Annotated in this window: 47 protein-coding genes, 2 tRNA genes, 3 pseudogenes and 1 riboswitch (2 of these 53 running past the window's edge); of the genes and pseudogenes, 27 read left to right on the top strand and 25 right to left on the bottom strand. The window is 70.9% G+C overall.

Annotation, left to right across the window (positions count from 1 at the left end; translation table 11 throughout):
• A protein-coding gene (locus tag ACH4FH_RS24590) for an AIM24 family protein (protein WP_393896655.1) crosses the window boundary here: on the top strand, positions 1 to 590 show its 3' portion. It extends 94 nt beyond the left edge of the window; only the last 590 of its 684 coding nucleotides appear in the window; the start codon falls outside the window, past its left edge; it ends in the stop codon at positions 588 to 590.
• A gap of 19 nt (positions 591 to 609) precedes the next feature.
• The gene (locus ACH4FH_RS24585; protein ID WP_398558025.1) at positions 610 to 1,368 is read left to right on the top strand and encodes an AIM24 family protein; all 759 of its coding nucleotides are present in this window, start codon (positions 610 to 612) and stop codon (positions 1,366 to 1,368) included.
• A 78-nt stretch (positions 1,369 to 1,446) separates the two neighbouring features.
• On the opposite strand, the gene ACH4FH_RS24580 is transcribed toward ACH4FH_RS24585, so the two are convergent.
• Entirely contained in the window at positions 1,447 to 1,977 is a 531-nt protein-coding gene (locus ACH4FH_RS24580; protein WP_398558024.1) for an NUDIX hydrolase, read from the bottom strand.
• On the bottom strand, positions 1,974 to 3,506 hold the full coding sequence (locus ACH4FH_RS24575; protein ID WP_398558023.1) for a zinc-dependent metalloprotease: 1,533 nt from the start codon (positions 3,504 to 3,506) through the stop codon (positions 1,974 to 1,976). Before ACH4FH_RS24575 ends, ACH4FH_RS24580 begins: the two co-directional genes overlap by 4 nt.
• Positions 3,507 to 3,698: 192 nt before the next feature.
• Here ACH4FH_RS24575 and ACH4FH_RS24570 point away from each other — a divergent pair, with 192 nt between their 5' ends.
• From ACH4FH_RS24570 to ACH4FH_RS24560, 3 genes are all read left to right on the top strand, one after another.
• The gene (locus tag ACH4FH_RS24570) at positions 3,699 to 4,850 is read left to right on the top strand and encodes an SDR family oxidoreductase (RefSeq protein WP_398558022.1); all 1,152 of its coding nucleotides are present in this window, start codon (positions 3,699 to 3,701) and stop codon (positions 4,848 to 4,850) included.
• A 101-nt stretch (positions 4,851 to 4,951) separates the two neighbouring features.
• Entirely contained in the window at positions 4,952 to 5,431 is a 480-nt protein-coding gene (locus tag ACH4FH_RS24565) for a molybdenum cofactor biosynthesis protein MoaE (protein WP_398558021.1), read from the top strand.
• Positions 5,432 to 5,982: 551 nt separating this feature from the next.
• Positions 5,983 to 7,080 carry a PDZ domain-containing protein gene (locus tag ACH4FH_RS24560; RefSeq protein WP_398558020.1) on the top strand — a complete coding sequence of 366 codons (1,098 nt, stop codon included), beginning with the start codon at positions 5,983 to 5,985 and terminating at the stop codon, positions 7,078 to 7,080.
• Between the two features lie 81 nt (positions 7,081 to 7,161).
• On the opposite strand, the gene ACH4FH_RS24555 is transcribed toward ACH4FH_RS24560, so the two are convergent.
• Positions 7,162 to 7,716, bottom strand: a complete 555-nt coding sequence (locus ACH4FH_RS24555) for a PPA1309 family protein (protein WP_398558019.1) — start codon at positions 7,714 to 7,716, stop codon at positions 7,162 to 7,164.
• Between the two features lie 136 nt (positions 7,717 to 7,852).
• Here ACH4FH_RS24555 and ACH4FH_RS24550 point away from each other — a divergent pair, with 136 nt between their 5' ends.
• The 4 genes from ACH4FH_RS24550 to ACH4FH_RS24535 all read left to right on the top strand — a co-directional run bounded on the left by ACH4FH_RS24550 (position 7,853) and on the right by ACH4FH_RS24535 (position 13,168).
• A complete protein-coding gene (locus ACH4FH_RS24550) occupies positions 7,853 to 10,741 on the top strand; it encodes a UPF0182 family protein (protein WP_398558067.1) in 2,889 nt (962 codons plus the stop codon).
• 112 nt (positions 10,742 to 10,853) lie between these two features.
• Positions 10,854 to 10,927, top strand: a tRNA-Met gene (locus tag ACH4FH_RS24545).
• Between the two features lie 208 nt (positions 10,928 to 11,135).
• A complete protein-coding gene (locus ACH4FH_RS24540) occupies positions 11,136 to 12,989 on the top strand; it encodes a tetratricopeptide repeat protein (protein WP_398558018.1) in 1,854 nt (617 codons plus the stop codon).
• Positions 12,990 to 13,094: 105 nt separating this feature from the next.
• Positions 13,095 to 13,168 (top strand) — tRNA-Met (locus ACH4FH_RS24535).
• A 383-nt stretch (positions 13,169 to 13,551) separates the two neighbouring features.
• Here ACH4FH_RS24535 and ACH4FH_RS24530 read toward each other — a convergent pair.
• Positions 13,552 to 13,971, bottom strand: a complete 420-nt coding sequence (locus ACH4FH_RS24530; RefSeq protein WP_398558017.1) for a Fur family transcriptional regulator — start codon at positions 13,969 to 13,971, stop codon at positions 13,552 to 13,554.
• 160 nt (positions 13,972 to 14,131) lie between these two features.
• Here ACH4FH_RS24530 and ACH4FH_RS24525 point away from each other — a divergent pair, with 160 nt between their 5' ends.
• On the top strand, positions 14,132 to 15,595 hold the full coding sequence (locus ACH4FH_RS24525; RefSeq protein WP_398558016.1) for a catalase: 1,464 nt from the start codon (positions 14,132 to 14,134) through the stop codon (positions 15,593 to 15,595).
• Between the two features lie 163 nt (positions 15,596 to 15,758).
• Here the strand turns inward: ACH4FH_RS24525 and ACH4FH_RS24520 are convergent, their stop codons facing one another.
• The gene (locus ACH4FH_RS24520; RefSeq protein WP_398558066.1) at positions 15,759 to 16,160 is read right to left on the bottom strand and encodes a cyclic nucleotide-binding/CBS domain-containing protein; all 402 of its coding nucleotides are present in this window, start codon (positions 16,158 to 16,160) and stop codon (positions 15,759 to 15,761) included.
• Between the two features lie 151 nt (positions 16,161 to 16,311).
• Positions 16,312 to 17,115 (bottom strand): histidinol-phosphatase, encoded by an 804-nt coding sequence (gene hisN / locus ACH4FH_RS24515; RefSeq protein ID WP_398558015.1) that lies wholly within the window; start codon positions 17,113 to 17,115, stop codon positions 16,312 to 16,314.
• Between the two features lie 162 nt (positions 17,116 to 17,277).
• Between hisN and ACH4FH_RS24510 the strand changes: the two genes are divergently transcribed.
• Positions 17,278 to 18,024, top strand: a complete 747-nt coding sequence (locus ACH4FH_RS24510; RefSeq protein WP_398558014.1) for a TetR/AcrR family transcriptional regulator — start codon at positions 17,278 to 17,280, stop codon at positions 18,022 to 18,024.
• Positions 18,025 to 18,254: 230 nt separating this feature from the next.
• Here ACH4FH_RS24510 and ACH4FH_RS24505 read toward each other — a convergent pair whose 3' ends face one another.
• From ACH4FH_RS24505 to ACH4FH_RS24490, 4 genes are all read right to left on the bottom strand, one after another.
• Positions 18,255 to 18,578, bottom strand: a complete 324-nt coding sequence (locus ACH4FH_RS24505) for a DMT family transporter (RefSeq protein ID WP_398558013.1) — start codon at positions 18,576 to 18,578, stop codon at positions 18,255 to 18,257.
• 88 nt (positions 18,579 to 18,666) lie between these two features.
• Positions 18,667 to 19,674: a ribosome small subunit-dependent GTPase A gene (gene rsgA, locus ACH4FH_RS24500; protein ID WP_398558012.1), complete on the bottom strand. Its 1,008-nt coding sequence runs from the start codon at positions 19,672 to 19,674 to the stop codon at positions 18,667 to 18,669.
• 14 nt (positions 19,675 to 19,688) lie between these two features.
• The gene (gene aroA / locus ACH4FH_RS24495) at positions 19,689 to 21,053 is read right to left on the bottom strand and encodes a 3-phosphoshikimate 1-carboxyvinyltransferase (RefSeq protein WP_398558011.1); all 1,365 of its coding nucleotides are present in this window, start codon (positions 21,051 to 21,053) and stop codon (positions 19,689 to 19,691) included.
• 190 nt (positions 21,054 to 21,243) lie between these two features.
• The gene (locus tag ACH4FH_RS24490; protein WP_398558010.1) at positions 21,244 to 21,957 is read right to left on the bottom strand and encodes a M50 family metallopeptidase; all 714 of its coding nucleotides are present in this window, start codon (positions 21,955 to 21,957) and stop codon (positions 21,244 to 21,246) included.
• Between the two features lie 35 nt (positions 21,958 to 21,992).
• On the opposite strand from ACH4FH_RS24490, the gene ACH4FH_RS24485 reads away from it, so the two are divergent.
• From ACH4FH_RS24485 to def, 8 genes and pseudogenes are all read left to right on the top strand, one after another.
• Positions 21,993 to 22,826 (top strand): SOS response-associated peptidase, encoded by an 834-nt coding sequence (locus ACH4FH_RS24485; protein WP_398558009.1) that lies wholly within the window; start codon positions 21,993 to 21,995, stop codon positions 22,824 to 22,826.
• Between the two features lie 59 nt (positions 22,827 to 22,885).
• Positions 22,886 to 23,533, top strand: a complete 648-nt coding sequence (locus ACH4FH_RS24480; protein ID WP_398558008.1) for an alpha/beta family hydrolase — start codon at positions 22,886 to 22,888, stop codon at positions 23,531 to 23,533.
• Positions 23,534 to 23,850: 317 nt separating this feature from the next.
• On the top strand, positions 23,851 to 24,555 hold the full coding sequence (locus tag ACH4FH_RS24475) for a sigma-70 family RNA polymerase sigma factor (RefSeq protein ID WP_398558007.1): 705 nt from the start codon (positions 23,851 to 23,853) through the stop codon (positions 24,553 to 24,555).
• Positions 24,552 to 24,953 (top strand): mycothiol system anti-sigma-R factor, encoded by a 402-nt coding sequence (gene rsrA, locus ACH4FH_RS24470; protein ID WP_398558006.1) that lies wholly within the window; start codon positions 24,552 to 24,554, stop codon positions 24,951 to 24,953. Before ACH4FH_RS24475 ends, rsrA begins: the two co-directional genes overlap by 4 nt.
• A gap of 156 nt (positions 24,954 to 25,109) precedes the next feature.
• Positions 25,110 to 26,474: pseudogene (locus ACH4FH_RS24465) on the top strand (HD-GYP domain-containing protein); the annotation flags it as partial.
• A 395-nt stretch (positions 26,475 to 26,869) separates the two neighbouring features.
• Positions 26,870 to 28,111: an HD-GYP domain-containing protein gene (locus ACH4FH_RS24460; RefSeq protein ID WP_398558065.1), complete on the top strand. Its 1,242-nt coding sequence runs from the start codon at positions 26,870 to 26,872 to the stop codon at positions 28,109 to 28,111.
• 599 nt (positions 28,112 to 28,710) lie between these two features.
• Positions 28,711 to 29,712 (top strand): tetratricopeptide repeat protein, encoded by a 1,002-nt coding sequence (locus ACH4FH_RS24455; RefSeq protein ID WP_398558005.1) that lies wholly within the window; start codon positions 28,711 to 28,713, stop codon positions 29,710 to 29,712.
• Between the two features lie 68 nt (positions 29,713 to 29,780).
• Positions 29,781 to 30,425, top strand: a complete 645-nt coding sequence (def, locus tag ACH4FH_RS24450; protein ID WP_398558004.1) for a peptide deformylase — start codon at positions 29,781 to 29,783, stop codon at positions 30,423 to 30,425.
• A 73-nt stretch (positions 30,426 to 30,498) separates the two neighbouring features.
• Here the strand turns inward: def and ACH4FH_RS24445 are convergent, their stop codons facing one another.
• From ACH4FH_RS24445 to ACH4FH_RS24435, 3 genes are all read right to left on the bottom strand, one after another.
• Complete coding sequence (locus ACH4FH_RS24445) at positions 30,499 to 32,436, bottom strand: transglycosylase domain-containing protein (protein ID WP_398558064.1); 1,938 nt, start codon at positions 32,434 to 32,436, stop codon at positions 30,499 to 30,501.
• Between the two features lie 118 nt (positions 32,437 to 32,554).
• Positions 32,555 to 33,607, bottom strand: coding sequence for a ribonucleotide-diphosphate reductase subunit beta (locus ACH4FH_RS24440; protein WP_398558003.1), 1,053 nt, complete (start codon positions 33,605 to 33,607; stop codon positions 32,555 to 32,557).
• Complete coding sequence (locus ACH4FH_RS24435) at positions 33,607 to 36,051, bottom strand: ribonucleoside-diphosphate reductase subunit alpha (protein ID WP_398558002.1); 2,445 nt, start codon at positions 36,049 to 36,051, stop codon at positions 33,607 to 33,609. Before ACH4FH_RS24435 ends, ACH4FH_RS24440 begins: the two co-directional genes overlap by 1 nt.
• 158 nt (positions 36,052 to 36,209) lie before the next feature.
• A riboswitch (cobalamin riboswitch) is annotated at positions 36,210 to 36,371 on the bottom strand.
• Between the two features lie 116 nt (positions 36,372 to 36,487).
• On the opposite strand from ACH4FH_RS24435, the pseudogene ACH4FH_RS24430 reads away from it, so the two are divergent.
• Positions 36,488 to 37,076 (top strand): annotated as a pseudogene (locus ACH4FH_RS24430) (Uma2 family endonuclease).
• 91 nt (positions 37,077 to 37,167) lie between these two features.
• Here the strand turns inward: ACH4FH_RS24430 and mctP are convergent.
• From mctP to ACH4FH_RS24415, 3 genes are all read right to left on the bottom strand, one after another.
• Positions 37,168 to 38,793, bottom strand: coding sequence for a monocarboxylate uptake permease MctP (gene mctP / locus ACH4FH_RS24425; RefSeq protein ID WP_398558063.1), 1,626 nt, complete (start codon positions 38,791 to 38,793; stop codon positions 37,168 to 37,170).
• 68 nt (positions 38,794 to 38,861) lie between these two features.
• Positions 38,862 to 39,122, bottom strand: coding sequence for a DUF3311 domain-containing protein (locus ACH4FH_RS24420; RefSeq protein WP_398558001.1), 261 nt, complete (start codon positions 39,120 to 39,122; stop codon positions 38,862 to 38,864).
• Between the two features lie 241 nt (positions 39,123 to 39,363).
• The gene (locus ACH4FH_RS24415; protein ID WP_393896628.1) at positions 39,364 to 40,125 is read right to left on the bottom strand and encodes a GntR family transcriptional regulator; all 762 of its coding nucleotides are present in this window, start codon (positions 40,123 to 40,125) and stop codon (positions 39,364 to 39,366) included.
• 242 nt (positions 40,126 to 40,367) lie between these two features.
• Between ACH4FH_RS24415 and ACH4FH_RS24410 the strand changes: the two genes are divergently transcribed.
• From ACH4FH_RS24410 to ACH4FH_RS24395, 4 genes are all read left to right on the top strand, one after another.
• A complete protein-coding gene (locus ACH4FH_RS24410) occupies positions 40,368 to 41,636 on the top strand; it encodes an extracellular solute-binding protein (protein ID WP_398558000.1) in 1,269 nt (422 codons plus the stop codon).
• Positions 41,637 to 41,724: 88 nt separating this feature from the next.
• Positions 41,725 to 42,717 (top strand): carbohydrate ABC transporter permease, encoded by a 993-nt coding sequence (locus tag ACH4FH_RS24405; protein WP_398557999.1) that lies wholly within the window; start codon positions 41,725 to 41,727, stop codon positions 42,715 to 42,717.
• Positions 42,714 to 43,544: a carbohydrate ABC transporter permease gene (locus tag ACH4FH_RS24400; RefSeq protein ID WP_398557998.1), complete on the top strand. Its 831-nt coding sequence runs from the start codon at positions 42,714 to 42,716 to the stop codon at positions 43,542 to 43,544. Before ACH4FH_RS24405 ends, ACH4FH_RS24400 begins: the two co-directional genes overlap by 4 nt.
• Positions 43,545 to 43,551: 7 nt before the next feature.
• On the top strand, positions 43,552 to 45,102 hold the full coding sequence (locus tag ACH4FH_RS24395; protein WP_398557997.1) for a glycoside hydrolase family 3 protein: 1,551 nt from the start codon (positions 43,552 to 43,554) through the stop codon (positions 45,100 to 45,102).
• Between the two features lie 132 nt (positions 45,103 to 45,234).
• On the opposite strand, the gene nagB is transcribed toward ACH4FH_RS24395, so the two are convergent.
• A complete protein-coding gene (gene nagB / locus ACH4FH_RS24390; RefSeq protein WP_398558062.1) occupies positions 45,235 to 46,017 on the bottom strand; it encodes a glucosamine-6-phosphate deaminase in 783 nt (260 codons plus the stop codon).
• Positions 46,018 to 46,739: 722 nt separating this feature from the next.
• Between nagB and ACH4FH_RS24385 the strand changes: the two genes are divergently transcribed.
• Positions 46,740 to 48,212 carry a sensor histidine kinase gene (locus ACH4FH_RS24385; protein ID WP_398558061.1) on the top strand — a complete coding sequence of 491 codons (1,473 nt, stop codon included), beginning with the start codon at positions 46,740 to 46,742 and terminating at the stop codon, positions 48,210 to 48,212.
• 260 nt (positions 48,213 to 48,472) lie between these two features.
• Here ACH4FH_RS24385 and ACH4FH_RS24380 read toward each other — a convergent pair whose 3' ends face one another.
• Both ACH4FH_RS24380 and ACH4FH_RS24375 read right to left on the bottom strand, forming a co-directional pair.
• Positions 48,473 to 48,730 (bottom strand): WhiB family transcriptional regulator, encoded by a 258-nt coding sequence (locus ACH4FH_RS24380; protein WP_003983230.1) that lies wholly within the window; start codon positions 48,728 to 48,730, stop codon positions 48,473 to 48,475.
• Between the two features lie 319 nt (positions 48,731 to 49,049).
• The gene (locus ACH4FH_RS24375) at positions 49,050 to 50,033 is read right to left on the bottom strand and encodes a diacylglycerol/lipid kinase family protein (protein WP_398557996.1); all 984 of its coding nucleotides are present in this window, start codon (positions 50,031 to 50,033) and stop codon (positions 49,050 to 49,052) included.
• Between the two features lie 95 nt (positions 50,034 to 50,128).
• Between ACH4FH_RS24375 and ACH4FH_RS24370 the strand changes: the two genes are divergently transcribed.
• The gene (locus ACH4FH_RS24370; RefSeq protein WP_398557995.1) at positions 50,129 to 50,584 is read left to right on the top strand and encodes a hypothetical protein; all 456 of its coding nucleotides are present in this window, start codon (positions 50,129 to 50,131) and stop codon (positions 50,582 to 50,584) included.
• 154 nt (positions 50,585 to 50,738) lie between these two features.
• Here the strand turns inward: ACH4FH_RS24370 and ACH4FH_RS24365 are convergent, their stop codons facing one another.
• The 4 genes and pseudogenes from ACH4FH_RS24365 to ACH4FH_RS24350 all read right to left on the bottom strand — a co-directional run bounded on the left by ACH4FH_RS24365 (position 50,739) and on the right by ACH4FH_RS24350 (position 53,228).
• Positions 50,739 to 51,716: an RNA polymerase sigma factor SigF gene (locus tag ACH4FH_RS24365; RefSeq protein ID WP_398558060.1), complete on the bottom strand. Its 978-nt coding sequence runs from the start codon at positions 51,714 to 51,716 to the stop codon at positions 50,739 to 50,741.
• Positions 51,717 to 51,759: 43 nt separating this feature from the next.
• The gene (locus tag ACH4FH_RS24360) at positions 51,760 to 52,173 is read right to left on the bottom strand and encodes an anti-sigma factor (protein ID WP_003985353.1); all 414 of its coding nucleotides are present in this window, start codon (positions 52,171 to 52,173) and stop codon (positions 51,760 to 51,762) included.
• A 282-nt stretch (positions 52,174 to 52,455) separates the two neighbouring features.
• Positions 52,456 to 52,936: pseudogene (locus ACH4FH_RS24355) on the bottom strand (GNAT family N-acetyltransferase).
• A gap of 31 nt (positions 52,937 to 52,967) precedes the next feature.
• On the bottom strand, positions 52,968 to 53,228 hold the full coding sequence (locus tag ACH4FH_RS24350; RefSeq protein ID WP_398557994.1) for a UBP-type zinc finger domain-containing protein: 261 nt from the start codon (positions 53,226 to 53,228) through the stop codon (positions 52,968 to 52,970).
• 91 nt (positions 53,229 to 53,319) lie between these two features.
• Here ACH4FH_RS24350 and ACH4FH_RS24345 point away from each other — a divergent pair, with 91 nt between their 5' ends.
• Positions 53,320 to 54,921: a Na+/H+ antiporter gene (locus tag ACH4FH_RS24345; protein WP_398557993.1), complete on the top strand. Its 1,602-nt coding sequence runs from the start codon at positions 53,320 to 53,322 to the stop codon at positions 54,919 to 54,921.
• Positions 54,922 to 54,978: 57 nt separating this feature from the next.
• On the opposite strand, the gene ACH4FH_RS24340 is transcribed toward ACH4FH_RS24345, so the two are convergent.
• A complete protein-coding gene (locus ACH4FH_RS24340) occupies positions 54,979 to 55,860 on the bottom strand; it encodes a 1-aminocyclopropane-1-carboxylate deaminase/D-cysteine desulfhydrase (RefSeq protein WP_398558059.1) in 882 nt (293 codons plus the stop codon).
• A 200-nt stretch (positions 55,861 to 56,060) separates the two neighbouring features.
• On the bottom strand, positions 56,061 to 56,285 hold the 3' end of the coding sequence (locus ACH4FH_RS24335; RefSeq protein ID WP_398557992.1) for an N-acetylmuramoyl-L-alanine amidase. The gene runs 366 nt beyond the window's last position; 225 of the gene's 591 nt are visible here — the last part of the coding sequence; the start codon falls outside the window, past its right edge; the stop codon is at positions 56,061 to 56,063.

The raw sequence follows: 56,285 nt of genomic DNA, 5'->3' as shown, positions 1-56,285 counted from the left end.
GCGGCCAGGACGTCTTCGCGCGCACGGGCTCGATGGTGGCGTACGAAGGGTTCGTGCAGTACGAGCCGAACCCGCCCGCCGTACGCCAGATGGCTTCCCAGTGGCTGACCGGCGAGGGCGCCCCGCTGATGAAGTGCACCGGCGACGGCCTGCTCTACCTCGCCGACTACGGCGCCGACGTGGTCTGCATCAACCTCAACGGTGAGTCGCTCTCCGTCAACGGCACCAACCTCCTCGCCTTCGACGCGCACCTCCAGTGGGGTGTGCAGCGCGTCAAGGGGATGGCGAAGTTCGCCGGCCAGGGGCTTTTCAACGTCGGTATCTCCGGCACCGGCTGGGTGGCCCTGACCTCCCGAGGCACGCCCATAGTCGTCGACTGCGGCCGCGGCGAGGACGAGACGTACGTGGACCCGGACGCGCTCGTCGCGTGGTCCACGCATCTGAAGATGAAGGGCAAGCGCAGCTTCAAGGCGTCGTCGATGATCGGACGCGGCAGCGGCGAGGCCTATCAACTGGGCTTCTCCGGGCAGGGTTTCGTCGTCGTCCAGCCCAGCGAGGACAGCACCGACCGGCTCCGGGCCCGGGGCTGAGGGGGAGACCGAACACGCCATGCAGAGTCCGCTTTTCGCCTTCACCGAGGCACAGACCCAGGACCGCTACGCACTGCAGAACGAGCAGCTGCTGCGCGTCGCCCTCCAGGGCCACGAGGACCTTCTCGCCCGCAAGGGCACGATGGTCGCCTATCAGGGCCTGCTCGAATTCGACGGCAACTACCAGACGCAGGGCCAGCACCGCGCCCGCGCGATGTCCGGTGAGGGCCTGGACCTGATGCGGGTCTCGGGCCAGGGCACGGTCTATCTGGCCAACCTCGCGCAGTACGTCCATGTCGTCGATGTCGACCACGACGGGCTGACCATCGACAGCAGCTATGTCCTGGCGCTCGACTCCGGCCTCCACTGGGACGTCGTCTCCGTCGACAGCCAGTACGGCATCTCCGGCACCGGCAAGTACCAGCTCAACATCTCCGGCCGGGGCAAGGTCGCGTTGATGACCTCGGGCCAGCCGCTGATGCTGCAGGTGACGCCGGACAAATACGTCAACGCCGACGCCGACGCGGTCGTCGCCTGGTCCGCCTCGCTGCGGGTGCAGATGCAGGCGCAGACGCACTCCTCCGGGGTGTGGCGGCGCCGCGGCGGGACGGGCGAGGGCTGGGAGCTCAGCTTCCTGGGGCAGGGGTACGCCCTCGTCCAGCCCAGTGAGCTGCTGCCGCCGCAGCAAGCCGTCATCGGGTCCGGTGCGGCCGCCCAGTTCGGCATGGGGCAGCACGGCGCCCATGGGCAGAACCAGGGCAACATCTTCACCAACTGACGCAACACCGCGGCGCCCGCCCCGGAGCGGGACGGGCGCCGCAGGATGCCTCTTCGCACGGTGTGCCGCAGCGGGCCCTCAGAGCAGCGCGCGGGTCCGCTCGACGAGGCGCACCACCGACGCGTCGGCGACGCCGGCCACCTCGTCGTAGGCGAACCACCGCAGGTCCAGCGACTCGTCGCTGATCGCGGCGACCGCTCCTTCCGGGGCCAGTGCCGCGTACTGGACGTCCAAGTGCCAGGCGCAGGGCGTGTGATGACGATCCAGCCGCACCGGGCCGCCGGGCAGCAGCGTCAGGCCCTGCGCGATCCCGGACTCCTCCCGCGCCTCACGCAGTGCCGCCTCGGCCAGCGAGGCGTCCTCCGGCTCGCAGTGGCCGCCCATCTGCAACCACATCTGCAGCTTGCGGTGCAGGGTGAGCAGTACCCGGCCGCGGGCCGGGTCGATCACCAGGGCGCTCGCCGTGAGGTGCCCTTCCTTGCACGGCTTCCCCATGCCGTCCGGATGGCCGGCGAGGTGGTCGAGATACGTCAGCCGCAGCTGCTCCTGGTCGGGCGACGGCGCGGGCCACTCCTTGAGCACCCGCGCCGCGTCCTCACGCAGACTCACTTGTCGCCGTCACCCTTGCCCTCGCCGGCGCCCTCGTCGGGGCCGTCCGCGGCGCCCTCACCGGACGCCTCGGGCTTGCCCTCGGTGTCGGCGGACGTGTCGGCCGGTGCCTCCTGCGATGCCGCGGTGGGCTTGGCCAGGTCGGGCTTGCCGCCGTTCGCGGCCTCGCCCAGCATCTTGTCCAGCTCGGAGAAGTCCGGCTGCTCGTGGTGCACGAAGCCGTCCGGGTCGTCCAGATCGGCCGCCGTCGGGAGCATGTCCGGGTGCTCCCACAGGCCGTCGCGGCCCTCCAGCCCCCGGGCGTCCGCCAGGGAGGCCCACAGCCGGGAGGCGTCCCGCAGGCGGCGCGGACGCAGCTGGAGCCCGATCAGCGTCGAGAACGTCTGCTCGGCCGGGCCGCCGCTCGCACGGCGTCGGCGCAGCGTCTCACGGAGCTTGTCCGACGAGGGCAGATGCGGCTTGGCGGCGGCGTGCACCACCGCGTCCACCCAGCCCTCGACGAGAGCGAGCGCGGTCTCCAGCCGGGCCAGCGCCGCCTTCTGCTCGGGGGTGTCCTCGGGCTGGAACATGCCCTGCTGGAGTGCGTTCTGCAGCTCCTCGGGATGCTGCGGGTCGATCTGGCCGACCACGTCCTCCAGCTTGGTGGTGTCGACCTTGATGCCGCGCGCGTAGCCCTCGACGGCACCGAAGAGGTGCGAGCGCAGCCACGGGACATGGGCGAAGAGCCGCTGGTGGGCGGCCTCGCGCAGGGCCAGATAGAGCCGTACTTCCTCTTCGGGCACGCCCAGGCCCGCGCCGAACCTCGCGATGTTGCCGGGCAGCAGCGCGGCCTTGCCGGCCGGCCCGAGCGGCAGTCCGATGTCCGTCGACCCGACGACCTCGCTGGCCAGCACACCCAGCGCCTGGCCGATCTGGGTGCCGAACATCGCGCCGCCCATGGAGCGCATCATGCCGAGCAGCGGGCCGGCCATGGCCTGCATCTCCTCGGGCAGGACATCACCCATGGCCGCCCCGACGCGCTCGGCGAGCGGGTTGACCAGGTCCTTCCACACCGGCAGGGTCTCCTCGACCCACTCGGCGCGGCTCCACGCCACCACCGAGCCGGACCCCGACGGCAGCGACGTCACACCGTCCAGCCACAGGTCCGCCAGGCGCACGGCCTCCTCGACGGCGGACCGCTCGCCCGGGGACAGGCTCGCGTCCTTGCTGCCGTCCTCGGCGCCCTGCGCCACGGTCTGCCGCGCGATGTCCTTGGCCATGTCCCAGTTCACCGGGCCGCCCTCGTAGGAGAGCATCTGGCCGAGCTTCTGGAACGCGGCGCCCAGATCGCCAGGGTTCATTTCGCCACCGGGTCCGCCCATGCCGCCGAAGAGCGCCGCGAACGGATTGTCCGCGCCGCCGCTCCCGCCGCCGAACCCGAAGGGGTCCGCGGGGTCCTGGCTACCTCCCTGGCCGCCCTTCTTCTTGCCGTTGTCGCCGTCCTCCGGCTCCTCCGGCGGAAGGCCGAATCCAAATGGGGTGTCACTCACGGGTTTCCTCGGCTCGTAGGGCCGCCGGCCCGGGGCCGACGGCGACTGCCCGACATCACCTCCAGCGTAGACACCCGGACCGCTTCGGGGCTCGGTGCTTCGCTGTCGCGGTGGCTGCGGCAGGATGGACGCCACCTGGTACGCCACGTGTGAGCACGCGTACGTACTGAAGACAACCGCTGGAGACGCCCGGTGAGTTCCCCAGATCCGACCGTTCGCGCAGCGCGAAACGCTGCTGCTACGCCCGACAAGGCGGCCGGCACCACGGGCGGCGCCATGGACCGGCCGCTGCGCCGGCCCGTCGTGGCCGTCACCGGAGCCGCCTCCGGAGTCGGCGCGCTCCTCACCCGTGCCCTCGCCGAATCCGACGAGGTCAAGGAGGTCATCGCCATCGACGAGCGGCGCGGTGACGTCGCGGAGGCGCACTGGCACGTCCTGGACGTACGTGACCCCGTCATCGCCGAGAAGCTGCGCGGCGCGGATGTCGTCGTCCACCTGGCACTCGACCTCGACCTGGAGACCGACGCCACCGCCCGCACCGCCTACAACGTGCGCGGCACCCAGACCGTCCTCACCGCGGCCGCCGCGGCAGGCGTCCACCGGGTCGTGCTGTGCACCTCCGCGATGGTCTACGGGGCGCTGCCCGACAACGATGTTCCGCTGGCCGAGGACGCCGAGCTGCGCGCCACGGCCGACGCCACCGGTGTCGGTGACCTCATGGAGATCGAGGACCTCGCGCACCGCGCGCCCCGCGCGCACCCCGGCCTGAACGTCACGGTGCTGCGCCCCACCGTCCTGGTGGGCGGTACCGACACGGCCCTGACCCGCTACTTCGAGTCACCCCGCCTCCTGGTGGTCGCCGGATCGCGGCCCACCTGGCAGTTCTGCCACGTCGAGGACCTGGTCAGCGCGCTGGAGTACGCGGCGCTCGAGAAGGTCGACGGGGAGCTGGCGGTCGGCTGCGACGGCTGGCTGGAGCAGGAGGAGGTCGAGGAGCTGACCGGCATCCGGCGCATGGAGCTGCCGTCGTCGGTGGCGCTGGGCGCCGCGGCCCGACTGCACCGCATCGGCCTGACACCGTCGCCCGCCGGGGACCTCGCGTACACGATGCACCCCTGGGTGGTCAGCGGCAGCCGGCTGCACGACGCGGGCTGGCGGCCCCGCTGGACCAACGAGGAGGTGCTCGCCGAGCTGCTGGAGGAGGTCGCGGGCCGGCACACCGTCGCGGGCCGCAGGCTGGGCCGCAAGGACGCCACCGCCGCCGGTGCCGCGGGCGCCACCGTCGCCCTGCTGGGTACCGCCGCGCTGGTCAGGCGTGCCCGCAAGGCCCGCCGCCGCATCTGACCCGGGCCGGCGGCGGGCTGTACGAGCCTCCAGCGACGGCTCCGTAGGACCGGCGGAAACGGCCATTCCCCCTGGCGCTCGGGTACGGCACGATGGGGAGTATGTCTGGCACGCACACCCCCTCGTCGTCCGGCCGTGAGCACCCTGGTGAGCAGGGCGCAGCGGACCCCATCCGGCTGCTCGCGATCCGTGAGACGCCGCTGTCCGTGGACGAGGTCTTCGCGGCCGTGGGAGACGACGCGGCGGGCGGCACGGCCCTGTTCGTCGGCACGGTCCGCTCGCACGACGGCGGCGCGGACGTCGACGGCCTGGGCTACTCCTCGCACCCGTCCGCGGAGGCGGAGATGCGCCGCATCGCCGAGAAGGTCATCGCCGACTTCCCGGTCCGTGCACTGGCCGCCGTCCACCGGGTGGGCGAACTGGCCATCGGAGATCTTGCGGTCGTCGTCGCCGTCTCCTGCCCGCACCGGGGCGAGGCCTTCGAGGCGTGCCGCAAGCTGATCGACGACCTCAAGCACCAGGTTCCCATCTGGAAACACCAGACTTTCTCGGACGGTACGGAGGAATGGGTCGGCGCCTAGCGCGTGTCCGCAAGGTCCCGTCCGGCCCGCGGGCGGACGACGGGACTGTGCGATCACGCCCTGGCGCGTCACCCGGGCGCAGGCCGGGCGCCTTCGTCCGAACGCGGGGCCGAATCGGTGGCTCCGGCGCTCCGGTTGCGTAACCCGCCCCCTGGCGTGAGCGTTGACCTGTTGGATGGGTAATCTGCTTATTCGTCGATTTGCGGTCGCGCAAAGGGTCGGGAGGCCGCTGTGGGTGCGCTCCTCTGGTTGTTGATTCCGGTTCTCGCTGCGGTGGTTGCCGTGGCGTGGAGCAGTTGGGCCCTGAGAAACCGCAAGACGGGGGATGTCGCGGAACTCGCGGGGTACGCCCGGTTCCGCGACGCCATGGAGCGAGAACGTTCCGCTTCCGAGCCCGCCTCCGACGCGGCCTGACGTTCCCCGGTCGTACGCACGAGCAAGGGCCGTCCCTCTGAGGAGTGACGGCCCGCCATGTGGGGGCCGTCCGGGGCAGCTCCCCGGACGGACGGCCCCGCGGGCCGGTTGTCATACCCGTCCCGTACTGTCGTTCCATGCCACGCCGCACCGCGACGCTGCTCGCCTCGACCCTCATGTTGATCGCGCTGCTCTGCGCAGGGGTGCTGATCCCCGTGCCGTACTCGGAGATGTCGCCGGGTCCGACGGTCAACACACTGGGTGATCACAGCGGCGAGCCGGTGCTGCAGATTTCCGGGCGCAAGACGTACCCGACGACCGGTCACCTCAACATGACCACGGTCCGGGTCACCGGCCCCGACTACACCATGAACCTCTTCGAGGCGGTCTACGGCTGGCTGGACCACGACAACGCCGTGGTGCCGCACAAGACCCTCTACCCCGAGGGCCAGACGGCCGAGGAGGCCGACCAGGAGAACGCCGAGGAGTTCAGCCAGTCCCAGGAGAGCGCCAAGGCCGCCGCGCTACGCCAGCTGAAGATCCCGGTCGCCACCCAGACCGTCGTGGGGTCCGTGGTGAAGGACATGCCGGCCGACGGGCAGCTGCACGCCGGCGACGTGATCAAGGCGGTGGACGGCAAGCAGGTCACGGAGGCCGCCGGCGTCGCCAAGCTCGTCACCGTGCACAAGCCGGGCGAGAAGGTCCGCTTCACCATCATTCCCGCGAAGACGGCGGCCGCGGCCGAGAAGCAGGGCAAGCGGCCCGCGGCGGGTGCGAAGGACATCACGCTCACCACCGAGAAGGCCGAGGACGGCCGCGCCATCGTGGGCATCCAGGCCGAAATGGACCACATCCTCCCGTTCACCATCGACGTCAAGCTGGCCGATGTCGGCGGGCCCAGCGCCGGGCTGATGTTCTCGCTCGGCATCGTCGACAAGCTGACGGCGCAGGACCTGACCGGCGGCAAGTTCGTGGCCGGCACGGGCACGATCGACGACAAGGGCAAGGTCGGGCCGATCGGCGGCATCTCGATGAAGACGGTCGGCGCGCGGGACAAGGGCGCGGAGTTCTTCCTGACGCCGAAGGACAACTGCGCCACCGCCGCCAAGGACACCCCGGCCGGTCTCACCCTCGTCAAGGTCGGCACCATAGGCGACGCGGTGAAGGCGCTGCAGAAGATCCGCTCCGGAGACACCGAGAGCCTGCCGAGCTGCAGCCCGGCAGGCCGGCCGTAGCCCGGTAGCACTCGCCGCCCGTCCGGCGGCCCTGACCCCGAAGCCCCGGCCTCCGTCGGCCGGGGCCCTCGATCGGGTCGATCAGCCCTCGAACGTCGCGGACAGTGCGTCCGCGAGGCCCGGCACCAGCGCGGCGCCCGTGAGCACCTCGGACGTCGAGTCCTTCTCGCGCAGCCGCAGCGCCGATTCACGCGAGCCGTCCCGCAGCACGCCCACCGTCATGCGGACCTCCTGACGGTCCGGATGGTCGGCGACCCACTTGGCGAGCTGCGCGTCGTCCAGGCCCTCGGGCACCGAGTCCTCCGCGGACGGCGGCAGCATCAGGCGCTCCACGGTCATCGCGCAGCCGGTGACGGCGTCCGGCCAGGCGATGGTGGCGAGGAACTCGTCCAGCGGGACGCCGGCCGGGATCTCGTCCTGCTCGACGGGGGTCAGGGAGGTGGTGGTGGAGTCGTCGATGCCGAGCTGGGCGGCGAGCGAGGGCTCCTGGGCGCGCAGCTTGGCGGTGTCGACGAGGGCGAACAAACGGGCGGGCTGATCCCAGCCGAGCCCGGCGCTGTACTCGTCGATTTCGAGCACCGCGCGGGTCAGTGGGTTGGCGGCGAGGGGGGTGCCGTCAACGGGGAGGTTGGTCATGCTCAACATCGTGCCTTGTGAACCCCGGAAAGCGGGAACCGAGTAAAGCCTTCGTAAGTTGCATCAGTGGGTCCTACTATCGCCGGGCCTGCTCAACACGACAGCGAACTTCGAGGTGCGCACCTTGGCTTTCCAGATGCCGGACCGCGGCGGAGGCCCGACAGGGCCACGGATCAGAGTCGGCCGACCGTCCCGGCGGATCCGGACCCTGCTCATGACGTTGGGTGTGCTGGCCGTGCTGGCCATGCTCTTCGTGATGTTCGCCGGGTTCTGGACCGACTGGCTCTGGTATCGCTCGGTCAATTATTCGTCGGTCTTCACCACCACCCTGTGGACCAAGATCGGCTTGTTCTTCTTCTTCGGCGTGCTGATGGCGTCGGCCGTCGGCGTCAACGTCTGGCTGGCGCACCGGCTGCGGCCACCGCTCAGCGCGATGTCCACGGAGCAGCAGAGCCTGGACCGCTATCGGATGAGCATCGCGCCGTTCAAGAAGTGGGCGTTGATCGCGATCGCCGCGGTGGTCGGTCTGATCGCCGGCGCGTCCGCGTCCGGCGAGTGGCGCACCTGGCTGCAGTGGGTCAACGGTGTGTCGTTCGGACAGAAGGACCCGCAGTTCGGGATGGACGTCTCGTTCTACGCCTTCGATCTGCCCTGGTACCGCTTCCTGTTGAGCTTCGGCTTCGCCTGCGCGGTGCTGTGCCTGGTCGCCGCCGCGCTGACCCACTACCTCTACGGCGGGCTTCGGCTGACCAGCCCCGGCTCGCGGGCGACGGCCGCGGCGACCGGCCATCTGTCGGTGCTGCTGGGGATCTTCGTCTCGCTCAAGGCGATCGCCTACTGGCTCGACCGGTACGGCCTCGCGGTGAAGTCCAGCGGCCTGAAGTCGGCCGACAACTGGACCGGTCTGCGCTATGTCGACGCCAACGCCTATCTGCCCGCGAAGACCATTCTGTTCTGTATCGCGGTGATTTGCGCGGTCCTGTTCTTCGCCACCCTCTGGCGCCGCACCTGGCAGCTGCCGGTGATCGGCTTCGGCCTGATGGTGCTCTCCGCGATCCTCATCGGCGGGCTGTATCCGGCGATCGTGCAGAAGTTCCAGGTCCAGCCGAACGAGCAGGCCAAGGAAGCGCCGTACATCAAGCAGAACATCAAGGCGACCCGGGACGCGTACGACATCCAGGACTCGGGGGTCACCCCGTACAAGGGCAACTACAAGCCGGCCACGGAGGCGGACAGCGAGCGGCTGCGTGAGAACGCCGACACCACGGCCAGCATGCGTCTGCTCGACCCCAACGTGGTGTCGCCGGCCTTCCAGCAACAGCAGCAGGTGCGTGGGTACTACCAGTTCCCCTCCACCCTCGACGTCGACCGGTACAAGGACAAGGACGGCGCCGAGCAGGACACCGTCATCGGTCTGCGTGAGCTGAACATCGCCGGCATCCCCGAGCGCAACTGGATCAACGACCACTTCAAGTACACCCACGGCTACGGCGCGGTCGCCGCCAAGGGGACCGAGCCCGCCGAGGGCGGCGGGCCGAAGTACACCGAGTCGGACCTGCCGGCCAAGGGGCAGCTCGGCAAGTACCAACAGCGGGTGTACTACGGCGAGAAGACCTCCCAGTACTCCATCGTCGGCGGTCCGCAGAAGGAACTGGACTACTCCGACGACAGTGGCGAGAAGAGCTACAGCTACACCGGCAAGAGCGGGGTGAACCTCGGCAACCCGATCAACCGCGCCGCCTACGCGGTGGCGTTCGGCGAGCCGCAGATCCTCTACTCCGGCGCGATCGGTGAGGGCTCGCGGATCCTGTACAACCGCACGCCCAAGGAGCGCGTCGAATCAGTCGCCCCCTGGCTGACCATCGACGGCGATGCCTACCCGGCGGTGATAGACGGCCGGATCCAGTGGATCGTGGACGCATACACCACCAGCAACGGCTATCCGTACGCCTCGCGCACCACCCTCGGGGACACCACGGCCGATTCGCTCACCGACGGGCAGCGGGCGGTGGTGGCGCAGCAGAACCAGGTCAACTACATCCGTAACTCCGTGAAGGCGACGGTCGACGCCTACGACGGCTCGGTCAAGCTCTACCAGTGGGACACCAAGGACCCGGTTCTCAAGACCTGGATGAAGTCCTTCCCGGGCACGGTCGAGAAGAAGAGCTCCATCAGCCCCTCGCTGAAGGAGCATCTGCGGTATCCGCAGGACCTGTTCAAGGTGCAGCGGCAGCTGCTCACCACCTACCACGTCACGGACCCGGGCACCTTCTACACCGGCTCCGAGCGCTGGCAGATCCCGAACGACCCGACGACCAAGTCGGGCAACGCCGTGCCGCCGTACTACCTGAGCCTGAAGATGCCGGATCAGAAGGGTCAGACCTTCTCGCTGACGACGACCTTCACGCCCAACAAACGCGACAACCTCGGCGCCTTCATGGCCGTCGACGCCAACGCGACCAGCAGCGACTACGGCAAGATCAGACTTCTGAAACTGCCGTCGCAGACACCGGTGCCCGGTCCGCAGCTGGTGCAGTCGAAGTTCAACTCCGATCCGAGCATCGCCAACGAGCTGAACATCCTCAAGAAGCTCGGTGATTCGGAGATCGAGTACGGCAACCTGCTGACCGTGCCGTTGGACGGTGGACTGCTGTACGTCGAACCGGTCTATCTGCGCGGCGCCAACACCAACTACCCACTGTTGAAGAAGGTGTTGGTCAGCTACGGCGACAACAAGCCGGTGCTGGAGAACTCCCTCAAGGACGCGCTGGATGTCGTCTTCGGCAAGAAGGCACCCAGTTCGGGCACGGAGGAACCGCCCAGTGGCGGCGACACGACCCAGCCGCCACCGTCCGACCAGACGGTCCAGCAGGCCCTTGGCGACGCGCAGAAGGCCTACGAGGAGGGCGAGAAGGCGCGTGCCTCGGGCGACTGGGCCGGCTACGGCGAGGCCCAGAAGAAGCTCAAGGCGGCGCTGGAGCGGGCCGCCGAGGCATCCCGGAAGGCCGGTAAGTCGGGCGACTGACGCGACCCGGCCGCGAGCGTGACGGCGTGCGGCCGCCGGTGCGAACCGGTGGCCGCACGTCCGCGGTGGTCAGGGGCCCCCGCCGCCCCGTGATAGCTTGTGGACACAACGGCGCGGGGTGGAGCAGCTCGGTAGCTCGCTGGGCTCATAACCCAGAGGTCGCAGGTTCAAATCCTGTCCCCGCTACTGAAGATGAAGGCCCGGATCCTCAAGGATCCGGGCCTTCGTCATGCGTTCGGGTCGGCTTGTGGGCCACGGCCGGGTCGAACGGCCGTTGTGGGAAACCTGTGTGCTTGAGTTTGACAAGTCGTCGTGTCGGGAAGTCGACAAACCGCTGAAGTGACCTCACTGGCTGCGGTATTCCAGGTGTACGCGGGTTACGGGTGATGCGACGATGGCTCTTATGGGGGACAAGGCAAGGTTGTTGGAGACAGACCGGTTTGTGCATGCGCCCGACGACGGGCGCGAATCCGAGCTGCGGATGGATGCGATGGAGGCCGCTGAGGCCGCCGAGGCGTCCGACGCGGTGACCGAGACCGGTCACCGCCGGGCCGCCGAGGCGGGCGACACCGCCGCCATGAGTGCGCTCGGCGCGTTGCTGCTGCGCCGCGGTGACCTCGACGGCGCCGAGCCCCACCTGCGCTCCGCCACCGCGGCCGGTGACCGCGCCGCGGCCAACAACCTGGGTGTCCTGCTCCACCAGCGGGGCTACGCCGAGGAGGCGGCCGGCTGGTGGCGGATCGCAGCCGTCGCCGGTTCCGCCGCGGCCGCGCACGCCCTGGGCAGGCACTACCGCGAGCGGGGCGACGAGCCCGCCGCCGAGTACTGGCTGCGCCAGTCCGCCGAGTCCGGGCACTACCTGGGCGCGTACGCCCTCGCCGACCTGCTGGAGCACCGCGGCGACATCGGTGCCGAGCGCTGGTTCCGGGCCGCCGCCGAGCGCGGCCACCGCGAGGCCGCGTACCGTCTGGCCCGCGTCATCGAGGACGGCCGCGACACCGACCGCGCGGTGGAGCCCGCGTACGGCGAGCTGACCCGCGCCGCGGAGGCCGAGCAGTGGTACCGCCAGGCCGCCGCGCGCGGCCACCGGAGGGCTGCGCTGCAACTGGGCGCGCTCCTGGAGGACCGGGGCGACGTGCAGGAGGCGGGGCGCTGGTATCTGTCCGCGGCCAAGGACGGCGAACCGCGGGCGGCCTGCGCGCTGGGCTTCCTGCTGCGTGATGCCGGCGACGAGGAGAGCGCGGCCGAGTGGTGGCGGCGCGCCGCCCAGGAAGGCGACGGCAATGCCGCCAACGCCCTGGGTGCGCTGCACGCCGACCGCGGCGAACTGCAGACCGCCGAGCGCTGGTACCGCGTCGCCCTGGACGCCGGGGACGTCAACGGTGCCTACAACATCGGGCTGCTCTGCGCCGGGCAGGGGCGGGCCGGGCGGGGTGAGCAGTGGTACCGCCGCGCCGCGTACGCCGGGCACCGCGAGGCGGCCAACGCGCTCGCCATCCTGCTGTTGCAGCGTGGCGACGCGGCGGGGGCCGAGCCGTGGTTCTCCAAGGCGGCCGAGGCGGGCAGTGTGGACGCGGCGTTCAACCTCGGCATCCTGTTCGCCGGTCGCGGTGAGGACCGGCTGGCGCACGCCTGGTACGAGCGGGCGGCGGCGGCCGGGCACACCGAGGCGGCGCTGCAGGTCGCCATCGTGCAGTTGCGCGAGGGCGACACCCAGGACGCGGAGCGCAACCTGCGCTGTGCGGCCGGGGGCGGCAGCCCCGAGGCGGCTTTCCGGCTCGCCGACCTCCTGGACCGCAGGTCCGCGGAGGCGCGCGACGCCGGGCGGACGGACGAGGAGCGGGCGCCGGACGACGAGAGCACGCAGTGGTACGAGCGGGCCGCGCAGCAGGGGCACCGCCGTGCGCAGGTTCGAGTTGGCATGTTCGCGGCGGCTCGGGGTGACGTGGTCGAGGCCGCGACCTGGTACCGCGCGGCGGCCGAGGCCGGCAGCAGCAACGGCGCCTTCAACCTCGGCCTGCTGCTCGCCCGCGAGGGGAGCCTCCCGGAGGCCACGCTGTGGTGGCAGCGGGCCGCCGACGCCGGACACGGCCGCGCCGCGCTGCGCCTGGCGCTGCTGGCCGCCCGCAGGGGCGCGCTGGCCGAGGCGCAGAGCTGGTGTGCGCGGTCGGTGGAGCTGGGGCCGCCGGAGGTCGCCGAGCGGGCCGCCCGGCTGCGCGCGGCGCTCCAGGAGGAGCTCAGCGCCTAGCGTGCGCCCGTGGGTCCAGGGCCGGGTCGAGGAGACCTGGCCCTGGACCCAAGGGAAGGGATTTGCGCTGGTCGTCGGCCTGGGGTTAAAGTAAGGACACAACGGCGCGGGGTGGAGCAGCTCGGTAGCTCGCTGGGCTCATAACCCAGAGGTCGCAGGTTCAAATCCTGTCCCCGCTACTAAAGACGAAGGCCCGGATTCTTCAAGGATCCGGGCCTTCGTCATGCTCGCGTGCGGGGGCGACGCGCGGTCCGGGGGATTCGCGGTGAGGGCGCCCGCCGGCATCCTGCTGCGGCGGGCGGTCCCCTTCTCCGTGTCTCCGGTGCCTGCTCGCCGTTCCTCGCTCCGACTGTCCGCCGCCCCGGCGCGCCAAGAAGCCCGCGCCCCCAGGGGGCGCGGGCTCGGGCTGCGCGGGACTCTCAGTGGTCGGCGGCGGGCGCGGTGCCGGCGTGGGCCGACGGCGGCTCGTGCGGGGGCCCGCGCCGAAGGGCTCCGGCCTCCTGTGGAGCGGCGGCCCGGGCGGGGGCCGGCGCCCGGAGTCAGAAGAGGGCGGGCGCGGGCGTCAGGAGTCGGCGCTGCAGGTGGGGCAGACGCCCCGGTAGGTCACGGTGACCTCGGACACCTGGAAGCCGTAGCGCTCCGGCTCCGGCAGGGCCGAGAGTGGGTCGCCCTGGAGGTGGACATCACGGATCGTGCCGCACCGGGAGCAGACGAGGTGCTGGTGGTCGTGGTGGGCGTTCGGGTCGTACCGCTTGGCGCGGCCGTCCGTGCTCACCTCGATGACCTCGCCGAGCGACACCAGCTCGCCGAGGGTGTTGTAGACGGTGGCGCGGGAGATCTCCGGGAGCCGGTCGGTCGCCCGCGCGTGTACTTCGTCAGCGGTGTAGTGGACGTGGTCCCCGTCGAGGACCTCGGCCACGACGCGTCGCTGTGCGGTCAGCCGCCAGCCGCGTCCCCGGAGTCGTTCCAGCAGGTCACTCATGCCTATCACCTATCAGTCAGATAAGGCCCAGGGTAGCAGCGGCCGATCCATCACCGGATCAGGTACGAGTTTCGTCTTCTTCTTGACTTAGACAATGTCCAATGTAGGATCGACATCGGCGCAAGCCAAGGGCAGGTGAAGAACACTTCAGGAGGCGCACGTGTCGGTAGAGAGCAGCACCGGACCGCTGACCACGGAGACCGGGGCCCCGGTCGCGGACAACCAGAACAGCGAGACGGCCGGCATCGGCGGCCCTGGTCTCCTTCAGGACCAGCTCCTGATCGAGAAGCTCGCGCACTTCAACCGCGAGCGCATCCCGGAGCGCATCGTGCACGCCCGCGGCGCCGGCGCGTACGGCACCTTCACGGTGACCGCGGATGTCACGAAGTACACCCGGGCGCATTTCCTCTCGGAGGTCGGCAAGCAGACCGAGACCTTCCTGCGCTTCTCGACCGTCGCGGGCAACCTCGGCTCGGCGGACGCCGTGCGTGACCCCCGCGGTTTCGCGCTGAAGTTCTATACCGAGGAGGGCAATTACGACCTCGTCGGCAACAACACCCCGGTGTTCTTCATCAAGGACGCCATCAAGTTCCCGGACTTCATCCACACCCAGAAGCGCGACCCGTACACCGGCTCGCAGGAGGCGGACAACGTCTGGGACTTCTGGGGTCTCTCGCCGGAGTCCACCCACCAGGTGACCTGGCTGTTCGGTGACCGCGGCATCCCCGCGACGCTGCGCCACATGAACGGCTACGGCTCGCACACCTTCCAGTGGAACAACGCCGCGGGCGAGGTCTTCTGGGTCAAGTACCACTTCAAGACCGACCAGGGCATCAAGAACCTCACCCAGGACGAGGCCAACGCGCTCGCCGGTGAGGACCCCGACAGTCACCAGCGTGACCTGCGGGAGTCCATCGAGCGCGGTGACTTCCCGAGCTGGACCGTGCAGGTGCAGATCATGCCGGCGGCCGACGCGGACAACTACCGCTTCAACCCGTTCGACCTGACCAAGGTCTGGCCGCACGAGGACTACCCGCCGATCGAGATCGGGAAGCTGGAGCTCAACCGCAACCCGGAGAACATCTTCGCCGAGGTCGAGCAGTCGATCTTCTCCCCGCACCACTTCGTGCCGGGCATCGGCCCGTCCCCCGACAAGATGCTCCAGGGCCGTCTCTTCGCGTACGGCGACGCGCACCGCTACCGCGTCGGCATCAACGCCGACCACCTGCCGGTGAACCGCCCGCACGCCACCGAGGCGCGCAGCCACGGCCGGGACGGCGCCCTGTACGACGGCCGTCACAAGGGCGGGAAGAACTACGAGCCGAACAGCTTCGGCGGCCCGACCGAGACCGGTCAGCCGCTGTGGCAGCCGGTCCCGGTGACCGGCGAGTCGGGCAAGAGCGCCGCCCCCTCGCACGCCGAGGACGACGACTTCGTGCAGGCGGGGAACCTCTACCGCCTGCTGTCCGAGGACGAGCGGGAGCGCCTGGTCGACAACCTCGCGGGCTTCATCGCGAAGGTCTCCCGTGACGACATCGCGCAGCGCGCGATCGAGAACTTCCGCAAGGCGGACGCGGACTACGGCAAGCGGCTGGACGCCGCGGTACAGGCCCTGCGCGGCTGACCGTTCCTCGCGGCCCGACCCTGTCGCACCAGCGACGTGGTCGCTCGCCGCGGGGCTCGCACAAGGGCCGCTTGCCGTAACAAACGAAGAGGCCGGACGCCATGGGGCTCCGGCCTCTTCGTGCGTCCGGCCCCCTCGGCAGGCCGGACGCGGCGGGCTCATCTCAGGCGGGAATGGCGTCGATGCGTTCGGCGACGTGCGACCGGCAGCGGATGATGTCGCGGACCGAGACGATGCCGACCGGTTCGTGGTCGTCGAGCACGATGAGGTGGCGGAAGCCGCCGCGCACCATCGCGTCCGCAGCGTCGTCAAGAGTCCAGTCGGGGGCGGCGAACACCACGTCCGACGTGGTGTGGGTCTGGGCGAGTTCCCGGTCGGGATCGTCGCCCGCGCCGAGGGAGTTGAGGATGTCGCGCTCGGTGAGGATGCCGAGGCCGCTGTTGTCCCTGTCGAGGACGACGGCCGCGCCGACGCGTCGGGTCGCCATCAGTTGTGCGGCCTGGCGGAGGGTGTGAGCGGGCCCGATGGTGAGGACCACCGTGCTCATGGCGTCTTTGACGAGCATGGGCATGGAGTGGAGCCACCTCCTTGGTGAATGTGCCTTGCGAAAGGATTCACAAGTTCACAAGCTGGCGGATTCTCATGTTCACATGCCCGGGCCGATGCAACAAGGGGCGGATCGCGGACGGTTGTCCGCGCATCCGCCCCTTCGCAGGTCAGTGCCCTGCGTCGCCCACGTAATTCAGCAGATCCTCGTGGAGCAGGCCGTTGGAGGCCGCCGCGTCGCCGCTGTGCGGGCCGGGCTTGCCGTCCAGGCCGGAGAACCGGCCACCGGCTTCCTGGACGACGACCGCGCAGGCCGCCATGTCCCACAGGGAGAGCTCCGGCTCCGCGCAGATGTCCACCGAACCCTCGGCGATCATCATGTACGGCCAGAAGTCGCCGTAACCGCGGGTGCGCCAGCAGTCCCGGGTCAGATCGAGGAAGCCGGGCAGCTTGCCGCGCTCCTCCCATCCGGTCAGCGAGGAGTACGCGAACGAGGCGTCCTGGATGCTGCCGACCTTCGACACCTGGAGCCGGGTCGCGGAGGTCAGGCTCCGGCCCGTGAAGGCACCCAGGCCCTCGGCGGCCCACCAGCGTCGGTTCAGGGCAGGTGCGGAGACGATGCCGACCACCGGGCGGTCACCGCCCTCGCCGCGTTCCATCAGCGCGATCAGCGTCGCCCAGACCGGCACACCGCGGACGTAGTTCTTCGTCCCGTCGATCGGGTCGATGATCCAGCGGCGTGGGCCGGAGCCCTCGCTGCCGAACTCCTCGCCGAGCACCGCATCGCGTGGCCGGGCGCGCTGGAGGTGGCCACGGATCAGCTCCTCGGCGTTCTTGTCCGCCTCGCTCACCGGAGTCATGTCGGGTTTGGTCTCGACCTTGAGGTCGAGAGCCTTGAACCGCTCCATGGTCGCGGCGTCCGCGGCGTCCGCGAGGACATGGCCGAGGCGAAGATCATCGTGATAGTCGGGCATGTGCGAACAGTATCTATTGGTATACGCAGGAGCCACACGGCCATGCCGGGCCCGGCGTGTGGCGGCTCCGGGCGCGGACCGCGGTGACCCTTGACAGTCCCTGGTGCCCCGTCAATTCTGTGCGCACACCGCCCACATGGGCCGGCTGCCGGGAGGCGACGGATGCCCGCTGCGCGAGAATCCTTGCTGGATGCCGCATACAAGGCGTTGACGACCCGGGCGTGGGCGGCCGTCCGGATGGTGGACGTCGCGGCCGCGGCCGGGGTGTCCCGGCAGACCCTCTACAACGAGTTCGGCAGCAAGGAAGGGCTCGCCCGCGCCCTCGTCCGCCGGGAGACCGAGAGGTATCTCCAGGGAGTGGATCGGGTGCTGCGGCAGGCCGGCCCCGCTCCCGAGGCTGCCGCGGCGAGGGATGCGGCGGCGGGCCGGGTGGTGGCCGCGGCCGCCTGGACGTTGCGCACCGCGCGCGCCAACCCGCTGGTCAGGGCGGCACTGACGGGCTGCTGGAGCGACCGCCTGCCGCCCCCGCCCGGCGCACCGCCGCGGGGCGGCCGCCCGGGACTTCCTGGACAGCGCGCCGTGCCGTCCGCCGAGCGGCCGCTGCCGGGGCCCGGCGAACTGGTCGGCCGCTTCTGCGACCGGGCGGTCGCGGCCTTGGGGCCCGACTGGCCCCAGGAGGAACTCCCCGCCCTGGGGGCCGCGTGCGAGACCGCCGCGCGGTTGACGCTGTCCTGCGTGGTCGCCCCGGCGGCACCCGGTGCCTGGACCGCGGACGGCCCGGAGGCCAGGCCGTCCGTCACGGGGAGCCCGGCACAGGCGCGTCGGGAGGCCGAGGCGGACGCGGTGTCGCGGCTTGTGCGAGGGGCGTTCGCCCGGCTGCCCGGGGGAGAGCCGGTTCGCCCCGGGTGAGGCGGCGGTCGCTTCCGTGGCCGGGGGCCCGTCAGCGGGTGGCAGCCGGGATCACGGCTCGGGCGCGACGGGCTCGCGTACGCGTGGCCGTACGCACGGGGGCGCCGGGAGTCGGCGTCGCAGCGCATCCTGAAGGTCCGTCATGCCACGGTGGGGCTGGAGGGGGCCACCGGGAAGCCCGAAGCCGTCGTCAGCACCCGCCGGCACCCGTCAGCCCCTGTCGGCTCCGGTCAGTGTGACGCCCCGGACAGTTGGAGTCCGATGACACCGACGATGACGAGGCTGATGGAGACGAGCTTGAGGGTGGAGACCACGTCGCCGAGGAAGACCATGCCGTAGATCGCCGTGCCGGCCGCACCGATGCCGGTCCAGACCGCGTAGGCCGGGCCGACGTCGAGTTTGCGCAGGGCGAGCGTCAGCAGGCCGAAACTGCCGAGGGCGAAGGCGCAGAAGGCGATGGTCGGGAAGAGGCGGGTGAAGCCGTGGGAGAGCTTGAGGCAGACCGCGAAGCCCGTCTCCAGGATTCCCGCCACCACGACCAGCAGCCACGCCATATCCCTGTGCCTCCGTCAGTCGGTGACCGCTTCGCCGGACTTGGTGAGCTTATGCGTTCACCTCGGTGGGCGGCAGCAAACGCCTGAGTCAGTCGCCCTCGCGTCGCTCGCGGGTGGCCAGCAGGCGGCGCAGCGAATAGAGGCGGGCCGGATCGGCGTGCCCGTCGGTCACCCACTGGTCCAGCGCGCAGTCCGGTTCGTCGTGGCTGCACGCGCGCGGACACTCCGCCGTACCCGGCACGAGGTCGGGGAAGGCCAGGATGACCCGCGAGGGGTCGACGTGGTGCAGGCCGAAGGACCGTACGCCCGGGGTGTCGATGACCCAGCCCGAGTCGCCGGGCAGCGGGAGCGCCAAGGCCGAGGTGGTGGTGTGCCGGCCGCGGCCGGTCACCGCGTTGACGTGACCCACGGCCCGAAGACGGTCCGGGACCAGCGCGTTGACCAAGGTGGTCTTGCCCACCCCGGAGTGCCCGACGAACGCCGTCATCCGCCCGGCCAGCTGCTCCCTGACCCGCTCGGCGGCGCTGCCGTCGGCGAGTTCGTCGCGGTTGGTGACGAAGTAGGGGACGCCCAGGGTGCCGTAGGACTCCAGGAGGGAGTCGGCGGACGCCAGATCGGACTTGGTCAGCACCAGCAGCGGGTCGAGGCCCGCGTCGTAGGCGGCGACCAGGCAGCGGTCGATGAGGCGGGGACGCGGCTCGGGGTCGGCGAGCGCGGTGACGATGGCGAGCTGGTCGGCGTTGGCGACCACGACGCGCTCGAACGGGTCGTCGTCGTCGGCCGTACGGCGCAGCGTCGAGGTGCGCGGCCGCACCCGCACGATCCGCGCGAGGGTGTCCTTGTCGCCGGTCAGGTCGCCGACGACGGCGACCCGGTCGCCGACCACCGCGCTCTTGCGCCCCAGTTCGCGGGCCTTCATGGCGTGGACCGTGCGGCCGTCGATCAGACAGGTGAGGCGGCCGCGGTCGACCGTGAGGACCAGGCCCTCGCTGGCGTCCTCGTGCTTGGGACGGATGTTGGTGCGGGGACGGTTGCCCTTGGGGTTGGGGCGGACGCGGATGTCGTCCTCGTCGGGGTTCTTGCGGTAGCGGCGCATGGCGGCGGCAGACCTCAGACTCTCCGGGCGGGGGCGGCGGCAGGATCGAGCATGTCCGCCCACATCGCGGGGAAGTCGGGCAGGGTCTTGGCGGTGGTGGCGACGTTCTCCACCTCCACGCCCTCGACGGCGAGGCCGATGATCGCGGCGGCGGTGGCCAGCCGGTGGTCCTCGTAGGTGTGGAAGATCCCGCCGTGCAGCGGCCGCGGCCGGATGTGCAGGCCGTCGGCGGTCTCGGTGACGTCGCCGCCGAGTTCGTTGAGTTCCTTGGTGAGCGCGGCCAGCCGGTCGGTCTCGTGCAGCCGCAGGTGGGCGACGCCGCGCAGGGTGGAAGGGGAGTCGGCGAGGGCGGCGACGGCCGCGATGCCCGGAGTCAGCTCGCCGACCTCGCTCAGGTCGACGTCGATGCCGTGGATTTGGCCGCTGCCGGTGAAGGTCAGGCCGCGGTCGGTCAGCTCGCAGGAGCCACCCATGGTGGTGAAGATCTCACGCAGCGCGTCACCGGGCTGGGTGGTGTGCTCGGGCCAGTCGGGGATGGTGACCCGGCCGCCGGTGACCAGGGCGGCGGCCAGGAACGGCTGGGCGTTGGAGAGGTCGGGCTCGACGATCAGGTCGCGGCCCAGCAGGGCGCCGGGGGTGACCCGCCACACGTTCGGTTCGCCGCCGGCCTCCGGGGTGTCGACCTGGGCGCCGACGCTGCGCAGCATGTCGACGGTCATCCGGATGTGCGGCAGCGAGGGCAGGGCGGAGCCGGTGTGCCGGACCTCGACGCCCTGATTGAAGCGTGGCGCGGACAGCAGCAGGGCGCTGACGAACTGGGAGGACGAGGAGGCGTCGATCTCGACGGGGCCGCCGTCCAGGGCGCCGCCGCCGTGCACCGTCATGGGCAGTGCGCCGCGGTTGTCGTCGTCGATGCGGGCGCCGAGGGCGCGCAGGGCGCCGATGACGCCTCCCAGGGGGCGCTCGTAGGAGCGGGGGTCGCCGTCGAAGCGGATCGGGCCGTCGGCGAGGGCGGCGACCGGTGGGAGGAAGCGCATGACGGTGCCGGCGTTGCCGACGTCGACGGTGGCCGGGCCGTGCAGGCCGGCCGGGATGATCCGCCATGCCTCGCCGCCGGAAGCCTCTCCCGCGGCGCCCACGGAGCTGGAGGAGGCGGTCTCCTCGATGCCGACGCCCATGGTGCGCAGCGCCTCGGCCATCAGGAGGGTGTCGCGGGAGCGCAGCGGCCGGCGCAGCCAGCCGGGCTCGGAGGAGAGGGCGGCCAGGACCAGGCCGCGGTTGGTGACCGATTTGGAGCCGGGCACGGTGACGGTTGCATCGACGGCCCCGGAGGCGAGGGGGGCGGGCCACAGGGCGAGGTGTGCGGGGCTCTCGGTCATGCCCTTACTTTAATGGCTGGGCAAGGGTGCCGATCTTGATCAAAAATGGCGCAACGCGTACGAAACATGACCCTGGTAACGCGCCCGCGCGCCACCGAGACGGCCGCGGAAGGTGCCGGGCGGTGCCGACGTCCGGGTCATCGGTGGTCCGGCCCGTCCGCGTCGGTCCCGCCGCGGACGCCGGGGCGGCTCAGACGGCCAGCAGCCAGCGCCCGCCGCCGATCAGGCAGCACAGCGACACGACGTGGAAGAGGCCGAGCCAGAGGGCCGCGGGAACGTGCGTCAGCCGGGCGAGCTGGTCGGGGTCGGAGTCCGCCGCCCCGCCGCGCCGCCGCTTGCCCTGCAGCTCGAACGCCGGCCGGACACCACCCAGCAGCAGGAACCACACCACGGCGTAGGCGAACGCCGCCTGGACGTCCGGCGTCGTCAGCCAGGAGACCAGCAGGAAGGCGGCGCCCGCCAGGACGACGGTGAGCGCGCCGTAGGCATTGCGGATCATGACCAGCATCGCCAGGAGCAGGGCGGTGGCGCCCCACAGCAGCGCCGTGATGTGGCCCGAGGCCAGCAGTGCGGCGCCCGCCAGGCCGAGCAGGGACGGCGCGGTGTAGCCGGCCGCGGCGGTCAGGATCATGCCGATCCCGGTCGGCTTGCCGCGGGAGACGGTCAGACCGGAGGTGTCCGAGTGCAGACGTATGCCGTCCAGGCGGCGGCCGGTGAGGAGCGCGATCAGCCCGTGTCCGCCCTCGTGGGCGATGGTGACGGCGTTGCGGGACAGCCGCCATGCGGTGTGCGGGACGACGGCGCCCAGCGCGAGCACCCCCGTGACGATCACCAGCCAGAACGAGGGGTCGGGCTGGGTCCCGAAGACGCGGCTCCATACATCGGTGAGGTGATCGGTGTCCATGTCTCCCCTTCGTGTGGCATGGCAGTCTGGCACGCATGTGCGGTAGGTATGCAGCGAGTCGCGGGCCCGAGGACCTGGTAGGGGCTTTCGACGTCCAGCGGTGGGAGCCGGAGGAGACCCTGGCGCCCGACTGGAACGTCGCTCCGACGAAGAACGTGTACGCGGTGCTCGAACGTCCCCTGAAGGGCGGCGCGGCCACCGGCCCCGTGCCGCGAGGCCCGGTGCGCCAGCTGCGGACGCTGCGGTGGGGGCTGGTCCCGTCGTGGTCGAAATCACCCGACGTCGGCGTGAAGATGATCAATGCGCGGGCCGAGACGGTGCACGAGAAGCCCTCCTTCCGGCAGGCGTTCGCCACCCGCCGCTGCCTGCTGCCCGGCGACGGGTATTTCGAGTGGGTCACCGACGCGGCCGAGCGCGAGCTGGAGGAGCAGGGCAGGAAGAAGCGGAGCCGGAAGCAGCCGTACTTCGTGACGCCCGCCGACGGCTCCGTGATGGCGATGGCCGGGCTCTTCGAGTTCTGGCGCGACGGGACGCTGCCCGCCGAGCACCCGCAGGCGTGGTGGGTCACCTGCACCGTGGTCACGACCGCGGCTGAGACCACGCCGCTGGCAGGCGCCACGGGCGGCGAGGGGCCGCAGTCGCTCGCCGACATCCACCCCCGCATGCCGCTGGTGCTGACCCCGGACCGCTGGGACGCCTGGCTCGACCCCGGCCGCACCGAGCCCGACGAGCTGCGCGAGCTGCTGGCGCCACCGCCGACCGGGCTGATGCGCGCCCACCCGGTCCCCACCGACGTCAGCAACGTCCGCAACAACGGGCCGGAGCTGGTCGCCGAACTCGACGGGCCGGAGATCGCCACCCTCTTCTGACGCGGACGCGCCGCGTCGGACGCGTCAGAAGTGGGGGGCGGCCCGGGCAGGATGGGGGTATGAGCACAGCGGCGAGTGAGCGCGAGACGGTCGGGACGCCCGTGGGCGACGCCCGGATCACCTGGTACCGCGACCCGGTGCCCGCCCGGGCGGTGGTGGCGGTCAGCCACGGCGCCGGTGGCGGCATCGAGGCGAGGGATCTGAGCGCCCTCGCCGCCGCGCTGCCGGCCCGCGGCTACACCGTGGCCCTGGTCGAGCAGCCGTGGCGGGTGGCGGGCAAGAAGGTGGCGCCGGCGCCCAGGACGCTGGACGCCGGCTGGACGGCGCTGTGGCCGGCGCTGGCCAAGCCGGGGCTGCCGGTCGTCGCGGGGGGCCGCAGCGCGGGCGCCAGGGTGGCCTGCCGTACGGCCCGGGAGCTGGGTGCGCACGCGGTCCTGGCGCTGAGCTTCCCGCTGCACCCGCCGGGCAAGCCGGAGAAGTCCCGGGTGGCGGAGCTGACCGGCGCCGGGGTGCCGACGCTGGTCGTCCAGGGCGGCCGGGACCCGTTCGGACGGCCCGAGGAGTTCCCGGAGGGCACCCGGCTCACCAAGGTGGCGTACGGCGACCACGGATTCGCGGTGCCCAAAAAGTCGGGCACCGGCGAGGCGGAGTCGATGGCCGTGCTCACCGGCGCGGCGCTGGCGTGGCTGGACGGCCTGTTCGGCTGACGGCGGCCTGGCGCCGGTCCCCCGCAGGCCGTGCGGCGGGACATCCGGCGACGGCCGCGAGGAAGCGGGGGCGGGGCGGGAATGTGCCGGGGGGTGCCGCTGTTGTGCGTGGCGTAACAGCGAGTACCACCTGAAGCTCGAGGAATGGAGTCCGCCGCATGGGAATCGCTTGCCCGGCCCGCCCGGTCGCTGACCTGCAGTGGTCGCAGATGCAGGTGACGCAGCCCGCCGCGGCTGGAGCGGCGGCGGCACCTGATCGTCGTCTATTCTCCGAATCGAGTGGGTCCGCATCCGGATCCGTCACGGTGTTGGAGGAGGTGGGTCCGTTCACTGGGACCGACGCAGGGACCGACGGCACGGCTGAGGACAAGGCTGCGAGCCGGAAGGAGAGCGACGCCGAGCGCAACGCGCGCTTCGAGCGGGACGCGCTCACCTTCCTGGACCAGATGTACTCCGCCGCGCTGCGCATGACGCGCAATCCGGCCGACGCGGAGGACCTGGTGCAGGAGACGTACGCGAAGGCGTACGCGTCCTTCCACCAGTTCCGGGAGGGCACCAACCTCAAGGCGTGGCTGTACCGCATCCTGACGAACACGTTCATCAACTCCTACCGCAAGAAGCAGCGGGAGCCGCAGCGCAGCGCCGCCGAGGAGATCGAGGACTGGCAGCTCGCGCGTGCCGAGTCGCACATGTCCACCGGACTGCGCTCGGCCGAGTCCCAGGCGCTCGATCACCTGCCGGACTCGGACGTCAAGGCCGCTCTGCAGGAGATTCCCGAGGAGTTCCGCATCGCGGTCTATCTCGCGGATGTCGAGGGCTTTGCGTACAAGGAGATCGCGGACATCATGGGGACGCCCATCGGCACGGTGATGTCGCGTCTGCACCGCGGCCGGCGCCAACTGCGCGGCATGCTGGAGGATTACGCCCGTGAGCGCGGGCTGGTCCCGGCGGGGGCCGCGGCCGCGGATGCGCAGGCCACGCCGACGTCGGGGTCGCACGACCGGAAAGGCTCGGGATCATGAGCTGCGGAGAGCCGCACGAGAAGGACTGCTCAGAGGTTCTTGATCACCTCTACGAGTATCTCGACAGGGAGATGCCCGCCGGGGAGTGCGCGGAGTTCCAGGTGCACCTCGACGAATGCTCGCCGTGCCTGGAGAAGTACGGCTTGGAGCAGGCCGTCAAGAAGCTCGTCAAGCGCTGCTGCGGCCATGACGACGTCCCCACCGACCTGCGTTCCAAGGTCATGGGCCGGATCGACCTGATCCGGGCCGGGGAGACCGTGCCCGAGCTGAGCGTGCTGGAGCAGGCCAAGCACGAGCAGGCCCAGCGGGAGCAGGCGGACGCCGAGGCGACCGACGCGGGCGGTTCGGCCGGCGCCGACCCGGGCGATGCACGAGCCGAAGCCGCGCGGGCCGAATAAGGCGGCGCGTCACCCTAAGGGGTGAGGGGCGGGGCGATTCGTCCCGCCCGATCCGCTAACGCCCCCTCTCCGGGGCCGCAGCCCCTCTATTCTCACCGAATTCCTCGCGCCGCGGATGCGGCAGCGGGGCGAGCGGTGGGCGTGGGAGGAGGCGCGATGCGGGGACTTCCGCTGGCCGCGCGGTGGTACATCGGATGCGCCGCGGTGGCGGCGGCACTGTGCCTCATCCCCGCGATAGGTCTCGGCGTCGCCGACTGGGCTGGGGCCCTCGCCCTGGCCGCCCTCTACGCACTGTGCGAACAGCTGCGCAAAGGACCGATGTCGGGCAGTCGGGGGCCTCTCGGCGTGGGCTCGTTCTTCCCCGTCCTGCTGGCCGGTGTCTTCCTCCTCCCGCCGGCGCCGGCCGGGCTGGTGGCCGTACCCGGCGCTCTCCTCGCACAGGCCGAGGTGCGCTGGACCGGCGCCCGCAAGGTGTGGCACGCCGCGCAGCTCGCGCTGGCCTGCTGCGCCGCCTCCCGGGTCTTCGACGCGATCAGCCACCGCCCGCTGTCCGCACCGGAGTTCCCCGTCCTGCTGGTCCCCGGGGCGGCGGCCGCGGTCACCTTCTGCGTGGTGCTGGCAGCGCTCGACGGCGGGGTGCTGGTCGCCGCCGAACGGCACCCGGTGCGCACCGCCTGGCGCGGTCTGCTGACCCGGTCCTTGGGGCCGCACCTCGTCCACGGTCTCGCCGGGCTGATGATGGCGGTGCTGTGGCGCAGTTCCTACGGGCCGCTCGCGGCGCTGCTGGTGCTGCTGCCGATGTACATCTCGTGCTGGATCTTCGCCCAGTACCACCAGGAACGTGCCGCCCACCAGGCCACCATCCGCGCCCTCGTCCAGGCGGTGGACATCAAGGACCGCTACACCCGCGGGCACAGCGAGCGGGTCGGCCGCGCGTCGGTGATGATCGCCCGGGAACTCGGCATGGCGGAGGACCGGCTGGAGGCGCTGCGGTTCGCCGGCATCCTGCACGACGTCGGCAAACTCGGCGTCCCCACCCGTCTGTTGCGCAAGGACGGGCCGCTGACCCCGGAGGAGCGCCGTGTCATCGAACTGCACCCGGAGTACGGGCACGAGATCGTGCGCGGCATCGGATTCCTGGGCGAGGCGCGGGCCGCGATCCTGCACCATCACGAGCGGCTGGACGGCCGCGGCTATCCCTACGGCCTGTCCGGTCACCACATTCCCGAGTTCGCCCGGGTGGTGGCGGTCGCCGACGCCTTCGACGCGATGACCTCCACCCGCTCCTACCGCCGGGCCCGGCCGGTGCCCACCGCGGTGGCCGAGCTGCGCAAGTGCGCCGGTGCGCAGTTCGATCCGCGGATGGTCCGGGCGCTCGCGGCGGCTCTGGAGCGGTACGGCTGGCACCCGGACCTGGTGACGGCGGCGGACGCGGATCCCGTGACGGTGGTGCCCCCGGTCGTGACGGTGGACGCCGGCGCCGGGGCGGCGGTGCTCGCGGGGGAGCGGGGCGCCGCGCAGGCGGGGAGAGGAAACGTCCCGCCTCCGGGTCGGGACGGAGCGGTGGAGGGCCGGCCTGCGGGTGCGCGGGCGGCCGGTGCGGACACGGACCGGCCGGTCGCCGGGCGGGCAGGCCCCGCCGGCGGCAGTGACCCCGGTGGTGACGCGGGCGGCGCCGACGAGGGGGAGCCGGGGCGTACGGCGGTCGGTTCCGCGCGCAGGTCCGGACGGGCCGGACGGCCCTGGCGGGACGGCGGGCGGTGAGCGGCGGGCCGCAGGCGCCCCGCGGCGCGAGACGCAGGGCGCACGGCGCGCACGCACGCGGCACGGTCGCCGATGCGGCGGTCGGCCGGGTGGACGGCCACCTCACCGGCCAGGGGCACGGCAAGCCCGCCCGCCACGCGTACGGCGTCGTCATCGGTGTCCACGGCGCCGCTGCCGCGCTGGCGTGCTGGGCACTCGGCCGGACGCTGTGGGAGGGACTGGGGGAGCCCGGGGTCGCGCTGGCCTTCGGCGTCCTGATCGCGGTCGGCGAGCTCGTGCGCTGGGGGCCGGCGCGGACCGGCGGACGCGGCCGGGGGCCCGGCGAGCGGGAGAGCGCACCGCTCGGCGCGGCCGGCGCCCTCGCCTACGCGCTGCTGGGCGAGGTCGGCGGACAGCCGAGCACCCACGGCGTCCCGCAGACCGTCACGGTGGTCGTGGCGGCCGGGCTGGTGGGGCTCGTCCCGCACCTCGCGCTCGGCCGTGGCCCGGCACTCGACCATCTCGCCCGCCGCGTCCTGACCGTCGGCTTCGCCGCCACCTGCTTCCAACCGCTCTACAACACCGGCCGGTTGACGGAATGGGTGGCGAAGGGGCCGGTCTACCCGCTGTTCCTAATCGGACTGCTGGCGCTGACCGCGCTCTGCGACGCGGTACTGGCCGCCGCGCTGGCCCGTGCCAGGACCGGCTGGCCGTACGGGCCGCTGCTGCGCGACGAGTTGCGCGCGCTGATCGGTATCGGCTCGGCCATCTGCGCCACCGGAGTGGTCATCTCGCTCGCCACCGCGGTCGCCGGGCTGTGGGCGCTGCCGGTCTTCTGCGTGCCGCTGCTGCTGACCCAGTTCGCCTTCCGCCGGTTCGCGGCCGTACGGACCACCTACCGGCAGACCATCGCCTCGCTGGCCCGCTCCACCGAGATCGCCGGCTACACCCCGCACGGCCACGCCCGCCGGGTGGCGGCGCTCAGCCGTGCCGTGGGGCGTGAACTGGGCCTGCGCGAGCCGGATTTGGACGTGCTCGAATACGCCGCCCTGATGCATGACATCGGCCAGCTCTCGCTGCTGGACCCGGTGCCCGCCGGCGCGACCGCGCCGCTGCCGCCCGCCGAGCAGCGCCGGATCGCGCTGCTGGGCGGTGCCGTCGTGCGGCAGACCGGGGTGCCCGCGGAGGTCGCGGTGATCGTCGAGCGGCAGGCGGATCCGTACCGGGACCAGCCGGTCACCGCCCGTATCGTCCGCACGGTCAACGCCTACGACGACCTGGCGGGGGAGTCCGCGGGCCCTGGGGGCGCGCTGCGCGCCCTGGAGCGACTGAGGCTGGCCACCGCACATGACCACGAACCCCGGGTCGTCGAGGCGCTCGCGCGGGTCCTCGCGCGCGGTGGCCGGACGGTGTGAGGGCCGGTCCGGGGTCGGAGCCCAGCAGGCGCGGGAAGTGCGTGCGGGGCATGTTCGCCGGAGGCGCAACCGGGCGACCGCGGCTGTCCGCGGCCCTCCGGGCGGGTCCGGGCCTCCGGTCGCGGAGGTGCCATCGGGCGGCTCCCCGCGTATGAGGCGGAGCGTGCCGACCGGTCGGGGAAGCCGTCGGGTGGCGGTGGAGGGCGGCCAGGGGGCATGCAGGCCGCGCCTTGCCCGGGAAGCGGTCCCCGGGGCCCGGGGCGGCGCCCCAGCGGCTCACGGGCGCCCGGACGCCGGCAAGGCGCCTGGACGGCCGCTGAAGGCACATATCAGCCCTCTCGGGCCCGGTTACTCACCCATGTCATGGAACCCATGGGTAATGAGCGCCCCGCGAGATGGGCATGGTTGGATGCGAAGGGAGCCCCTCACAGGGGGTTCAGGGGGTCGGCCGAGGGCAAGGAGCCGCAGGGGGGCGCAGCAGAACCGGGCTGAGCCGGACGGCAATCTGTGGCAGGTTGTCGAGTAGGCCCCCAGATGGCCCGGCAGTCGCTCGGAACACCTCCGGCAGCGGCATCAAGAGCAACCAGCAGGCGGGAATCGTGAGGATCTTCGGCAAGGTACGGCACCGGCCCTCCGCCTCGTGGCGGCAGGCGACCGACCGCGCTTTCACGCTGATCGGCGACGGCCGTTACGAGGACGCGGGGGCGCTGCTGACGCGTGCCGCCGATATGGAGCCGTGGCTCTCGGAGTCCTGGTTCAACCTCGCCCTGCTGCACAAGTTCCGGCACGACTGGGAGCAGGCCAGGGCCGCCGGACTGCGCGCGGTCGCGCTGCTCGACCGCGAGACCGGGGCGCCCGACTGGTGGAACGTCGGCATCGCCGCCACCGCCCTGCAGGACTGGCCGCTGGCCCGCCGCGCCTGGCAGGCATACGGCCTCAAGGTGCCCACCGAGGGCTCGCCCTCCGCGGAGCCGACCGGGATGGCCCTGGGAAGCGCCGCCGTACGCCTCTCGCCCGAGGGCGAGGCGGAGGTGGTCTGGGGCCGCCGGCTGGACCCGGCCCGTATCGAGGTGCTGTCGATCCCGCTGCCGTCCTCCGGGCGGCGCTGGGGCGAGGTCGTGCTGCACGACGGCGTCCCGCACGGCGAGCGGATCACCGCCGCCGGCGCCGACGGCGGCACGAGGGCCTTCCCGGTCTTCGACGAGATCGAGCTGTGGGCGCCGTCCCCCGTCCCGACCTGGGTGGTGCTGCTGGAGGCGGCCACCGAGGACGACCGGGACGCCCTGGAGCGCCTGGCGGCCGACGCGGGCTTTGCCGCGGAGGACTGGTCGTCGTCCGTGCGGCTGCTGTGCCGTACGTGCTCGGAGAGCCGGATGCCCAGCGACGAGGGCGACGGCGAGCACATGGACCCGCACGACCACAGTGAGCCGGGCCATCCCGGCCCGCTCGGGCACCGTACGGCGGGGTCGGGCTCCCTGTGGGTGCCGGAGCGCGAGTGCGGTATCGCCGCACCCTCCGCGCTGGTGCGCGGACTGCTGGACGGCTGGGTCGCCGACAGCCCGGACACCCGGGAATGGCGGGATCTCGAAGAGGTCTGCTGAGCGCCCGGTCGTGCCCCCGTAGTCTGTAGGGCGACTAATCAGGGTTTTCAGGAAGGCGTACGGCGGAAATGGCCCAGCAGCCTGTGTTTGATCAAAACGGTGAGCAGCGCGTGGACGATGAGTTCATCGACGACACGACGGACGCGGCGCAGCGGGAGGCCGCCCACCGCGAGCGCGGCACGTCGCGGCCCATCACGGTCGTCGGCAACCCGGTGCTCCACAAGGAGTGCAAGGACGTCACGGAGTTCGGCGACGAACTCGGCCGACTCATCGATGACATGTTCGCCAGCCAGCGGACCGCCGAGGGTGTGGGCCTGGCCGCGAACCAGATCGGTGTGGACCTGAAGGTCTTCGTCTACGACTGCCTCGACGACTCCGGTGTGCGGCACGTCGGCGCGATCTGCAACCCCGTCCTCGACGAGGTGCCGGTCGAGCAGCGGGTGCTGGACGACTCCGGCGAGGGCTGCCTGTCGGTGCCGGGCGCGTACGCCGAGCTGGCCCGTCCCGACTACGCCGTGGTGCGGGGCCAGGACGCCGAGGGCAACCCGGTCGCGATCCGGGGCACCGGCTACTTCGCGCGCTGCCTCCAGCACGAGACCGACCACCTCTACGGCTACCTCTACATCGACCGGCTCTCCAAGCGGGACCGCAAGGACGCGCTGAAGCAGATGGCCGAGCAAGAGCCGCGCTACCCGGTCGTCGCCAACGACTGAGCGCCGTCGCGCAGGTGCGCCGGGCGCCCCGGTGGGCCTGCGAGACCGTGCGGGGCTGCGGGGGCGCGGCGGGTCATGAGGCGTCCTGGTAGGCCGTCCAGACCCGCGGCGGGAGGTCCGTGCCCAGCCCGGTCACGGAGCCGCCCACGCCCTGCATCGGCAGCAGCTCCGGCGCTCCCGGCTTGTTGCGGAAGACGGTGATGGCGGTGGTCGGCTCGCTGCCGTCACCGGCTCCGGGCGCGCGGTCGGGCCGGATCCCGGGCACCGCGCCGCCCCCGGCGCCCGCCGCGGTGCCGATGAACCACGCCGACTTCATCCGGTCGCCGGGCTCCGTGCCGGCGGCCGCGACCGGCCGGTAGCGCTGCCGCCCGCCGGTGCCGTCCGGCCCCAGGGTGCGCCAACCCCAGCCTTCCAGGGCGCCGGTCACCTGCTGGGCGACGCCGGACGTGAGGACCTGCTCGGGCGCCGGCCGGCCGAAGCCGTCGACCGGCCTGCCGTTGCGGGTGACCCGGGAGACCGCGTACGGGTCGGTATGCCGGCCGTCGTTGGCGAAGGTGGTGTACGCGCTCGCCAGCCGGATCGCGCTCGGAGCCGAGGTGCCCAGCGGGAAGGTCGGCTCCAGGCGCGCCAGGCTCTCCTTGTGCAGGCCCGCGGCCAGCGCGAGATGGCGGATCCGCGCCAGCCCGATGCGCTGCCCGGCCTGTACGAATGGCGGGTTCTCGCCTTCCATCAGGGCCCCGAAGAGATCTTCGGCGACGGGGTGGGTCTCCCGGCCCACCGGCATCGGCTTCGTGGCGGCCTCCTCGGCCTGCTGCAGCAGCGCGGCGGCGAGGACGAACGGTTTGAAGGCCGATCCTGCCGGGACGGCCGAGGTGTCCGCGTTGTTGCTGAAGTGCCGGGTGGCGTCCGTGCCGCCGTAGAGGGCGACGATCGCGCCGTCGCGCGGGCGGACCGATGCCGCGCCGAATTCCACGAAGGTGTCGGCGGCCCGCTTCTTCGGATCGAGGTCGCGCTTGCGCACCGTGGTGACCGCCTTTTCCAGCCGGCGGGTGCGCTGTTTGTCGAAAGTGGTGTAAATGCGGTAGCCGCCGCGCGCCAGGTCCTTGTCGGTCAGACCGCTGCCGCTCTTGATGAACTTGTTGGCGACATCGACCAGATAGCCGGTCTGCCCGGCCTGACTGGTGGGTTTCTCCAACGCCCGTGGTTCCGGGAAGACCCGGTATTTCGCCCGCTCGGCCGCGCTCATGGCGCCGGTGTCGACCTGCCGGTCCAGAATCCACTTCCAGCGTGCCACCGCCCGCTCGTGGGACGCCTTGCCCAGGCCCGGATCGTACTGCTCCGCGCCCTTCAACAAGGCGGCCAGCAGGGCGGCCTGACCGGGATTGAGCCGCTGTGCGTCGATGCCGTAATACGCGTGCGCGGCGGCCTGGATTCCGTACGAACCGCGCCCGAACCAGCTGGTGTTGAGGTAACCGCGGAGAATCTCCTGCTTGGACTTCTGGTTGTTCACCTTCAAGGAGATGATGAATTCCTTGACCTTGCGGGTGACCGTCTGGTCCTGCGAGAGATAGGTGTTCTTCACGTATTGCTGGGTGATGGTGGAGCCGCCCTGCGCCTCCTCGCCGGAGACCATGTTCACGACGGCGCGGGCGATGCCCTGCAACGAGACGCCCGAGTCGCTGTAGAAGGTGGCGTTCTCCGCCGAGATGACGGCGCTCTCGACGGAGTCGGGCACCTTGTCGAGCGAGATGTTCTGCCGGTTGACGGGCCCGACGCTCACCATCTGGCTGCCGTCCGCCCAGTAGTAGACGGTGGCTTCCCGGCCGGCCAGCGCGTTCTCGTTCGGGATGCCGACGTTGACGTAGACGAGCGCGAACAGTCCGGCGAGGACCGCGATGCCGGCCCCGAAGGTGCCGGCCACCAGACGCCAGGAGGGCAGCCAGCGGCGCGGCCCCTCCCGCCCCAGGCGCGGATAGTCGATGAACCGGCGACGCCCCTTCGTTCCCTTCATGCTCCCGTAGACGAGGCGGGAGGCGGACGGGTTTGCCATCTAACCGAATGCTCACAATCGGCGGGACGGCAGATGGGACGAAGGGGCGTCGCGGCAGGATTCGCGGTGAACGCGGCGGTCAGAAGTCGTCGTCGAAGGAGACCGAGCCCTCGACGGCGACCTGGTAGGCCGAGGCCCGGCGCTCGAAGAAGTTCGTCAGCTCCTGGACGTTCTGCAACTCCATGAAGGAGAACGGGTTCTCCGAGCCGTACACGGGCGGGAAGCCCAGACGCTGCAACCGCTGGTCGGCGACGCACTGGAGGTACTCGCGCATCGACTCGGTGTTCATGCCCGGCAGGCCCTCGCCGCACAGGTCACGGCCGAACTGCAGCTCCGCCTCCACGGCTTCCTTGAGCATCTCGACGACTTGCTGCTCCAGCTGGTCGTCGAAGAGGTCGGGCTCCTCCTGGCGGACGGTGTCCACCACCGAGAACGCGAACTCCATGTGCATGGACTCGTCGCGGAACACCCAGTTGGTGCCGGTGGCCAGGCCGTGCAGCAGGCCGCGCGAGCGGAACCAGTAGACGTAGGCGAAGGCGCCGTAGAAGAACAGGCCCTCGATGCAGGCCGCGAAGCAGATCAGGTTGAGCAGGAAGCGGCGCCGGTCGGCCCTGGACTCCAGCCGGTCGATGCTCTCGACCGAGTCCATCCATTTGAAGCAGAACTCGGCCTTCTCGCGGATGGACGGGATGTTCTCCACGGCCGCGAAGGCGGCGGCGCGGTCGTCCGGGTCGGGCAGGTAGGTGTCCAGCAGCGTCAGATAGAACTGGACGTGCACCGCCTCCTCGAACAGCTGACGGCTCAGGTACAGCCGCGCCTCGGGGGAGTTGATGTGCTTGTAGAGCGTCAGGACCAGGTTGTTGGACACGATCGAGTCGCCGGTCGCGAAGAACGCGACCAGTCGGCCGATCATGTGCTGCTCGCCCGGCGAGAGCTTGGCGAGGTCGGTGACGTCGGAGTGGAGGTCGACCTCCTCCACCGTCCAGGTGTTCTTGATCGCGTCGCGGTAGCGGTCGTAGAAGTCGGGGTACCGCATGGGTCGCAGCGTCAGTTCGAAGCCCGGGTCCAGGAGGTTCTTGGTACCGGTGGTGGCCGTGTGTGCCGCGGATGCTGTGGTGGCTTCGGTGGTCATTACTGGCAGGCCTCGCAGGACTCGGGGTTTTCCAGGGAGCAGGCGACCGCGTCGGGGTCGGTGGCCTGCTGGGGGACGGTGGCGGGGGCCGCGGCCGCCGTGCCGCGCGCCGACTGCGCGATCCGCGTCGCCGGGCGGGAGCGCAGGTAGTACGTGGTCTTGATGCCGCGTTTCCAGGCGTAGGCGTACATCGAGCTGAGCTTGCCGATGGTCGGTGACGCCATGAAGAGGTTCAGCGACTGGCTCTGGTCGAGGTACGGAGTACGGGCCGCGGCCATGTCGATCAGCGCGCGCTGCGGGACCTCCCAGGCGGTGCGGTACAGCGCCCGGACCTCCTCGGGAATCCACTCGACGTCCTGCACACTGCCGTTGGCCTCGCGCAGGGCGTCGCGGGTCCGCGCGTCCCACAGCCCCAGCGCCTTGAGCTCCTCGATCAGATAGGCGTTGACCTGGAGGAACTCGCCGGACAGCGTCTCGCGCTTGAAGAGGTTGGAGACCTGCGGCTCGATGCACTCGTACACGCCCGCGATCGAGGCGATCGTCGCGGTCGGCGCGATCGCCAGCAGAAGCGAGTTCCGCATTCCGGTCGCCGCGATCCGGGTCCGCAGCGCCGCCCAGCGGTCCGCCCAGCGGGGCTCGGCGTTGGGGTAGTGGTCGGGGTGCAGCACCCCGCGGGCGGTGCGGGTGGAGGACCAGGCAGGGTGCGGGCCGCGCCGCTCCGCCAGGTCGGCGGACGCCTCGTACGCGGCGAGCATGATCCGCTCGGAGATCCGGGTCGACAGCTCCCGCGCCTCGGCCGAGTCGAACGGCAGCCGCAGCCGGAAGAAGACGTCCTGCAGGCCCATCAGGCCCAGACCGACCGGCCGCCAGCGGGAGTTGGAGGCGCCGGCCTGCTCGGTCGGGTAGAAGTTGATGTCCACGACGCGGTCGAGGAAGGTGACGGCGGTGCGGACCGTCGCGTCCAGCCGCTCCCAGTCCATCGCTTCCTCCCAGCCGGCGGCCTCGTCGCCCAGATGCGCGGCGAGGTTGACCGACCCGAGGTTGCAGACCGCGGTTTCCCCGTCGTCCGTGACCTCCAGGATCTCGGTGCACAGGTTTGACGAGTGCACGACCTTGCCGGGCTCGGCGGTCTGGTTGGCGGTGCGGTTGGCGGCGTCCTTGAACGTCATCCAGCCGTTGCCGGTCTGCGCCAGGGTGCGCATCATCCGCGAGTACAGCAGCCGGGCCGGGATCTGCTTGAGCGCCCTGCCCTCGGCCTCGGCCCTGCGGTAGGCGGCGTCGAACTCGTCGCCCCACAGGTCCACCAGCTCCGGCGCGTCCGACGGCGAGAACAGCGACCAGTCGGCGTCCGCCTCGACGCGGCGCATGAACTCGTCCGGGATCCAGTGCGCGATGTTCAGGTTGTGCGTACGGCGGGCCTCCTCGCCGGTGTTGTCGCGCAGCTCCAGGAACTCCTCGATGTCGGCGTGCCAGGTCTCCAGGTAGACGCAGGCGGCGCCCTTGCGGCGGCCGCCCTGGTTCACCGCCGCGACCGAGGCGTCCAGGGTGCGCAGGAACGGCACGATGCCGTTCGAGTGGCCGTTGGTGCCCCGGATCAGCGACCCCCGTGCGCGGATCCGGGAGTAGGAAAGACCGATGCCGCCGGCGTGCTTGGAGAGCCGGGCGACCTGGTGGTAGCGGTCGTAGATCGAGTCGAGTTCGTCCAGCGGGGAGTCCAGCAGATAGCACGAGGACATCTGCGGGTGGCGGGTGCCGGAGTTGAACAGGGTGGGGGAGGACGGCAGATAGGACAGTGAGCTGGTGAGGCGGTACAGCTCGGCGACGTCGTCCAGCGCGGCCGTGGAGTCGTTCTCGGCGAGACCGCAGGCCACCCGGAGCAGGAAGTGCTGTGGTGTCTCGATGACCTGACGGGTGGTGGGGTGCCGCAGGAGGTAGCGGGAGTGCAGGGTGCGCAGGCCGAAGTAGCCGAAGCGGTCGTCGGCGCCGTCGGCGAGGGCCTTGTCGACGGAGGCGTCCAGGCGGGCGGCGTGGGTGCGGACGAACGCGGCGGTGGCGTCGGCGATCAGACCTTCGCGGTGACCGACCTCCACCGAGGCGGAGAACGCGGTGGCGCCCTGGCCCGCGGCCTCCTCCGCGATGGCGAGGGTGAGCAGCCGCGCCGCGAGCCGGGAGTACTGCGGCTCGTCACCGATCAGACCGGCCGCGGCCTCGATCGCGAGTGAGCGCAACTCGGCCTCGTCGGAGCCCGCGTGGCGGCCGCGGAGGGCGGCGGCGGCCACCTTGCCGGGGTCGGTCGCGGTCAGGTCCTCGGTCAGCTCGGTCAGGGTGCGCAGCAGGGCCACACCGGGGCCGTCCTCGGCACGGCCGTCCCGGTCGGCGGGGGCGGGCGGCGCGGACTGCACGACCTCGGCGTCTGACGCGGGCTCCGTTGGCGCGATGGTCACGTGATGCTCTCCCTCACTCGGCGGGGGCCAGGAGGGAGGGGCGCGACGGGCGCGCGCGGGCATGCGGCACCCCGGAATGTCGGGATGCGCGGGCACACCGCGCGGCGTCCACCGGCCCATCCCACGGGGCCCGGACGTATCGACGTCCGCACCGATGGCGGTGCGGGCGTACCGTCGGCAGGTCTTCGGACTCCACGGGCGCGCCGGTAGGGCTTTGGGGCCTTATGGGCGTGCTCGTACACCGTTGCGGGACAGTTCCGGATTCGCACCGGATTCCCCTGCGGCGACAGCGAGCACGAGCATACATGTGGTGGTGGCTTCTCGTGTGCACCCCCATATCTAGTGAGTTGAGAGTGATCAAGCGGTGTCTGTCCGTGCGCTCGGCTATCGGCTTCCTACGTCTCCCGCTCCGTTGATGACAGAGGGAGAAGGTTCCATGACCGCGCTTGCCGACCGGCCGCACATCATGGGCACCGAGCATTTCGAAGAGGCCGCTCGGATACTCGCCCGCCTGGAGGAAGGCGCGCGGTGGGAACTTATCGACGGGACGGTCAGGAGCAAGCCCATGCCGGACGGGGACCACGGGCGGATCATCCAGTGGCTTACCCGTGTCTGTATGCAGCATCGGCCCGAGCTCTGGCTCGACGCCCGGCCAGGGCCTGAAGGTGCAGACGTACCGAAGCGGCCGTGCCCGCCCGGACGGGACGCTCGCGCCCATGGATGCTTTCGTCGGCCAGGGCGAATGGGCCGGCCCCGACCCGGTTCTGATGGTTGTCGAGGTCGCCTCCCACGACCCCGATGCCGACCAGCGGGACCGGGTGGAAAAGCCCCGTGCGTACGCGGAGACCGGCATCCCGCTCTCTCTGCTGGTGGACCGTGATGCCCACCACGTCACGGTCTACAGCCGGCCCGACGCCGACCGCTACGAGAACGTCCACACCGTCCCCTTCGGCAAGTCGCTCCACCTGCCGGACCCGGTGAACATCACGCTCGAAACCGAGGCGCTCAAGGACTGGGTGAGCTGAACCGGCGCGGACGTCGCGCCGCGCTCCGCACGCGAACGGGCCGCCGCACCCTGGGGGTGCGACGGCCCGTGGCCGGGAGCGGTGCGGCGGGTCAGCGGCCCGCGGGGGCCTCCTCCGCGGTAGCAGGCGGCAGGTCGGGGCTGACGCCCTTGTCGCCGATGTCCGCGGTGTAGTCGCCGGGGCTGGTCTCGTCGACGCCGTCCGGCGCCTTCGCGGCCTTCAGGGCGAAGGTCAGCACGACGGTGACCACGACGTTCAGCACGAACGCGGTCAGGCCGATGTAGCCGATCTCACCGATACCCGGGATCTCCCTGCTGGAGCCGCCGAAGTGCGCCTGGGTGGGGCTGGCCACGCCGTACGCCGCGAGCGTGCCGTACGCCATGCCGACCGCCCAGCCGGCGAGCAGCGCCCAGCGGTGGAACCAGCGGGTGAACAGACCGCCGACGAGGGACGGCATGGTCTGCAGGATCCAGATGCCGCCCAGCAGCTGGAAGTTGATGGCGACCGTCTTGTCCATGGTCAGGACGAAGGCCAGCGCGCCGACCTTCACCAGCAGCGAGACGAGCTTGGCGACCTTGTGCTCCTGGGCCGGGGTGGCGTCCGGCTTCAGGAAGTCCTTGTAGACATTGCGGGTGAAGAGGTTGGCCGCGGCGATCGACATGATGGCCGCGGGCACCAGGGCGCCGATGCCGATCGCGGCGAACGCCACGCCGGCGAACCAGCTCGGGAACATGTCCTCGAAGAGCTGCGGAATCGCCAACTGGGGGTTGCCGTGGATCTCCGTGCCGGCCTTGATGGCCATGAAGCCGAGCAGCGCCAGCAGGCCCAGCATCAGGGAGTACAGCGGCAGGATCGTGGTGTTGCGGCGGATCACGTTGCGGCTGCGCGAGGACAGCGTCGCGGTGATCGAGTGCGGGTACATGAACAGCGCCAGCGCCGAGCCCAGCGCCAGCGTGGCGTAGGCCCATTGGGCGTTGGGGCCGCTCGCCAGCTCACCGCGCGGCTTACCGGTCGGTCCCGGCTGCTCGAACGCCTTCCCGGCCGAGTCGAAGATCGCGTCGAAGCCGCCCAGCTTGATCGGGATGTAGATGATCGCCACCGCGATGACGAGGTAGATCAGCCCGTCCTTGACGAAGGCGATGAGCGCGGGCGCCCGCAGCCCCGAGGAGTAGGTGTAGGCCGCCAGGACGGCGAAGGCGATCAGTAGCGGCAGGTCCTTGACGAACCAGTTGGTGGTCTCGCCGCCGCCGATACCCAGGACGTCCAGGACGGCCTGGATGCCGACCAGTTGGAGCGCGATGTACGGCATGGTCGCGAGGATGCCGGTGAGCGCCACGGCCAGCGACAGGCCCTTGGAGCCGAAGCGGCCCCGGACGAAGTCGGAGGTGGTCACATAGCCGTGCTTGTGCGACACCGACCACAGACGGGGCAGGAAGGTGAAGATCAGCGGATAGACCAGGATCGTGTAGGGCACGGCGAAGAAGCCGGCCGCGCCCGCCGCGTAGATCGCCGCCGGGACGGCGACGAAGGTGTACGCGGTGTAGAGGTCGCCGCCGAGCAGGAACCACGTCACCCAGGTGCCGAAGCTCCGGCCGCCCAGGCCCCATTCGTCGAGGTTGGCGGACTGCTCAGCCTTGCGCCAGCGGGCGGCGAGGAAGCCCATGACCGTCACGGCCAGGAAGAAGAACACGAAGACGGCCAGCGCGACGCCGTTCACGCCGTCGGTGGACGAGGCGGCCGGCGGGGCCGGAGCGGCCGGGGCCGCGGAGGCGATTGTCAGGAGAGTCACTGTGCCGCACCCGCCTTACGCGCGCGCTTCTCACGCTGCACGAGCTTGTACGCGGTCATGGTCAGCGCGGTCGAGATGAACACCCACGCCATCTGGTACCAGTAGAAGAAGGGGATCCCTATGAAGGTCGGCTCGATCCTGGCGTAGGAACTCACCCACAGCATCGCCACGAACGGAGCGAGCAGGCACAGCCCGATCACCACACGCGCGGGTGTGACGACCTTTCTGGTGCCTGGCGATTCGGCTGGCTCTGGCATGGGTGTGCTCCGTCCCTGGCGATCTCCTGTGTAATCGGCTGGAAATCTATGGCAGGGCCGTGGCGCGCGTCACTAGCTGTCCGCATATCGGTATGGAAGAGATTTCATTGCGGCCGGCCTACGGGTCCCGGAGCGGGGCGCATCGGTGCAGCTCGGAGGACCCGGGGCGGATCCGGGGCGGACGGCGGCAGCGCGTGCGCCCGGCCCCGCACGGTCGTGTACGGGGCCGGGCGCCGGGCGTTCAGTCCGTGGGGCGCTGCAGCCTGGCGACGAACTTGTAGCGGTCGCCCCGATAGACCGAGCGCACCCACTCCACCGGCTGTCCCTGCGCGTCGAGGGAGTGCCGGGAGAGCATCAGCATGGGCAGGCCGACATCGGTGCCCAGCAGACCGGCCTCGCGCGGGGTGGCGAGGGAGGTCTCGATGGTCTCCTCGGCCTCCGCGAGGCGGACGTCGTAGACCTCGGCCAGTGCGGTGTAGAGGGAGGTGTACTTGACGAGGTTGCGGCGCAGTGAGGGGAACCGCTTGGCGGACAGGTGGGTGATCTCGATGGCCATCGGCTCGCCGCTGGCCAGCCGGAGCCGCTCGATGCGCAGCACCCGGCCGCCGGTGGCGATGTCCAGCAGGCCGGCCAGCTGGTCGTCCGCGGTGACATAGCCGATGTCCAGTAGCTGGGACGTCGGTTCCAGCCCCTGGGCGCGCATGTCCTCGGTGTACGAGGTCAGTTGCAGCGCCTGGGAGACCTTGGGCTTGGCCACGAAGGTGCCCTTGCCCTGGATGCGCTCCAGGCGGCCCTCGACGACCAGTTCCTGGAGGGCCTGGCGCACCGTCGTGCGGGAGGTGTCGAACTCCGCGGCGAGGGTGCGCTCGGGCGGCACCGGGGTCCCCGGCGGCAGAGTCTCGGTGATCTCCAGCAAGTGCCGCTTGAGGCGGTAGTACTTGGGCACGCGAGCGGTGCGTGTGGCGCCGCCGCCGTTCTCGGCGCTGCCCCCTTCGGTGTCCATGACCCGCCTCTCCGACTCCTGTCGCGCTGCCGTCACCGGCTCCTCCGTACGTAGCGGCTCACATCGTGGCATGAGTGGGGTTCCCATGCTTCCTCGCAGGTCCCGGCCCGCCGGATGTCGGTCCGGTAACGGAGCCGACAGCGACTCTTATACACCCCTTGACACCCCAAAAGGTCTAGGCCAAGCTGCGGGCACTGGTCTAAACCATTAAAGACCACACCCGGCCTTTGGGGGAGAGCGCGATGAAGCGTGGGCTCATAGCAGCGACGGCGGTCGCGGGAATGCTGGTGAGTGTCGCTGCCTGTGGGTCCAGCGACGACAACAAAGCGGGAGCGGATGGCTTCAAGGGCCAGAAGCTGACCGTTTGGGTGATGGACGGGTCCAACCCGGCACAGTGGACGAAACAGGTCTCCGAGCAGTTCAAGAAGAAGACCGGCGCCACGGTCGAGTTCAAGGTCCAGCAGTGGAACGGAATTCAGCAGAAGCTGAGCACCGCCCTCTCCGAGGACACTCCGCCGGACGTCGTCGAAATCGGCAACACGCAGACGGCCGCCTACGCCAAGGCCGGTGCCCTGGCCGACCTCGGCGACGTGAAGAAGGAGATCGGCTCCGACTGGAACGACGCCTTCAACAAGAGCGCGCTGGTGGACGGAAAGCAGTACGCACTTCCGTGGTACGCGGGCAACCGCGTGGTGATGTACAACAAGAAGATCTGGGCCGAGGCGGGCATCAAGGGGACCCCCAAGACCCGTAACGCACTCTTCAAGGCATTCGACACCATCAAGAAGAAGACCGATGCCGAGCCGCTCTATCTCCCCGGCCAGAACTGGTACTTCTTCGACGGGCTGACCATCGGCACCGGCGCGGAGCTGGTGAAGAAGGCCGGCGGCAAGTGGGTCTCCAACCTCGGTGACCCCAAGGTCTCCAAGGCCATGGACATCTACAAGCAGTACCAGTCCTTCAGCACCGCCCCGAAGAACAAGGACGAGGCCACCCCGCAGCAGGCCGAGATCTTCTCCAAGGGCAGGACCGGCGCGGTCATCGCCATGGGCTACGAGGCGAATACCGCCATCGCGGCCAACCCGAAGATCAAGGACGACATCGGCTTCTTCACCATCCCCGGGGAGACCGCCGACAAGCCCGAGGGCGTATTCCTCGGCGGCTCCAACTTCGCCGTCGCCGGCATGGGCAGGAACCAGGAACTCGCCAAGGAATTCCTGAAGATCGCCCTGTCCAAGAAGAACGACGGGCAGATGGTCAAGGAGGTCGGCTGGACGCCCAAGTCCCCCGACCTGACGGACGCCGCCAAGGGCAACCCGGCAGCCGAGGCCGCCGCACCCGCCGCGCAGAAGTCGGCGGGCACCACGCCGCCCATCCCGCAGTGGGCAGCCGTGGAGAACGTGCCGAACCCGATCAAGAGCTATATGACGGCGGTCCTGAACGGCAAGGCCCCGGCCGACGCGGCCAAGGACGTCGAGTCCGAGATCAACGCGCGGCTCGCCAAGCAGTAGCCACACCGGCTTCCGTACGGGCCGGCCGTCCCCGGCCCGTACGGAACCACCGCACGCGCAACACCGGTTCGATGGGGAGAAGGCGGTCATGGCAGTGCAGCTCGACGACGCGGTAAAGACGACCGCGCCGCCCCTCGGTACGGGGGGCGCACCGCCCGCCCGCCGCGGACCCCGCCGCCCGCGGGCCGCCCGCGGCGCCCCGTATCTCCTGCTCCTCCCGGCCCTGGCCGCGACCGCGGTCTTCCTGGGCTGGCCGATGGTGCGCAATCTGCTGCTCTCCTTCCAGAACCTGAACATGAAGGAGCTGATCCAGCACCTCACCGACTGGCGCGGCATCGGCAACTACCAGGAGATCCTGGGCAGCGAGCAGTTCTGGCGGGTCACCGTCCGCACCCTCGTCTTCACCGCCGTCAACGTCGTCCTGATCATGGTGATCGGGGTGCTGATCGGACTGCTGCTGGCCCGGCTCGGCACCAAGATGCGGCTGACCTTGTCCGTCGCGCTGGTGCTCGCCTGGGCCATGCCCGTGATCGCCGCGACCACCGTCTTCCAGTGGCTGTTCGACTCCCGCTTCGGCGTCGTCAACTGGCTGCTGGACAAGCTCGGCTGGCACTCCATGGCCGACTACGACTGGGTCGGCACCCAGCTGTCGACCTTCTTCGTCATCACCGTCCTGATCGTGTGGCAGTCGCTGCCCTTCGTGGCCCTGAACCTCTACGCGGCCACCACCACCATCCCCAAGGAGCTCTACGAAGCGGCCCGGATGGACGGTGCCGGCACCTGGCAGGTCTTCACCTCGGTGACCTTCCCCTTCCTCAAGCCCTTCTTCCTCGCCACCACGTTCCTTGAGGTCATCTGGGTCTTCAAGGCGTTCCCGCAGGTCTTCGCGATCAACGAGGGCGGCCCGGACCGGCTCACCGAGACCCTGCCGCTCTACGCCTTCACCGAGGGCGTCGGCAACCTCCACTTCGGCATGGGAGCCGCGATCTCGCTGCTGACGATCCTCGTGCTGCTGGCCATGACCGCGTACTACCTGCGTCTGACGATCAAGCAGGAGCAGCAAGAGGAGAACGAGCTGTGAAGCACTCCCTGGCCGGCCGGATCTGGCCCAACGCCACGGCGATCGTGCTCGCCGTCGGCTTCGTCTTCCCCGTGTACTGGATGTTCAACACGGCCTTCAAGCCCACCCGGGACATCATCACCGAGGACCCGGTGTGGTTCCCCTTCCACGGCACGTTCACGCACTTCGCGGCGGCCGTGAACGCCCCGAACTTCTGGACCCTGGCCCGGAACTCGGTCCTGGTGACGGTGCTCGCGGTGGGACTGTCGCTGCTGATCGCGCTCTGCGGATCGTTCGCCGTCGCACGGATGCGCTTCAAGGGCCGCAAGGGCGTCCTGCTGACGTTCATGGTCGCCCAGATGGCGCCCTGGGAAGTCATGGTGATCGCCAACTACATGATCGTCCGGGATGCCGACCTGCTCAACAGCCTGTTGCCGCTCACCTGCTTCTACATGCTGATGGTGCTGCCCTTCACCCTTCTGACGCTGCGCGGCTACGTCGCGGCGGTGCCCAAGGAACTGGAGGAGTCCGCGATGGTCGACGGCTGCTCCCGCCGGCAGGCCTTCACCAAGGTCGTCTTCCCGCTCCTCGCCCCCGGACTGATGGCCACCTCCCTCTTCGGGTTCATCACCGCATGGAACGAGTTCCCCCTCGTCCTGGTCCTCAACAAGGAACCGGAGGCGGGCACCCTGCCGCTGTGGCTCTCACAGTTCCAGAGCCAGTTCGGGGACGATTGGGGTGCCACCATGGCCGCCGCGTCGATCTTCGCCGTCCCGATCCTCGTCCTCTTCCTGTTCCTGCAACGCAAGGCGGTCGGCGGTCTCACCTCCGGCGCAGTGAAGGGATAACGCAGACATGACTCCTCTTGTTCGCTCCGTCCGCTCCGCCGACACCCTCACCCGCGACGCCCTGGCCGTCCTCCAGCCCGGCTTCACCGGAACCACCGCCCCCGACTGGCTGCTGCGCCGCCTCGGCGAAGGGCTGACCTCGGTGGGGCTGTTCGGCCGCAACGTCGCGACCCCCGCACAACTCGCCTCCCTCACCGCACAGTTGCGGGAGGTACGGGAGGACGTCCTGGTCGCCGTCGACGAGGAGGGCGGCGACGTCACCCGCCTCGAAGTGCGCGGCGGTTCCTCCTTCCCCGGAAACCTCGCACTCGGCGCCATCGACGACACCGGCCTGACCCGCGACGTCGCCCGGGAACTCGGCCGCCGTCTCGCCGAGTGCGGCGTCACCCTCAACTGGGCACCCTCGGCGGACGTCAACTCCAACCCGTCCAACCCCGTCATCGGTGTCCGCTCCTTCGGCGCCGACCCGCAGCTGGTCGCCCGGCACACCGCCGCCTACGTCGACGGCCTGCAGTCCGCCGGCGTCGCCGCCTGCACCAAGCACTTCCCCGGCCACGGCGACACCGCCGTCGACTCCCACCACGACCTGCCGCGCATCGCCGCCGACCTGCCGACCCTCCAGGAACGCGAACTCGTGCCGTTCCGCGCCGCCATCGCCGCCGGCACCAGAGCCGTGATGAGCGCCCACATCCTGCTGCCCGCCCTGGACGGCAGCCGCCCCGCCACCCTGAGCCCGGCAGCCCTGCACGGTCTGCTGCGCGCCCCCGCCGCCGAGGGCGGCCTCGGCTTCGACGGGTTGATCGTCACCGACGGCATGGAGATGCAGGCCATCTCCGCCACCTACGGCCTCGAACGCGGCAGCGTCCTGGCCATCGCCGCCGGCGCCGACGCCATCTGCGTGGGCGGCGGACTGGCCGACGAGGACACCGTGCTGCGGCTGCGCGACGCCTTGGTGAACGCGGTACGCGACGGCGAACTGCCGGAGGAACGGCTGACCGAGGCCGCGGCACGAGTGCGCGCCCTGGCGCGCTGGGCACGGGATGCGAGCGCGGCGGAGGGGGTCGCGCCCGCACCCGGGATCGGCCTCGCCGCCGCCCGCCGCGCGCTGCGCCTCACCGCCGACGGCCCCTACGCGCCGCTGACCGGCCCCGCGTACGTCGCCGCCTTCACTCCGCTCGCGAACATCGCCGTGGGGGACGAGACGCCCTGGGGAGTCGCCGCGGAACTGAGCCGGCTGCTGCCCGGTACGGACACCGCCACCTACACCGGCGAAGCCGCCGCCACGGCCGGTACCACCGCCCTGATCGACGGTCTCCTCGACGCCGCCGCCGGCCGCCGCATCGTGGCCGTCGTCCGTGATGTCCACCGCCACCCCTGGATGGCCGAGGCTCTGCGCGCACTCCTCGGTGCCCGCCCCGACACCGCCGTGGTCGAAATGGGCGTTCCGCAGTCACCGCCTCTGGGCGCCCCGCATCTCGCCACCCACGGCGCCGCACGGGTCTGCGGCCAGGCCGCCGCGGAGACCCTCACCGGTCAAGGACCCGCTCCACGCCGGTGACGCGGACCGCGGCGCCGCCGGGGGATGCGGCGTGGCCGGGACACCGCGTGGGGCGGCCCGGCCACGCCGGATGGGCCTCGGCCCCTGGGCCGGGGGGCTCAGGGGCCGCGGCCCGTCCGACGTTCCCGCAGCTCAGATGCCCTGCCACTCCGGCTTGGCGGCGTAGGTGGCGCGGAAGTAGTCGGCGAGCTTGAGCTTGGAGGCGGCGGCTTCGTCGACGACGACCGTCGCGTGCGGGTGAAGTTGCAACGCCGAGGCGGGCACCAGCGCGGCCACCGGCCCCTCGACGGACTGGGCGACGGCGTCGGCCTTGCCCTCACCGGTGGCGAGCAGCACCAGATGGCGGGCTTCCAGGATGGTCCCGATGCCTTGGGTGATGACGTGGTGCGGGACCTCGTCGAGGCTGTCGAAGAACCGGGCGTTGTCCTCCCGGGTCTGCCGGGTCAGCGTCTTGATGCGGGTACGGGAGGCGAGCGAGGAGCACGGCTCGTTGAAGCCGATGTGCCCGTCGGTGCCGATGCCGAGCAGCTGCAGGTCCACGCCGCCGGCCGCGCTCAGCGCACGGTCGTACTCCTCGCAGGCCGCCTGGACGTCCTCGGCCGAGCCGTCAGGGCCCATGAACGCGCCCTCGCTCAGTCCGAGGGGCTCGACGACCTCGCGCAGGACCACCGAACGGTAGGACTCCGGGTGGCCGGGCGGCAGGCCGACGTACTCGTCGAGCTGGCAGATCCGGGCACGTGAGGCATCCACCGCACCGGCGCGGACCTTGCCCGAGAGCGCCTCGTAGACGGGCAGCGGGGTCGAGCCGGTGGCGACACCGAGCAGAGCGTCGGGCTTGCGGCGCACCAGGGCGGCGATGGCCTCCGCGATGAGTTCGCCGCCTGCCGTGGCGTCCGGGACGATGACAACTTCCACGCTTGGCCTGCCGTTCTGGAGAATGGGCATGTGGTATAGACCAATCTACCAGAGGGCGGCCCGCCGGGCCCCGTGGCGTTCCTGGGTGCGAGGCACGTTCCCGTGCCGCTTCTCGGCCCGGAGTCGTAGGGCGGTGCGCCTGCCGCCGGTCGCAGGAGTGGCAGCCCTTCGCGGGCGCGCCGACACGGCACCCGTGCGTACGAAGTCGCCGCGACCCTGCGGAAGATGAGGGCGCGGGGGTGTCGCCGCCACGCGCTCGGGACACCTTGGGTCGCGCGGTGCGTGAGAGGTGACCGCCGGATGGGCGGGGGTGAGGGGCCCGGTTCCGCTGAGGCCGGTGAGGCGGCGGGGCGGCGGCGGAAAGCCCGGTTCGGGGCCGGGAGACGGCGCGCGAGGAGTCCTGAAGCACCCGCGGGCCGCGGCGCCGGGACAGGACCCTCAACCTGTCCGGCACCGCAGCCCGGAGCTGACATCGGCCGGTCCCGCTTTCGGGCGGGAGGTACCCCAATGTGCGGTAGGGGTACGGACCCGTCCCGGGACCGGTCGATCGGAGGCCGGGACGCAGTCAGGGCAGAGAGCGCCTCGGGCCTCGTTCCGCTCTCCTGTGCGGGGAGAACGGAGGTCTGTTTCACGCATTGTGGACTAGACCATTCTTGGTTGTCCATGCTCGCGCAAGGACAACACATACACCGTACGCCGGTAGGCTCCAAGACGTGCCCTCCATGAACGATCTCGTACGCCAGCACACCGCTCTGAGTGACTCCGACCTCGAGTGGCTGCACCTGTTGGTCTCGGAGTGGCAGCTGCTCTCCGATTTGTCCTTCGCCGACCTCGTCCTCTGGGTCCCCACCCTGGACGGCACCCGCTATGTGTCGGTTGCCCAGATGCGTCCCAATACGGGCCCCACGTCCTACCAGGACGACATGGTCGGCCATCTCGTCCCGCGGGGCCGTCGCCCCATGCTGGACTCCGCCCTGGACGAGGGCCGGATCGTGCGCGAGGGCGACCCGGAGTGGCGGGAGGAGGTGCCGGTACGCGTCGAGTCCATCCCGGTACGCCGCGAGGGACGGGTGCTGGGCGTGATCGCCCGCAACACCAACCTGCTGACCGTACGCACCCCGAGCCGGCTGGAGCTCACCTACCTCCAGAGCGCCTCCGACCTCGCCCAGATGATCGCTGCCGGATCGTTTCCCTTCCCCGGCCAGCAGGTCGACATGGACGCGTCGCCGCGGGCCGGCGACGGCCTGATCCGTCTCGACGCCGACGGTGTGGTCCAGTACGCCAGCCCCAACGCGCTCTCCGCCTACCACCGGCTCGGCCTCGCCGCCGACCTGGTGGGCCACCACCTCGGCCGGGCGACCGCCGAACTCGCCCCGGCGCGCGGCCCGGTGGACGAGGCCCTGGTCAAACTCGCCAGCGGCTGGGCCCCTCGGGAGTTCGAGGTCGAGGGCGAGGAAGGCGTGATCCAGTTGCGCGCCATCCCCCTCAAGCCCAAGGGCACGCACATCGGTTCGCTCGTGCTGCTGCGCGATGTGACCGAACTCCGCCGCCGCGAACGCGAACTGATCACCAAGGACGCCACCATCCGGGAGATCCACCACCGGGTGAAGAACAATCTCCAGACCGTGGCGGCGCTCTTGCGGCTCCAGTCGCGCCGGATGGACTCCGCCCAAGGCCGCGATGCGCTCAACGAAGCGGTCCGCAGGGTCGGTTCGATCGCCATCGTGCACGAGACGCTGTCCCAGAACCTCGACGAGCGGGTCGAGTTCGACGAGATCGCCGACCGGGTGCTCGCCATGGTGGCGGAGATCTCCCCGGGCAAGGTGACCGCCCGCCGCACCGGGCGCTTCGGCATCCTGGACGCCGAGGTCGCCACGCCGCTGTCGATGGTGCTCACCGAAATCCTGCAGAACGCCCTGGAACACGCCTTCGACCAGGGGGAACACGGCACGGTCGAGGTCGGTGCGGTGCGCGGCGGCAGCCGCAGCGAGCCGCGCCTGCTGGTCACCGTGCAGGACGACGGACGGGGCCTGCCGGAGGGCTTCGACCCGCACCGCGCGGGAAACCTGGGGCTGCAGATCGTACGCACCCTGGTCGAGGGCGAGTTGGGCGGCAAGTTCGACATGGTGCGCGCACCCGAACGGGGGACCCAGGTCATCCTCGATGTGCCGGTCCGCCCCGAGAAGCAGCACTGACGCGCAGAGGCCGCGGAGTCGGAGCGGGCAATCGCCGGCTCCGCATGGCCGATCCGCATCCCGCGGTCCGCAGCGGCGACCGGCCGGATGGTCGGCAGGCACGCGTCCTGCGGTAACCGGACCCCGAACAGCAGCAAGCCCCGGACCATCCGGTCCGGGGCTCAAAGCTCATATCGCGATGCGTGACCGCCAGGCTTTCAGCTCTGGGGGAGCATCGGTGTTACTGCGCGCTGCGGCTCGGGGGCCACGGGGCGTCTGGCTCAGGCGCTGGCGTTGCGCGCCCGGTTACGAGCTGCACGGCGCTTCATTGCGCGGCGCTCGTCCTCGCTCAGACCACCCCAGACGCCGGAGTCCTGGCCGGACTCGAGCGCCCACTGCAGACACTGCTCCATGACGGGGCAGCGGCGGCAGACGGCCTTGGCTTCCTCGATCTGCAGGAGCGCAGGACCGGTGTTGCCGATGGGGAAGAAGAGCTCGGGGTCTTCCTCGCGGCAAACGGCGCGGTGACGCCAGTCCATGGCTGCTCCATCTCCTCGTGTGACGGGAACGTTGCTTGTGAATGTGAACGCTTTCACGAATCCCTCCACAAGGGAAGGGCCGAACTCCAGTTGTGAACTGGTGCGGTCCTGTGGATGAGGAGGAGGATTCGGACTCTCAAGGGGGCCGGTTGAGCGGCCGTCCCGATCGCCATGAAGAGACTCGCAAACCTCGGCGACGGATACAACCCCTTCTGGAAAGTTTTTTTTGATTCCTTGGTGTCGCCTAGCTCACAGCCGTACTTCCAGGGGGTGGAGGTCAGTCTAAACGTTCGAGTGAAAGGACTTTAGGCCCTGCTGCTCACACAATCACACGCAGTGCACGGCGAACGCCTGTGAACGTCACACTCGTACGCAGCCCCAGGTGGTCACCGTCCATCTGGAAGGGCAGCGGAGCCTGCGAATGCAAGGTGAAGTCCGTGAGGTCGTGAAGGGACACCGCGTGCTTGCCGTGGGGCCCGCGCTGTGGTGTTGACGCCAGCAGCTGGGTGGCGTATCGGGTCACCGCGGGGGCCGAGAGCTTGCTCAGTGCGAACAGGTCGAGCGCCGAGTCGAAGGATGCCCGCGGGGAGGGGTAGACCGGGCGATTGCCCAGGTAGGTCCAGGGTGCGGTGTTGCAGATTATGGACATCGCGAGGCCCTCGACGACCTCCGTGGAGCCCTCGGTCGCGCCGGGGCGTTCGAGGGTGATGCCGCCCTCCCGGCGCCTGGCCTCCCCCATGAACTGGCGTACGACCTGTCGCACGTACAGGGCATGCGTCGAACGCTTGCCGCGTTCGCGTTGCTGCTCCACGCGGCCGACGACACCCGCGTCGAAGCCGAAGCCGGCACAGAAGGTGAACCAGCGGGACGGCGCCCCCTCGTCCTCGCTCCCCGGAGTGCCCGCGGCCAGGCCCAGGCCGATGGTGCGTTCGCTGCCGTCACGCAGCGCGTCCAGCAGGGCGCCGGTGGCTTCCACGGCGTCGTTGGGGAGTCCGAGCGCGCGGGCGAAGACATTGGTGGAGCCGCCGGGGACCACGGCGAGGCGCGGATGGGAGTCGGGATCGGGGCCGTGGGTCAGCAGGCCGTTGACGACCTCATTGACCGTGCCGTCACCGCCGAGGGCCACGACCAGCTCGGTCTCCCCGCCTTCTGCCGCATGCCGGGCCAGATCCCGGGCGTGCCCGCGGTACCGCGTCTCGGCGACCTCCAGCTCGAGGTCGCTGGCGAGGGCGTGGGCGAGCACATCACGGGTGCGGGCACTGGTGGTGGTTGCTGCGGGATTGACCACGAGAAGTGCGCGCATATGTAGCAGCGTACCTACCCGCTGGTTGCCGTTTCGGTCCCCGTCCGTCACCAGGGGGACCGGGAGCCGCCGACAGCCGGCGCTACCCTGCTGGGGTGAGCAGTCAGCAGAAGCAGTCCACGACCCGAGCCGCCGGCACCTCCGCCGTGCCCGAGCCCACCGGTCCCCGGCCCGCCCGGCTGAGCGCCGCGGCGGCGCTCACCGCGGTCGAGGGCCTGGCGCTGGCCGCGCTGGGCGGATACATGCTGATCATGGGTCTCGCAGGTTCCCCCGACAGTGCGCGGCAGGCGGAGATGGGCGGCTTGACGGTGCTGGCCCTCGCGGTGCTTCCGCTGGTGGCCGCGCGCGGGCTGTGGCTGCGCCGGCGGTGGAGCCGCGGCCCGTCGCTGATCACCCAGATCGTGGCGCTGCCGGTGGCCTGGACGCTCGTCAACGGTGGTGGCGCGCTGATCGCCGCCGGTGTCGGGCTCGCGCTGGCCGCACTCGTCGTGCTGGCGCTGCTGGTCAACCCGACGGCCACCGAGGCCCTGGGTATCGGCCCGCGCGAGTAGCGAGCCGGACGAACCGTACGGATTCCTGGGGCGCCGCCGAGCTGATGGGCGTCGACGCAGGGGACCGGTGTGCGCGCGAGGCCCGGATGAAGGCCCCGGACGAACAAGAGGCGGGGCCCTGAAGAGCCCCGCCGGTCACGATCGTGCTGGTGCGCTACTCCTCGACGAGGAGCTTCTCGCGCAGCTGAGCGAGGGTGCGGGCCAGCAGGCGCGAGACGTGCATCTGGGAGATGCCGACCTCCTGGGCGATCTGCGACTGGGTCATGTTGCCGAAGAACCGCAGCAGAAGGATCTTCTTCTCGCGGGGCGGCAGATCTTCGAGCAGTGGCTTGAGGGACTCGCGGTACTCCACGCCCTCCAGCGCCTCGTCCTCGGAGCCGAGGGTGTCGGCGACAGCCGGGGACTCGTCGTCGGTGTCGGGGACGTCCAGGGAGAGGGTGCTGTAGGCGTTGGCCGACTCCAGTCCCTCCAGGACCTCTTCCTCGGAAATGCCGATCTGCTCGGCCAGTTCATGCACCGTGGGTGCCCGGCCGTGCCGCTGGGAGAGCTCGGCAGTCGCGGTGGTCAGGGACAGCCGCAGCTCCTGGAGGCGGCGCGGTACGCGCACCGCCCAGCCCTTGTCGCGGAAGTGCCGCTTGATCTCTCCGACGACCGTGGGGGTGGCGTAGGTGGAGAACTCCACGCCGCGGTCCGGGTCGAAGCGGTCCACGGACTTGATCAGGCCGATGGTGGCGACCTGGGTCAGGTCGTCCAGCGGCTCGCCGCGGTTGCGGAACCGCCGTGCCAGATGCTCCACGAGCGGCAGATGCATGCGGACCAGCGTGTTGCGCAGCTCCGCCCGCTCGGAGGAGCCGTCGGGGAGTTCCCGCAGCTGGTAGAACATCGCCCGCGCGCCGCTGCGGTCGTGTGGATCATGGGCATGCTGCGGCTCGTGGGCATGCTCGGGTTCCTGGGGCTTCTGGTCGGGGGCGGGCGCATCGTGCGGATGCTCCTGCTTCCCCTGCTGCTCGCTCTGGTCCATGTGGTCCGCCCGCTCTGGCTGCTCCGACGCGTCCAACGGGCCGCCCTGGTCGTCCACGCTCACCGGATGCGGCCGTGCCTGCTGGTCAGGGATGGTCACCCCGGGTGCCATCCGCGCGCCGCGTTCGAGATCTTTCACGGGGCCCCCTGTTCGGTCATGACGGTCCGGGACCGGCGCCGCGCTCCTTGTACAGACTGATGGTGACCGTACGGTCCTCGGCGACGGTGGAGTCGACCTTGCCGGCGAGTGCGGAGAGCACCGTCCAGGCGAAGGTGTCGCGCTCGGGAGCGCGGCCGTCGGTCGTCGGGGCCGAGACGGTCACCTGCAGTGCGTCATCGATGAGGCGGAAGACGCAGCTCAGCACACTGCCGGGCACGGCCTGTTGCAGCAGGATCGCGCATGCTTCGTCGACCGCGATGCGCAGATCCTCGATCTCGTCGAGGGTGAAGTCCAAACGGGCTGCGAGGCCGGCCGTGGCCGTACGCAGCACGGACAGGTAGGCACCCGCAGCGGGCAGACGGACTTCCACGAAGTCCTGAGTCCCGGGCTCGCCTGCGATCTGGGACACCCTCACCTCCAAGGTGGCACAAGCTGGTTGAGCTGGAATGCTGGATATACGAGATATCCACGCCGGTCGTCTCTCCCCTCGGTGAAAGGAGAACGATCCGGCGCAGCACATGGTTCGGCTGCGACGCTATCGCGATCTGTGGGCCGATGTCGCCCGGAAGGAGCACGGCTGCCGCCCGGACGGCGATTCGGGCCCCGGTCGCCCGGCGCCTTCACTGTCACTCATTGTAAGGCTACGGGTACGCACAGTGGCTAGGGGTCTGCACTGCCAAATCCATACTGATTACGCTCCGTTGACGCGCGAGGAGCCCGCAAGGTTGTGCAGTGCCTCTCCAGTGAGCCGGAAGACCGTCCATTCGTCCATGGGCTGGGCGCCGATCGACCGGTAAAGGCCGATGGACGGTTCGTTCCAATCCAGGACTGACCACTCGAAACGCTCATAGCCACGGGTCACGCACACCTCCGCGAGGGCCGCAAGCAACGCTTTCCCGTGGCCGCCGCCGCGCGCTTCCGGCCGGACGTACAGGTCCTCCAGATAGACACCGTGCGTACCCGTCCACGTCGAGAAGTTCCGGAACCACAGGGCAAAGCCCACGGGGGCGCCGTCCGCCTCCGCCATGAACGCGAAGGCCGCCGGCTGGGGCCCGAAGAGGGCTTCCCGGAGCTGCGGCTCGGGCGGCGTCCGGCTCGCGTTCGTAGGCGGCCAGCTCGCCGATCATGGCGAGGATGACGGGGACGTCGGCGGGGGTCGCTTCGCGGATCATGCGGAGAGGCTAAAGGGGCCCGGGCCGTCCCTCACACCAGGAGCTGGTCGGTGAAGCACCAGCGCCAGGACTCACCGGGCTCGAAGGACCGCATCACCGGGTGGCCGGTCTCCGCGTAGTGCGCGCTCGCGTGCCGGTACGGCGAGGAGTCGCAGCACCCGACGTGGCCACAGACCAGGCACAGCCGCAGCTGTACGGGATGGCTGCCGACGGCCAGGCACTCCAGGCAGGTGGCACTGAGCGCGCCCGGCTCGGCGCGCGGCAGTTCTGATACGTGCGTGCACTCGCTCATGATGGCCAGGTTAGATCGCCGGGACGGATGACGAAGAGCGTCCCCGGCCGGGGGCCGCGGGACGAGACGAACACGGGGACGGGACGGACCGATGGCTGTGATGCCGATGTTGTTGCTGGTCGCGGGGAGCGCCGCGGTCGCCGGACTGGCACGCCGCACGCCCGTCCCGGCGCCGCTGCTGCTCGTCGCCGCCGGGCTCCTGGTCGGCTACGTCCCGGGTATCCCGGACTACACCCTCGATCCGCACATCGTGCTGCCCCTGCTGCTCCCGCCGCTGCTGCACACCGCGGCCCTGGAGAGCTCGTATCTGGACCTCCGCGCCAATCTGCGGCCGGTGGCACTGCTGTCGGTCGGCTATGTCCTCTTCGCCACCGTCGCCGTCGGCTATGCGGCCTACCTCGTGATCCCGGACCTGCCGCTGGTCGCGGCGCTGGTCCTGGGCGCCGTGGTCGCGCCACCGGACGCCATCGCGGCCACCGCCATCGCCCGCAAGCTCGGGCTGCCGAGCCGGGTCACGACGATCCTCCAGGGCGAGTCGCTGTTTAACGACGCCACCGCCATCACCGCGTACAAGGTGGCCCTCGCCGCGGCCGTCGGCGTCGGCGCGACCTGGGGGGACGGCCTCAAGGAGCTCGCCATCGCCGCCGTGGGGGGCGTCGGGGTCGGCGTGGTGCTGATGGTGCCGCTGCACTGGCTGCGCCGCAGGCTGCGGGACTCCGCCCTGCTGGAGAACACCCTCTCGCTGCTCATCCCCTTCTTCGCGTACGCGGCGGCGGAGCAGGTCGGGGCCTCCGGTGTGCTCGCCGTCGTCGTGGTCGGCCTCTACCTGGGGCACCGCTCCTGGCAGGTCGACTTCGAGACCCGGCTCCAGGAGGAGGCCGTCTGGAAGATGGTCTCCTTCATCCTGGAGTCCACCGTCTTCGCGCTGATCGGCCTGCAGTTGCCGGTCGTCCTGCGCGGCCTGGGGGAGTTCAGCGGTCAAGAGGCGCTCTGGTACGCGGTGGTGGTGTTCACCGTGGTGGTCGTGGCGCGTTTCGTGTGGGTCGTTCCGGCCACGTCTCTGCCGCGCGTCCTGTCCGCCCGGGTTCGCGCCAAGGAGCCAGAGATGCCCTGGCCGGCGACGGCGATCGTCGGCTGGGCCGGGATGCGCGGCGTGGTGTCGCTGGCCCTCGCCTTCGCCATCCCGGCCACCGTGCACGACGGTGGCGCTTTCCCCGCGCGCAACCTCGTGCTCTTCCTGACCTTCACCACGGTGATCGGCACCCTCGTCATCCAGGGGCTGACGCTGCCGCCGCTGATCCGCGCGCTGAAGGTGCCCGGCCGGGACGTCCAGGCCGAGACGCTCGTCGAGGCCCAGGCGCAGAACGAGGCGTCGCAGGTGGCCGAGGCGCGCCTGGAGGAACTGCTGACGGACGAGCGCAACGCGCTGCCGGGGCCGCTGGCGGACCGGCTGCGCACCGTCATGGAACGGCGCCGCAACGCGGTGTGGGAGCGGCTCGGCACCGTCAACGAGGTCACCGGGGAGTCCGCCGACGAGACCTACCGGCGGCTGGCGCGGGAGATGATCGACGCCGAGCGGCGGGTGTTCGTCGAGCTGCGGGACCGCCGCCGGATCGACGACGAGATGCTGCGGACGCTGCTGCGCCGGCTGGACCTGGAGGAGGCGGCCGCGTACCGGGAGGGGGCTTCCTAGGGAGGCGCGGCAGGCAGGGATGCCGGTCCGCACCGGGCGCATCGGTGCTCCCGCGGCTCAGGGCGTGCCGGTGATCACGGCGGCGACGGTGCTGCCGGGGGCGAAAGCGCCCTCACCGGCCAGAGTCGTCAGCGCGAGCAGCAGCTTCGCGACGTAGACGCGCTCCAGCGGCAGACCGTGCCGGGCCTCGAAGGCGTCGGCGAATGCGTCGAGTTCGGGGGTGCGCCGGGCGTATCCGCCGCAGTGGAAGCGGGCTTCCAGCCGCCAGTTCCCGCGCCGCCCACCGAACGCGGCCCGCTGGAGGTCCTCGACCGTGCGCTGGAGGAAGTGCGGGCTCCCGCCTTTGAGGACGGCCACGCCGATGGCCCGCTGACCGGGCGCGAGGCCGGCGGCCAGCCCGGCGAGGGTGCCGCCGGTTCCGCAGGCCACGGCGACGGTGTCCGCGACGCCGCGCAACTCCCTGCCCAGCTCCGCGCAGCCCTGTGCGGCAAGGGAGTTGCTGCCGCCCTCGGGTATCACGGCGAAGGCACCGAAACGGTCGTGCAGCGCGTCGAGGACGTCCGCCTCGGTCTTGCGGCGGTAGGTTCCGCGGTCGACGAAGTGCAGTCGCATGCCGTCGGCCGCGCAGCGGGCCAGGGACGGGTTGAGCGGTGCGCCGGCCAGCTCGTCGCCGCGCACCACGCCGATGGTGGAGAAGCCCAGGAGACGGCCGGCCGCCGCCGTGGCCCGCAGGTGGTTGGAGTACGCGCCACCGAAGGTGAGCAGGGCGCGCTCGCCGGACGCGGCGGCGGCCCGCAGATTGGGAGCCAGCTTGCGCCACTTGTTGCCCGGCAGATCGGGGTGGATCAGATCGTCCCGCTTGAGCAGCAGTCGGACGCCGTGGCGCGCGAACGTCTCGTCCTCGACCTCTTGCACCGGGGACGGCAGGCGGGGGCGCAGTGCTCCGGGGCCGGAGGGCCCGGCGGGGGCCGCGGGCGGCCGCGGCGCCTCGGGCTGATCGGGCGGATCGGGGACTGAGCTGGTCACAGGCCCTATTGTCCCGCGCTGCCGGGCCGGGGGACGGCTCGGGCCCGCTCCCCGGCCCCGGCTTCCGGCGCGCTCTTCGCCCGTCCGCCCGTCACGACCGGCGTCGGCCGCCGCTACTTCAAGCGGTCGGCGATCCGCTCGCGGAGGTCGTCCATGGTGAAGCCGCGGGGATCGCTCTTGCCCGGCTGCCACTCCAGATGGCCGATGACGGAACGTTCGGTCCAGCCGTGTGCACGGCACAGGGCTGCCGCGGCCTTCTCCAGTGCCGTGATCTGGGCCGGTGGCCAGGGGTCCGTGCCGTCGCCGAGGTTCTCGCACTCGAAGCCGTAGAAGGCGCG

The organism is Streptomyces sp. NPDC017993 (assembly GCF_044328065.1).
Classification (GTDB): Bacteria; Actinomycetota; Actinomycetes; order Streptomycetales; family Streptomycetaceae; genus Streptomyces.
The sequence above is the reverse complement of the archived record's forward strand: the minus strand, read 5'-3'. Positions and strand labels throughout refer to the sequence as shown.

What these genes read in the sequence shown, in the direction of transcription:
- ACH4FH_RS24585 (WP_398558025.1), top strand. Translation starts at nt 610, where the DNA reads ATGCAGAGTCCGCTTTTCGCCTTCACCGAGGCACAGACCCAGGACCGC.
- ACH4FH_RS24565 (WP_398558021.1), top strand. Translation starts at nt 4,952, where the DNA reads ATGTCTGGCACGCACACCCCCTCGTCGTCCGGCCGTGAGCACCCTGGT.
- ACH4FH_RS24560 (WP_398558020.1), top strand. Translation starts at nt 5,983, where the DNA reads ATGCCACGCCGCACCGCGACGCTGCTCGCCTCGACCCTCATGTTGATC.
- ACH4FH_RS24555 (WP_398558019.1), bottom strand. Translation starts at nt 7,716, where the DNA reads ATGACCAACCTCCCCGTTGACGGCACCCCCCTCGCCGCCAACCCACTG.
- ACH4FH_RS24550 (WP_398558067.1), top strand. Translation starts at nt 7,853, where the DNA reads ATGCCGGACCGCGGCGGAGGCCCGACAGGGCCACGGATCAGAGTCGGC.
- ACH4FH_RS24540 (WP_398558018.1), top strand. Translation starts at nt 11,136, where the DNA reads ATGGCTCTTATGGGGGACAAGGCAAGGTTGTTGGAGACAGACCGGTTT.
- ACH4FH_RS24530 (WP_398558017.1), bottom strand. Translation starts at nt 13,971, where the DNA reads ATGAGTGACCTGCTGGAACGACTCCGGGGACGCGGCTGGCGGCTGACC.
- ACH4FH_RS24520 (WP_398558066.1), bottom strand. Translation starts at nt 16,160, where the DNA reads ATGCTCGTCAAAGACGCCATGAGCACGGTGGTCCTCACCATCGGGCCC.
- hisN (WP_398558015.1), bottom strand. Translation starts at nt 17,115, where the DNA reads ATGCCCGACTATCACGATGATCTTCGCCTCGGCCATGTCCTCGCGGAC.
- ACH4FH_RS24510 (WP_398558014.1), top strand. Translation starts at nt 17,278, where the DNA reads ATGCCCGCTGCGCGAGAATCCTTGCTGGATGCCGCATACAAGGCGTTG.
- ACH4FH_RS24505 (WP_398558013.1), bottom strand. Translation starts at nt 18,578, where the DNA reads ATGGCGTGGCTGCTGGTCGTGGTGGCGGGAATCCTGGAGACGGGCTTC.
- rsgA (WP_398558012.1), bottom strand. Translation starts at nt 19,674, where the DNA reads ATGCGCCGCTACCGCAAGAACCCCGACGAGGACGACATCCGCGTCCGC.
- aroA (WP_398558011.1), bottom strand. Translation starts at nt 21,053, where the DNA reads ATGACCGAGAGCCCCGCACACCTCGCCCTGTGGCCCGCCCCCCTCGCC.
- ACH4FH_RS24490 (WP_398558010.1), bottom strand. Translation starts at nt 21,957, where the DNA reads ATGGACACCGATCACCTCACCGATGTATGGAGCCGCGTCTTCGGGACC.
- ACH4FH_RS24485 (WP_398558009.1), top strand. Translation starts at nt 21,993, where the DNA reads ATGTGCGGTAGGTATGCAGCGAGTCGCGGGCCCGAGGACCTGGTAGGG.
- ACH4FH_RS24480 (WP_398558008.1), top strand. Translation starts at nt 22,886, where the DNA reads ATGAGCACAGCGGCGAGTGAGCGCGAGACGGTCGGGACGCCCGTGGGC.
- rsrA (WP_398558006.1), top strand. Translation starts at nt 24,552, where the DNA reads ATGAGCTGCGGAGAGCCGCACGAGAAGGACTGCTCAGAGGTTCTTGAT.
- def (WP_398558004.1), top strand. Translation starts at nt 29,781, where the DNA reads ATGGCCCAGCAGCCTGTGTTTGATCAAAACGGTGAGCAGCGCGTGGAC.
- ACH4FH_RS24445 (WP_398558064.1), bottom strand. Translation starts at nt 32,436, where the DNA reads ATGAAGGGAACGAAGGGGCGTCGCCGGTTCATCGACTATCCGCGCCTG.
- ACH4FH_RS24440 (WP_398558003.1), bottom strand. Translation starts at nt 33,607, where the DNA reads ATGACCACCGAAGCCACCACAGCATCCGCGGCACACACGGCCACCACC.
- ACH4FH_RS24420 (WP_398558001.1), bottom strand. Translation starts at nt 39,122, where the DNA reads ATGCCAGAGCCAGCCGAATCGCCAGGCACCAGAAAGGTCGTCACACCC.
- ACH4FH_RS24415 (WP_393896628.1), bottom strand. Translation starts at nt 40,125, where the DNA reads ATGGACACCGAAGGGGGCAGCGCCGAGAACGGCGGCGGCGCCACACGC.
- ACH4FH_RS24410 (WP_398558000.1), top strand. Translation starts at nt 40,368, where the DNA reads ATGAAGCGTGGGCTCATAGCAGCGACGGCGGTCGCGGGAATGCTGGTG.
- ACH4FH_RS24405 (WP_398557999.1), top strand. Translation starts at nt 41,725, where the DNA reads ATGGCAGTGCAGCTCGACGACGCGGTAAAGACGACCGCGCCGCCCCTC.
- ACH4FH_RS24395 (WP_398557997.1), top strand. Translation starts at nt 43,552, where the DNA reads ATGACTCCTCTTGTTCGCTCCGTCCGCTCCGCCGACACCCTCACCCGC.
- ACH4FH_RS24385 (WP_398558061.1), top strand. Translation starts at nt 46,740, where the DNA reads ATGAACGATCTCGTACGCCAGCACACCGCTCTGAGTGACTCCGACCTC.
- ACH4FH_RS24380 (WP_003983230.1), bottom strand. Translation starts at nt 48,730, where the DNA reads ATGGACTGGCGTCACCGCGCCGTTTGCCGCGAGGAAGACCCCGAGCTC.
- ACH4FH_RS24375 (WP_398557996.1), bottom strand. Translation starts at nt 50,033, where the DNA reads ATGCGCGCACTTCTCGTGGTCAATCCCGCAGCAACCACCACCAGTGCC.
- ACH4FH_RS24365 (WP_398558060.1), bottom strand. Translation starts at nt 51,716, where the DNA reads ATGGCACCCGGGGTGACCATCCCTGACCAGCAGGCACGGCCGCATCCG.
- ACH4FH_RS24350 (WP_398557994.1), bottom strand. Translation starts at nt 53,228, where the DNA reads ATGAGCGAGTGCACGCACGTATCAGAACTGCCGCGCGCCGAGCCGGGC.
- ACH4FH_RS24345 (WP_398557993.1), top strand. Translation starts at nt 53,320, where the DNA reads ATGGCTGTGATGCCGATGTTGTTGCTGGTCGCGGGGAGCGCCGCGGTC.